This window comes from Paenibacillus radicis (ex Gao et al. 2016), assembly GCF_014641555.1.
GTDB lineage: Bacteria > Bacillota > Bacilli > Paenibacillales > Paenibacillaceae > Pristimantibacillus > Pristimantibacillus radicis.
This window is the reverse complement of sequence record NZ_BMHY01000003.1, coordinates 214,404-272,074: the sequence shown is the minus strand read 5'-3', so window position 1 is coordinate 272,074 and position 57,671 is coordinate 214,404. Positions and strand designations below refer to the sequence as shown.

Below are 57,671 nucleotides of genomic sequence, written 5' to 3'. Positions count from 1 at the left end.
GCAAGAACAGCGGGCAGTCCCTACGGCGTATTGGTCTAAACCAAACAGAATAGCCGAGCGGCAGGCGGGTATATCTCGCCTGCCTTTCGATATAAACCTTTCTAGAGGAGGAATAACAATGACAATTGCAGCAAACGCATTAACATCTGGAGCGGTAATTAGATGGTCCGAATTGAACTGGGAGGACCGGGGCGATCTGCTGGTCGCCATTCCAGTAAATGAAGAGAAAGGAGCGGTGCTGGTCAAAGGGCTGGTCGTCCGTATTAAACCCGGAGGCACTTGGAGCAGCTGTGAGAAAGGAAAAGCTCAAGAAGTGGTAGGCGTGATATGGAAAGGAAAGGGCAGTGCCCGCGTCGGGGACGCAACGAGCGCGCTGGAGGCTTCTTCCGCACTCTATGCGCCATCTGGCTCCGATTATGAAGTAAAGGCCGATCTAGGGGAGGAAGTGACACTGTACATCTGGCAGACCGTATTGCCGGAAGGTGCGCCTACCGCGTCCAAGCCAAGACTGTTCAACCATTTGTACAATGACGAAACCCAGCTCAAAGGCTTTACGGGCAATGATCCGTCGCAAACGATTGAAAATCCGGCCAATATGAACTTCCTGTTCTGGCCAGGCACCGGCAGCGCCAGACTGTCTCTGCATTGCGGTATACAGGAGCCCGGACAAAGCTTTGCCGTTCATCAGCATCCGCATTCCAGCGAGCTGTTCATCGGTGTGGAAGGTAAAGGGGAAATTCACTTGAACGGAGAATGGCTGCCGTTCGAAGCAGGCGATCTGCTCTATGTGCCGCAGGGCATTTTCCACGGCACACGGAATCTGTACACCGGTGAAGGAGCGGCCAGATTCGTGACAACAGGCGGGCCGACGCCGTTTGACGCCAGCTTCTATACCTTCGCTGGCGTATCTCCGGAAGTTGTAGATCCCGCATAAGAATAATGAAGCAAAAGAAAAAGTTCACTGCTGCCTATTGGCAACGGTGAACTTTTTCTTTTATACCGTTAAGTTAAGGAATGGTGACCAGTTCCGGGGCAACGGCTTTCAAATAGGAGGTGTCGATGAAGGAGTTGAAGTCCGGTACTTCTTTGATTTTTTCGTTATCCAGCAAAAATTTGGAGATGCTCTCAAGTGCAGTGACCAGCTCTGGCGTCAGATTAAGCGCGTAATGGTTGAGTGCAATTAAGGTTTTGATGTCTGCTGCATCTTGTCCCAGCGTCTTGCCAATATGTGCGGCTGCCGCATCCGGATTCGCTTCAATAAAGGCTACGGATTTGTTCAAAGCACGCAGTACCGCTTTTACGGTTTCCGGGTTTTTGGTTACAAAGTCGTTATGGCCAATCAGAATGGAGTAGGAGTTAATGAGCTGCTGTGGTCCTTCCTCGCCGGGAACATGCGATTCTTTACCGGTCAGGAGGGCAACGCCGCCTTTTTTGACACCGTTCAGAGCAACGGGCTGCCAAATGGAGAAGGCGTCAATATTGCCTGCCTGGAAAGCGGGCAGCAATTCAGTTGGTCCGATCTTGAATGACTCGATCGATTTCAGATCAAGACCGTATTTCTCTACGATGCGCAGGAAGAAGGCTTCAGAGACCGTTCCTGGTACAAAGGCGATTTTCTTCCCGTTCAAATCGGCAGGCGTTTTGATTTTATCAGGATTGACGACTAAGGTTTGTACGCCGGATATATCCGCCTGCTGGGCGATAATTTCGATCGGCAGGCCCGATGCTTTGGCAATAATCGGCGGAATGTCGCCGGAGGAGCCAAGCTGGATGCTCTTCGAGCCTAAAGCAGCGATGACGTCAGGGCCGGCAGCGAACAGCTCGGTTTTGACCTCCAGACCTTCTTCTTTAAAGTAACCTTCTTCATTCGCAATGACGATGAGCGGTGATAGCTGCGTATCGCGGGCCGTACCGATGGAGATGTTGGTCGTTTCAAGAGCAGGCTTAGGCGGCTCCGAAGGTTCTGGTGCGGCTGCTGATTTTGCTTCCGCAGTAGGGGCAGGCGAGGCAGTTGGCGATGGGGAGGAATCCTTCTTTCCGCTTCCGCCCCCGCAAGCCGCGAGCAGCAGGGTTAGTGCAATGAATACTAGAATAAGGAGCGAAGAATGCGATTTACGATTGATAGTCATAGCGATAGCCTCCAAAAAATGATTTATTTCCAGCGCAGCAGAATTTTCTCCAGCGTGGTAAGCACTAAATTGATGAAGTAACCGATGATGCCGATCGTGATCATGCCGACAAGCACCTGATCGGTTTTGAACATATATCGCCCTTCCTGAATGAGGAAGCCGAGACCTTCGTTCGCAGCGATTAGCTCGGAGCCGACTAGGCAAATAAAAGCCATACCCATTCCTGATCGGATGCCGATCATCATGTTCGGGATGGCGGCGCGAAGCGTGACGTGGCAGAAAATATGGATCTTGCGGGCGCCAAGCGATTGCGCGGCCCGAATATGTACGGGATCAACCTGACTGATTCCTCCCGTAATGTTAAGGAGGAGGGGGAAGAAGGCGCCGTAAATAATGATAGATATTTTCGACCATTCATCGATTCCGAGCCACAGGATGGCTAGAGATATGAAAGCGAGCGGCGGTATCGGCCGAAGCAGCTCAAGGACGGGGTTTATTGCATCCCGAAGTAAACGGGAGGAGCCTAGCATCAGTCCAAGCGGAAGCGCAATGGCAAAGGCGACGAAAAATCCCGAGAAGACACGCCTCAAGCTGGATATCGCGTGATGAATAAGCGAGCCGTCCTGAAGCATATGCGTCATGGTTTGCAGCGTCGCTAGCGGACTGGGCAGTTGGGCAGGGACCACGTAGCCGAGGCCGGTTATGAGCCCCCAAACTAGCAATAGTATAGAAAGACCTGATAGCTTGATTAATAAACGCGTCCACGCCTTGCCCTGTGAGGGCCGAGAGCGCTTTTTCGAGGACGAGAGAACCTCCTTATGCTGTAATGATGGAAAGGTGTTCTCCATAAGGGTTGTCTCCTTCTCGTAAAGTTTCGCTAATTTGCGCTTGATACTGAAGCAGCTTCTCGTCATGACGGTTCCGCAATCTTGGCAGGTCAATTCGCAGGTCGAGTGCGATACGTGCAGGGTTCGGCTGCAGGACGATGACGCGATCGGCCAAATAGACAGCTTCCTGTATGCTATGGGTGACAAACAGGCAGGTTTTTCGCTGCTGTTCCCATAGTCCCAGCAATTCCGTCTGCAGCTTCTCCCGGGTCTGCTCGTCAAGCGCAGCAAACGGCTCATCCATTAACAGCATGCCTGGCTCATTGGCGAGCACTCTTGCTAGGCCTGCGCGCTGCTTCATGCCTCCAGACAGCTTGCCGGGGTAATGCTTTTCGAAGCCGGAGAGTCCTACCATTTCAATATAATGCCGGACTCGTTCTTGGCGTTCTGCTGGCGGAACGCCATTCACCCGCAGACCGAACTCTACGTTTTGCTCGACGGTGAACCAGGGGAACAGAGCGTATTCCTGAAAAACGACCCCGCGTTCCTTGCCAGGCTTCTCAATACGTGCACCGTTGAAATAAATATTGCCTTCATAGGGCTGAAAACCAGCCACGCAATTCAGAAGCGTCGTCTTTCCGCAGCCGCTTGGCCCAAGAAGACATATAAATTGCCCGGCTTCGACAGAAAGCTGCAGACGGTTCAAGACAACCCGATCCTCGGATTGTCCGGGACTTCTAAAGGCAACGGTGACGCCGTCAATCGACAAAATCGGAGCCAGCTCATGCAACGTTAGATCTACTCCTTTCTTTTGAATTCATACTATTCCAATGAGATAGGTTATATATTGCTACTAATGTACCAGTGATGAATGTTGCAATCCAATACCAAATTGGCTATATAACTTATAGCTTGCATGCAATGCATAGAGTTGAATTTAGAGCTCTAATCCACATTGCAAGAATGATTTATGACTGCTAGTACTATATTAATTATGGTATCTATTGTAAGATGGACAACAAAGTATTCAGGAGAGAGGGATAGGAATGTGGGATCGTAAAGAATTGAAACAAAGAGCCAAACAGGTGCTGCGGACATCGTATTGGAAGGCATTTTTAGTCGGTATTATACTGACAGTTGTCAGCGGAGGCATCAGTCCTCCGAGCTTTAATTTTAACTTCGGATCATCAGGCTCTACCCGTGATTTCGAATGGAGTGGCGGGGATATAGACTGGGGGATATTCGGGCCGATTCTTGCTTTTATCATTGTCATTTTTATCGTTATCTTTTTGTTTGCAATTGCTTTTCGGATCTTCCTCGGTTTTCCGTTTGAGGCAGGTGCAATGCGTTATTTCAAGGGCTCTGCAGAGCAAGAAGTGAATCTTAATCATTTGATGTATGCATTCAACAAATTCAGATATTTGGATATTGTAAAAACGATGCTCTGGCGTGCTTTTCTGACCTTCTTATGGTCATTGCTCCTCGTTATTCCGGGTATCATCAAATCCTACTCCTACAGCCAGGTGCCGTTTATATTGGCCGACAACCCTAACATTGGCTATCGCCGTGCGGTAGATTTAAGCAGGCAGATGACTAGGGGGCATAAATTTAATATTTTTGTAATTGATTTAAGCTTTTTAGGCTGGATTTTACTTGGTACGCTTGCGCTATTCGTTGGCGTCCTGTTTGTACTTCCTTATATTAATGCCACAAAGGCGGAGCTTTATCTGGCTTTACGCCAAGAGGCGCTGGATAAAGGTTTCACAAATGAAGAGGAATTGAGATTGAATCAGACGCCTGTTTTTTAAGTAGTATTAGAGTTTACATTTTACCTATGCGTTGGTGAGCAAAGACTGAGGAAGGGCGCATTGGCGCTGCAGGTCTTGCTCACTGATTGCGGGGGAGAGAAGACAAACCATTGCGGAAAACAATCATAATAGCAGCTATTTTTATAGCGGTATCTGTTCTTACTGCAGTACTACTTTTAAATACAAGTGAAAACAAAGTGAAAGCAACGATATTCGAAAGTGACCAGGAATTGAACGTAACCGTTATGAATTGGAAAGCTAAATTAAATGAAAAAAAAGGAATACATCTGCTCTACGAAAAATATAGCGAAACAAGATATGAGTATTGGTTATTCTTCAATCAGAATGATAATAAGAACTTATATCAAAAATTTAAAATGGATGTTGTCGAGGATAATGGGGTTGTGAAAATCCGCATTAATGACGTCAACGCCAATAATGATAATGAAGTGAAGCATAGCTTTGCTGCGAATTTTCTAATCAGTAATGAACCAAGCTCCATAGAGGTTTATTACAATGGAGAACAACAAAGCTTTGAAATGACAAACATAAAGACGGGTGATCAGCAAATTCATACTAAATTTGATGGCAAATTTCTTAAGCTCAGTAAACCGGTTATCGTAGATGGAAGAAAGCGACTTTTGCCAATGAAGGATACGTTAGAGCAGATGGGCTGGGAGTTCGAAATGTCATCTGGCAAAATAACGATTACCTATCACACGCCGAACTCTAGTTTAAGCCACTATTTGCAACTACAGGAAGAGCCAAATCTTCGGATCGTGGACGGCATCTTATATGTACATATGTATTATTTAGGGACAATCACCAATACGGAAGTGGCATGGGATGAAGATGCCCATACGATTAACATTTCTACAGAAGAGATAGATGATAATGATGAGGATTGGAACGTATTCGACGAGGATGAATCAGAGCTGTCAGATAAAGAGAGTGTAAGGGTAAATTACGGGAAGTACGGGCGGTCTGCGACGCTGCAAGCGTTAAGTAAGCTATATCAGGAGCTCGAGCAAGAAGGCAATAGTGCCGACGATGTACTTGGTTTCTATCCTATGGATGGACATAGCGGTTATTTCAATACGCCAATGGATGTCGTTGCATTCGGCTCGACGGGGATGGACGGGGCACATTACGGATTTTTGACCGATTTCGGAATGGTTGCAGATCTAGAGGAGGCGCCAATCGTATTGGTATCCCCTATGGATTTTGACCAGCCTGCTGTAGTCGTTGCGAATAACATCCGGGAATTTATCCGTATTGTCATGATCGATTCCAGTTTGCTTTATATGGGGTATCAGAATGAGCAAGATTATCTTGAACAAAACGCTGCACCCGAATATGAAAGCACACAAGAAGACTTAGAGAACGGTCGGATAGTACGGGAAAGGCTAGAGGAAAGGCTGCATCCGCCGGTCATTCAAGATCCATATACGTACTCAGAGAAAGTGCGAGCCGAACGAATGAAGCAAATCATCGTTCCGACACAAGATGAACTGGGGATATTGAATGAGCATCCAAAGGATGCAGGACGGCAGCATATAACAATTGTGCTTGACGAGGATATTGGCAAGAGAGAATTGGAGACATTTTTGAGCAATGCTACATATGCGTCAAAGCTTGCGCTATTCCGAGACTATCATTTAAACCTCGAACGATTCGTTTACAATGAAGCAGGTATTGATAAAGCCATATTAAGCGAAATGAAAAGCTTGGGTTTGCAGGATGAGATCGCAAGGATCAAGGCGAATCGTCCGTGAGATAAATAGCAAGGGATATCGATTCAATTGCATAGCAAAAAATTACACGAAGCAAAGCCCGGATCAAATAAGATCCGGGCTTTTTCTTTTGTTTACCATCGGGCTTGCGAACAAACAATAGGTAATAGCGCCGAAATTCTAAGTATTTAATGGTATATACGTGTTACATATAGTGACTCTTCGAGTGAATTAGTTGCGAATTTTAGATGATTGTGTTGAATAATAGGATTTTAATGCGCTTACAAACTGATAAAATAAAGTTACATTCAGATGAGGGGTGAAGGGGTTATGAAAAAGTGGTTGAGTACGTTAATAATGCTTACAATATTGGTGGCTGTACTAGCGGCATGTGGCGGTGGCAAATCGAACACATCAGGCAGCTCGAATAAACTGGTCATTTATACACCGAACAGCGAAGCAATGATCAATGCTCTTATTCCGTCCTTCGAGAAACAGACAGGTATTACGGTAGAACTGGTATCGGCGGGAAGCGGCGAGCTGATCAAGCGGATCCAGTCTGAAAAATCGAATCCTTATGCTGACGTCATGTTCGGTGGAGCTTTCGCACTGTTTCACGATAACGCAGATTTGTTCGAAAAGTACGTATCTCCCAACGATAAAGATTTGATGGAGGGACATTCCAATACAACAGGCTTTATGACTCCGTATGTATCGGATGGCAGCGTCTTGCTGGTAAACACCAATCTGGCGGGTGACATTCAAATTAACGGCTATGAGGATCTGCTTAATCCGGCGCTGAAAGGCAAGATCGCAATGGCGGACCCTGCGAACTCCAGTTCGGCATTCGCGCAACTGACGAACATGCTGAAAGCGATGGGCGGAGACTACACATCCGATGCAGGCTGGGATTATGTTGCCAAGCTGCTTGAGAATTTGGATGGTAAAATCGCAGGCGGCTCCAGCAAAGCGCATAAGAGCGTTGCCGACGGCGAATATGTCGTGGCATTGACCTACGAAGATCCGGCAGTTAGTTATGTGAAGGACGGCGCTCCAGTGAAGGTTGTGTATCCGAAGGAAGGCGCAGTATTCCTGGATGCCGTTGCGGGAATCGTTAAAGGCTCCAAAAACCAGGAAAATGCAAAAAAATTCATCGACTTCCTGATCTCCAAAGAAGGCCAAGATGCGTTAGGACAGGAAACGACGAATCGTCCGCTCCGCACTGACGCTGCAATTGGAGACTTCATGACACCTATCGATAAAATTAATGTGATTCAAGAAGATGTAGCTTACGTAGCGGCAAATAAACCGTCCATCGTAGAGCGTTACACGGACCTGTTCACAAAAATCGCGAAATAATAATGAGAATGATCGATCAATCAGAAAGCGGGTGTACATCATGAGCGTTGCGATATCCTTCCAAGAAATCGTGAAAAAATATGGCGACACTACTGTTATTCCCGAGCTTTCCTTGGATATTCAGAAGGGTGAGTTTTTCACCCTTCTGGGTCCTTCGGGCTGCGGGAAAACGACGTTGCTTCGTATGGTGGCAGGTTTTAACAGCATAGAAGGCGGAGCTCTTGCCTTTAATGAGAAAGTAATGAATGACGTCCCGCCAGGGAAGCGGAACATCGGCATGGTGTTTCAAAACTATGCGATCTTTCCTCATCTGAACGTATCGGAGAACGTTGCGTTCGGGCTGCAAAACCGCAAGGTTAGCAAATTGGATCAGCAGCGGAGAGTCAGCGATATTTTAAATACGGTCAAGATCGATATATACAAAGACAGAATGCCCAAAAATCTATCGGGCGGACAGCAGCAGCGTGTGGCGCTTGCAAGGGCTATCGTCATCAATCCGGACGTGCTGCTGATGGACGAACCGCTCTCCAATCTGGACGCGCAGCTCCGCGTGGATATGCGGAATGCGATTAAGTCCATTCAACGTGAAGTGGGAATTACGACGGTCTATGTAACGCATGATCAGGAAGAAGCGATGGCCGTATCGGATCGTATTGCGGTTATGAAATTAGGCGTTATTCAGCAGGTTGGCACACCGCGGGATATTTATCAGCGTCCTGCCAATTTATTCGTTGCTACCTTCATCGGAAGAACGAATGTCATCGACGCCAAGCTGGAGATCGGAGCGGAGGGCGCAGCCTCCGTAGTGGTCGGTCGCGACTATTCGCTGCCGATGCAGGCGCTGCAAGGGCAAGCGAAGCCTGGAGAATCGGTTGCCGTCCGAATTTCAGTCAGACCAGAGGAGTTTGTACTGTCTGAGGATGGCAAGGGGCTGGCGGGCAAAGTCGTTAATAACGTCTTCTTGGGCTTGAATACACATCTTGTCGTACAGCTCGACAACGGGCAGGAAGTCGAGATTATTCAGCAATCGGCCGCTAATGATGTGATTAATATCGGGCAGACCGTACGTCTGGCTATCCTTTCGGAAACCATTAATGTATATGACGAATCCGGAGAGCGTAATTTGAATCGGGGGACGGGGCTATGACCGGCCGCATGAAACGGTGGGACATCTGGTCGCTGATTACATTTATTATTTTTGCAGGGTATATGATCTTTCTGGCATTGCCATTATTCATGCTGTTAATCAAAAGCTTTTTTGACGGTACAACAGGCGATTTTTCCTTGGCTTATTTCACTAAATTTTTTAGCAAAGCCTACTATATGAACGCCGTTTGGAACAGTATAAAGGTAACGGTAAGCGTCACGGTGCTTTCCATGCTGGTGGCGGGACCGCTTGCCTATATGATGACCATTGCCAAAATCAAGGGCAGCGGAACGGTGCGCATTCTCATATTGATCTCGTCCATGTCAGCTCCGTTTATCGGAGCGTATGCCTGGATTTTGCTGCTCGGACGCAACGGTGTCATTACCAACTTCGTTTTTGACGTATTTGGATTCCGTATGCCTGATATTTATGGCTTCTCCGGTATTTTGCTTGTACTGACGCTGCAGTTGTCACCGCTAATTTTCATGTATGTATCGGGAGCATTGAAAAATGTCGATAACTCCCTTATGGAAGCTGCGGAAAGCATGAACTGCACCGGTCTTCGGAAAATGTGGAAGATTCTCGTACCATTGATTACGCCAACGCTGCTGGCAGGCGGTCTGCTCGTCTTTATGCGGGCATTCGCGGATTTCGGTACGCCGATGCTGATCGGTGAGGGCTTCCGTACAGTACCTGTATTGATTTTCAACGAGTTTATTAGCGAGGTTGGCGGCGACGATGGCTTTGCCGCGGCGATAAGCGTTATTGTCGTCCTGTTCGCCACTGCTGTATTCCTGCTGCAGAAGTTTGTTGCGAATCGCAAGTCTTACAGCATGAGCGCTCTGAATCCGATTGAGCCCAAGAAGCTGAAGGGTGCCGCTAATGTGGCGGCGCATGTGTACGTCTATCTGTTCACGATACTGGCGATGATGCCTCAAGCGTATGTAGCGTACACATCTTTCCAGAAAACGTCGGGTAAAATCTTCGTTGATGGTTACTCCTTGGACAGTTACCGGGCGGCTTTCGCCAAGGTGGGCGATTCCATCTATAACACCTTCATAATGGCTGGTATCACGATTGTCATCATTACGCTGGCTGCTGTACTGATCGCTTACGTTACGGTAAAGCGCAAAGGAGCTGTAGCCAATCTGCTGGATACCTTCACGATGCTGCCTTATATAGTACCGGGCTCCATCCTTGGTATCGCGCTATTGGTCACGTTCAATAAGCAGCCGTTTGTACTGAGCGGTACGGCCGTTATTCTAATCGCCGCATTTGTCATCCGGCGTTTGCCTTACACGATCCGATCCAGCGCAGCCGTCCTTCATCAGGTGAATGACAGTATCGAAGAGGCGGCGATCAGCCTCGGGGCTTCGACGATGAGGACCTTTTTCAAAATTACGGTTCCCATGATGATTTCCGGCGTCTTCGCTGGCGCGATCATTAGCTGGATCAGTATTATAACGGAATTGAGTACCTCCATTATTTTGTATACCGGGAACACCCGAACGATGACCGTTGCGGTATATACAGAGGTCGTACGCGGCAATTACGGCGTAGCGGCTGCCTTATCTACACTGCTGACGGCCATTACCGTCGTGTCCTTGCTGCTGTTCTTCAAGCTGTCGGGCAAAAAAGAAGTTACGATGTAAGTCCAGACCGGGCTCGCGCAAGCGGGTTCCGGCCTTTTGTCCATATGGCGAAACTAGGCTGTTTCACATTTCCGGAATGTCGGATAAGATAATAGGACACATGAAGGGGGAGACGGGATGGCTAAAGGGAGTTTCAAAGATTCGCTGCGCCGGATGTTCCTGTTTCATACCCTCGTACCGATATCGATTCTATTCGTATTGTTTCTATTGTTTATGATGATCAACTCAAGATTACTGCTAATCGGCCAGACCACGGATGCGGGCAAGAAAATCAAGACGGCTGTGGAGGAGGTTTATGCCTCCTATCTTGAGGAAATGAACGAGGCCGCTGAGCTGGGCACCGTTATTTCCTTCGTGGAATCGCGCCGCAACGGTCCGGAAGTGTTCGAACGGTTTTACGATTTTAACAACCGCCAGCGGGTAAAAAGTATTATGCATATCGTCGGTACGGACGGGAACATGCTTGCGTCCTCAGCCAATTATAGCTCCGATGCAACGGATCTTGCGGTACAGACCATTGCCCGGAGAATGTACCGGCAAGGCTTGTCTGCACTGGCCGAGACGAACCATCTTCGTTTCTCCCACGACCGTTATACGGCCTACACCTTCGCCAAAGAAATTCGGCATGGCGAGGCTATAGTCGGGTATTTGATCTACCAGCTGTACGAGGAAGACTTTCAGAAGCTGATCTTTGTACAAAATAATGAAATCGCTGTCGTAACCGATTCTTACCACAATATTATCGCTACGACTAACAACCTGACGCGCGGGCTGATGAACAAGTATAGCCTGGCGAGAGATTCGAAGGGATATGTGTGGATCGACAAAGGAAGATATTATAGCAAGGAAACCTACGTGCCTGCCTCCCAGTGGAAAATATATACGTTAAGCGCTGCACAATGGAATCATGCCGCTTATTTATCGCTGGCCGTATTCTTCATACTTGCGAGCCTGCTGTTATGGATATTAATCCGATATTCGGCCCGTATTATCTCTACTCGCCAGTCGCGCGCAATGGACAAGCTGACCTTTGCCGTCAGGGAGCTGCAGTCGGGCAATATGGAATCGTATGTCTATATCGGAACAGGTGACGAATTCGAGACGCTTGCGAATCAATACAATTTGATGCTGCGGCGGCTGAACGAACTGGTAGCGAAAAACGAGGAGCTTTCCGACTTGCGCAGGGTCATCGAAGTGAAGCATCTGCAGTCGCAATTCCATCCTCATTTTATTTTTAACGTGCTGGAGATGCTGCGGTATGCCATCGTCGTAGATGATAAGCTGGCCCAGGATATCGTATTGACGCTTTCCCGGCATCTGCGCTACAGCATTGGCAATGAACGGGATCAAGTCGTCCTTGGCAATGATCTTGAATATATCGCGGGATACATGAAGCTGCAGCAGATGAGATTCAAGGACAGGCTCCGCTACCAGGAGAAGGTCGGAGAAGCGGCTAAGGCTGCTTTGGTTCCGAGACTTATGCTGCAGCCTGTCATTGAGAATGCGATCAAGTATGGCTACCGCCAGCGCCAGTCGGTCGCCATTACCGTGGTTGGCTATGTGAAAGCTGCTGATCTGATAATTGAGGTCAAGGATGACGGCGGCGGAATGAGCATGGAGCGGCTGGAGGAAGTGCGCGCCATCATGCTTTCACAGGATAACCGTGCGCCTCATATCGGATTGCATAATCTGCATCGCAGGCTCGTCCTCATGTATGGAGACCGTTACGGCATTCATATGGACAGTGTTGAAGGGGAAGGGACGACGGTTACTTTTGTATTGCCTTACCTGAAGGAGGATGCGGATGTTCAAGGTGCTGCTGGTGGAAGATGAGGAGATGATACGCAAAGGACTGCGGTTCACCTTCGATTGGGTGGGCGCTGACTGTGTCGTGGTAGGTGAAGCGGAGAACGGCGAAGACGGCCTTCGCCAGATTCAAGCTTTGCGGCCGGATATCGTCATTGTAGATGTTAATATGCCGTTGATGGACGGAATTACGATGATTGAGCGAAGCTTGGATGAAGCAGCGTGCAGTTACATCATTCTATCCGGCTATGATGAATTCCGGCTCGCCAAAGAAGCCATCCGGCTGGGTGTTACGGAATATTTGCTTAAGCCGCTCGAGCAGGAGCAGCTGCTCGCTGCCTTGAACCGCGCCAAGAGCCAGGTGGAGATGAAGCGTCACTATACGGCGATGAAAACGGCGGAGACCAGTGCCGGAGAATCGCTGCAGGCTTCTGTCGTTAAGCTGCCTGGGAAGTCGTCCCGATACGTATCGAAGATGATTCAGTATGTGCAGGAGCACTATGCCGAAAAGATCGGCATTAAGGATTTGGTGGAAAAGCTGGAGGTCAGCGCAACCTATTTGAATCAGAAGTTTAAGAGTGAAACGACCTACACGTTCAACGATTTCCTGAATCGCTACCGTATTCAGAAGGCGATGGAGCTGCTGCAGCGCAGCGATGAGAAGGTGTATGCGATTGCTGTGGACGTAGGTTATAAGGATTACAAGTATTTTATCGCGATATTCAAGAAGTACGCAGGCTGCACCCCAAGCTATTATCAAGAAAATTTCGGACGAGGAGCGAAGGAAAGCGACGATACGAAAGGCTGATCGAACGAAAAGCCAGTCGGGCCGGAGCCTCTAGTTATGGCCTGCCCCCTTAGAATAGACATTGAAATACAGTTACAAGAGGGATAAGCGACGTATAAGATGATACAAAGGCCGCCCAGTCTCTGTTTTTAGAGACTGAACGGCCTTTATTTTATCTAACTTCACAGTTAAAGTTTCCCCCTTCGGTTATGAAAGCAGTTAGCCTTGGAGGTCCACTTTTTTGAGTGGGCTGAATTTGGACTCAAGCAAACGGGAGAGAACATCTTTGTTTAGGTCTAGTTGTTCAAAGGAGGGCTCTCCTGACAGGAAGAAGGCCTTGCCTGCGAAGAAACCCGTTAAAAAACTGTTCCAATCTGGATAATCCCGCTGTACGGCGGCTACAATATCGGAAATGTAAAGCATATGCTGTTTATAGTCGACATAGCCGAGTCTGTATCCGGCCCAGCATTTGAACACCGCCCATGTATACTCATGGGCAGCGATTCCGCCTCTAGGTAGTCTTTCAAAATATTCGTTCACCATGTACAAAGCCTGTTGATGCTCTATGTTAGTCACCGATTGAATATAGGCTATACGCTGGGTACTAGTCATTCGCGTGAGCTTGTCGCTTAGTTTTTTGAATAGATCTTGTTGACGCCATCGAATATGTTGAAGGAAGTCGGCAAAGAACTCATCCATGTTATGAATACCATGTCTCTTAAGCGAAGCGGAAATTTGTCTTTTTCTGGGGGAAAGGGGATTGGTAATGAAGTATTCTTCGTATCCGCTCTGCGCTTGACAGATCGCTACGAAAGCACGTGTATATTTCTTCAACAGGATTTGCCTCTTAATGTTCAAAAGAATTTCCTCGCTTTCTTCCCTCTCCTGTGAAACGGATGTATCGCCAAGTCAATCTGATTTCCGCTAAAAATAAAATATACAACGGTATCAGAAGCAGCAAAATGCTATCGGCTCCCCTCAGCTTGACATATTCGTCCGTTGGCGGAGCCTTTGGTTCCAATCTCGAATCAACATAAATGTCTGCTATTTCATGCTTGTTCAGATGGCGAGCAGCGTCCTCGCTTTTCTCTTTCCAATCCTCCACTATGACCTGCATTTCTTGCATCAGAGACGGGTGAAACAGGCCTTCCATTTCAATCGAGCCTTCATTGTGCATGGTCTGCGCTTGCTTGCCGGTAGCTATAACAATAATTGCGGCGTCTTCCAAATGACCGATAGAGAGATACCCGGTAGCGCGCGTAAAAACATCGGAATCCTGAACGTTTCGTGCAGACCTGTACTGGATGACCGGATTGCCGTCGGCCGCTTCCATTTCTACTTCATAGATTCCCATGAAGTTTGTGTGTTCGAGTTTCAACTTCACCGTATTCGTATTATTGTCTGGTAAGTTGTAGAAATCTTTTAACGTGTGGATTTCTATTGGATCAGCCGGGTTGATTTGCTCAATCAGTTGGGAAAGATGAGTCAATCGGTACCAAGGGCTTTCACCATTAGGCGATATATAAGGTGTTAAAATCAAAAGATGAATTGCAGCTATTAAGACTAGAGGCAGCAAACTCCTGTATAACAGATAACCAGAGGCAAGTTTCAGGCGCCGTCGCAAAGGGGCCTTCCTATGCTGCTTAAGTTGCCTCCGAATATCTGCCAGATAAATCCCCGCTTCGATATCATGGGCATTACGATCGAGAATGCGTTCAAAAGCCTCCCTTGCTTGCTCCAGATTCCCGAGTTTCAATTGGCACTTGCCCAGCACGGACCATGTCCTGTTTTCATTTGGGGCCAGCAAGAGCAGTCGCTCTACATCCAGCATCGCACCTTTTGGTCGTCCAGCTTCTAGCAGATAACGAGCACGGAAGTAGTAACCTTCAGGATTATTACCAGCAATACGGAGCCAATCGTTGCAAGCCTCTAAGGCGAGCCTTGCGTCTTTGAATTGCGAATAGCACTCGAACCGCAGCCGCAATAGATCTGGATCACCCGCGAACATGGCCAAAGCTTCCTCAATTATTCGAATCGCCGTTTTTAAATCTCCTTCGGACAGAGAAGCAAAGCCGCTTTCCCTTAGTCGGAGATACGCTTCTAAATCCATATCTCCCGCGCTCAGAAGTGGGGAGTAGTCGAGATTGAATTCTGGCGATTCTATTGCATAAGCATGTACCTTAGGATACCGCTCAGCGAAGCTGCTATCTTCCAGGGCTCGATCATTTAAATGGAACGTTGTCTCAAGAATACGCCAGATCGGTCTTGGCAAGAAATAGTGCTTCTCCAGAAAATCAAGCATTTCTGCAGATATGATATTTTGTTTGGTTGCGTCCCACACGATATCGGAATTCAAGAGATCCAGCCACTTGTCTGCGTCGATTCGGGAAGGGAAGTCAGCATAAAGCGCCTCGGCCTCTTCCAGAAAGACTTTCAGTTGAGTTGCTGGATCAGGCGGTCTGTCCTCGACATGAATCCAACGCAAAATAGATGGTGGCGAGGATGCGTCGAACTCTTTGTTAATGATGTCGTTGTAGTCGGCGCTCTCTTCGTATTCCTCGTGCATTTCATTGTACACAGGCGGGATTTCGGAGTCCGATGTCTCGGAATTTACTGGATTTGCATTCGCTTCAGCTACGGCTGTCTCTTCTTGGTCGAGTACCGCGAGTTGTCTAATCCGTTTTTTTGCTGACTTAACGGCCTGATCATAAGCTTCTCTAAGCTGTTGATAGCCTTCTGGGTCGTCCTCCGGATGATGCACTCTCAGTTTCAGAGAATAAGCTTTCTTAATCGTCGATACATCGTCGGTGGGTTCGATGCCAAGTATGTCCCATGCTCGCATCAGTAGTCACGCCATCTTTCTATTTCTTCTAATTGTTGTTTGAGTCGGATGGCAGCCTTTTTCACATCGTGCTCGTTCTGGGAGGTGAGAACCCGTTCGAATTGTGTAAGCAAGGCGGCCACTTCATCTCGCTTATCTCCCAGCATTTCCTCATACAACCGTTCACCCATGGCTACAAGCAGACGATTCTCGGTTCGCTCTCTAGGATGGATCTTGATTGCATGCAATTGCTTTAACCGATCTTCGATTTCCTGCTGCGTAAATTTGCCCGGTTCCTTCTCAATAATGATTTTCTTTTTGGTGCCGGTACTGACTGTAGTTACCTCAACCTCAAGAATTCCATTTATATCGTAGGTAAACCGAACGTCAATTGATTGCTCGCCGGCGGGTCCGGGAGGAACATCGATCTCCAACTCGCCTAGCATGAGATTATTTTCTATTTTACGGCTCTCGCCTTGATACACGGCCACTTCGATGATCTTCTGCTGGTTATGGACAGTTTGATAGCGCTCAACTCGGCTGACGGGAATCGGATTATTCCGTTCGATAATCGGGCTGAAGTGTCCGGATTCGATCTTGTCGCTGCTCAATTGTCGGGATGTTTCAATTCCTAGCGTGTAGGGACAGACATCCGTTAATATGATCTCACTCAAATCTTGGTTGCGCTGCTTCAATGCGACTTGAATGGCAGCTCCTAACGCGACGGCTTCGTCCGGATTAATCTCTGTGAAAGGCAACCGGCCGAAAATCTTTGCGACGATCGACTTGATGATCGGCATTCTTGTCGCGCCGCCAATCAGGATGACGGCATCCAGTTCATTCGGAGATAGCGAGGCGTCCCTTAGTGCACGTTCAATTGGATGCCTCAGACGTAGAACCAACTGGCCGGCGATTCTTTCAAAATCGCTGCGGGTTAAGATCGTCTCATAAGAGCCGCTTTGATCTTTGAAACTCATCTTGCCGTCCTTCCCATTGCTAATGGCTAGTTTGCATAACTCCGCTTGCTTCAGGAGTAATGAACGCGCTTTGAGATCAAGAGTATGGAAATCGATAGTATGTGATTCGATAAAATGAGAGACAAGCAATTGAGTAAAATCTTCGCCACCTAAATAGTTGTCGCCAGCGATTGATTTGACTTCCATGATCCCTTCGAAAAATTCGAGAATCGATACGTCGAAGGTACCTCCGCCTAAATCGAATACGAGAAATTTCGTGTCCGATTGCTGTTGGTTAAGTCCATAGGCTATAGCTGCTGCCGTCGGTTCACTGATTAGGCGCTCAACCTTTAAACCAGCAAGCTCTGCGGCCTGTTTCGTCGCTTTGCGCTGCGTATCGTTGAAATAAGCGGGGACGCTGATGACCGCTTCTGTGACTTCTCTGCCGAAGAAAGCTTCAGCATCTGATTTCAAGGAACGTATAACGAAAGATGACAACTCTTCCGGCGTGAAAGTATGAGCTCCCATTCGATAGCGTTTTTCAGTACCGATGTATCGTTTAAAGGTGGCAGCCGATAGAGCGGGGTGCGTGACCAGGCGTTCTTTCGCGACCTGTCCAATTAGAATTTCTCCATTTTCATCCAAACTGACAACGGAAGGAGTTGAAGCTTCCCCGAGCACATTCGGGATAATAGCAGGGCCAGTCTCAGTCCAGTACGCGACTAAGCTGTTCGTGGTGCCCAAATCGATTCCAATGATAGTCAACCACAAATCTCCTATCTAATATTAAAATTTGTAAATATACCTTCTATTATCTTTATCGGTAAATTAATAGATTTTATTTAAATGGAATAAAGTTTTACTAGGGGGTTTAAGTGTATATTTTATGAGGGTAAGTATATTTGTGATGCTAATTTCATGACAATAATAAAACTGCCGGGAGTCGCTCCCGGCAGTTTTATTATTAAGCTGCATCATAAATATAACGTTTCACATGTTCTTCTCCGTTTAGCTGCAGCTTCAACCCCAGCTTGCGGAAATCCTGCATCGGGATATACATGCGGTTACGGAAGGTGATCACTGTCTTGGGGTCTGCCGTAAACTCTTTATTGTCCAGCTTCACAATAACCTTTTTATCAGAAACCGTCACAGCAGCACCGATCTTCGATGCAAAGTCACTGACGCTCAAATACCATAAATAATTATCTGCCAAAAATACGCCGGGAGCTGAAAGATTCACATGTAACGTATTATTCACTAGTATTTCCGGACTCCGCTCAGGTGACAGCAGCTTACTGAAGTCTCCCGAGTAGGTGCCGTATGTGCTTGTCCACTCTCGATACTTGCTGACAAAATGGCCAGTGGAAAGGTTTAAGTAGCCGTCCCTCGCATAGCTATTAAAACTAATTTCTACTAGTTCGTCTCCGTACTTCCAATTATAAGTGAAGTGAACATATTTACGATTATAGGCTGCAAGGGTTCGCAGTACTTTTCCCGTCTGCCCATCGATAATAGTGGTTAGATACTCATTTGTCCGTTTCCCGGTTTTCACATCTTTTTTAAACTCGGTAATCAGCATATACTTCAAATTCGGTGAAAATTCTACCCGTGACTCGGTACCTTTCTTGGTTAGTGGCTTGTAGCTGCTGCTGGAACCCGTCTTGTATCCAATTAACCAAGTTTTGCTTGGCTTATCGTAATAACTGCCATAAACAATATTGCCTACTTTATTAGTCCACCCCGTTGTTGCATCCAAAAAATTCACTTGGTTATATTTAATCTGTTTTTTGCTGCCATTAGGGAGTAATTCATAATTGGCGAGCTCATTATTCGTATAGGCGTTAATAATGAGCGAATTGCTTGCAGGCTTTCGATTGAAGGTCTTGCCAAAGCCTCCGCTTACTAGAGGATACGGCTGGAAAGCGTAGTCCGCAGTCGTAATAAGCTTCCCGGTATTTATATTGTAAATATCAAATTTGTTTAATACTCTTGTCGTTTTGACAGAAAACATTTCGGATTGCGGGTAAACCTGTATGTTATAGCTCTGGCCGCTGTTGATCATCTTTTTGACCAGCTTCATCGTTTTATTCTTACTATTAAAATCAAACAGTTGATCATGCTGCTTGTCGCCTGCTGGATAAGAGATATGGATATAAAGATGATCGCCATTCTGATAATACTCGTCTAAAACCCAAGCGCTCCATATAAACTTGTCTCCATCATTCTTGTAGCTATCGCTGCTATTCTGACCGGCGATGCTTGGCATCTTGAACTTCAAGCCGGGAAAAGCATGCTCATCCGATGTACGAGCGTAACCGTCCCCGTAATTTGTTTTCCCTATTCTTACTATAGGGTAAGCATTCCAAGTCGATTTGTCCCCAATCAGTTGGAGCTCATAGTCTGTAACGACCGCTGGTTCTATCTGCTGCTCCGCGTGTGCAGGGGTGGAAGGCATTATGCTCAGAAGCAGAGCGATAACAGTTGTCCCGCTCAACAGCCGTTTCAAAAACTTATTCATCCAAATTTTTCTCCTCAAAATAAATATATTTGGTAATTAGGTTTTTCTGTGCTTAAAAATTTATATAAGCTTTGAATATATTATCATATTAAATATTTTTATCCAATTGATATTGAAAGGAATATAAAATAGGTTTACTACACTTGTGAAATTAGAAAATCATTAAATTATCTAAGTGTTTTTATGAATCCCTGTATAGAGCCCTCCACTAGCGCACAAAATGTAATTGGCAATTAACAGCATTAGAGGAGGCTATTAAGATGAATATCCAGCGGGCCCAGGAAATTGCGGCGTCTCCGATTATGGAGAACGTGGAATACAATGGGGTTCAGATTTATATTCAGCATGTGAATGAGGAGAATGACACAGCCAGAATTTATCCGATCGACCAGCCGGAGCAGGAACAAGAAGTGCCCTTGCGAAGCCTTATTGAGCCTTCAGCCCAAATGGCGATGGAAGTGGAGCAAATGGGATGCAGGCTTCCGAGCGATACATAGGATGACGCAAAGGCCGTTCAGCCTCTGATTTTCAGAAGCGGAGCGGCCTTTGTTTTATCCGCTGTCGCTGCTCCAGCACTCTTTTCTTCAAATACAAAAATTTGGATATTATTCGACTGTAAAAGTCAAGATCGTCTCCTATACCTCTAACGAAATATGTACGAACATGATAATGACAGGTTCCCGACGGTTGTCGGCTCACTCGCGTTGATCATTTATGATTCTGAGGCGACAGACGAAGAAATCCGTCAGAACATGACGGACAGATCGGGTCTGCAAAGAAAGGAGAATCGGACGACCGTTAGGAAACGGAGGACAAGCTAGATTAGGCTACGCTACGCAAGCATGCACTTATTAAAGGCGAGGAGGAATAAAAATGATTCATGCATCAGACAATCAAGTCTATAAGAAGTGGTTAGCCGCAGCGCTAATTGTGGCGTTGCTGCTGGTGACGATGGCACTGAAGCCGTCATCTGCATTGGCAGCATCCGCATTCACGCAGACTGCAGCGTCCAGCTATAATGCGCAATCCGGTATTCAATTGGAAGCATCGAGCGAGGGCGGGCAAAATGTTGCTTTTATCGATAATGGCGACTATATCCGATTTGATGGTGTTGATTTCGGAACTGGTGCAAGCGCTTTCAATGCGAGAGTTGCGAGCAATGCCAGCGGTGGTGCTATTGAAGTGCGATTGGGCAGCTTGACGGGTACTCTTGCGGCTACTTGTACGGTACCGGGCACAGGCGGCTGGCAAAACTGGACGACGGTGACTTGTGCGGTTAGCGGCAACCCAACCGGCGTACAGACGTTGTTTCTGAAATTTACCGGAGGAGCGGGAAATCTGTTCAACATCAATTGGTTCCGCTTTAATCCATCCACACCACAGCCTACTGGCGGAGATGTCGTAGGTAAAGTGTTTGCGGGGTATCAGGGCTGGTTCAATGCTGCGGGTGACGGTTCTCCGAACGGAGGCTGGATCCATTGGTCCAAAAACAGCTCTGCACCAGGGACAGGCAGCAACATTAATTTCGATCTGTATCCTGACCTCAGAGAATATTCGAAGCTTTACCAGACGAATCTGCAAAATCTGAATAACGGACAGCAGGCGAAATTGTTCTCGTCCTATGACCAAGAAACGGTCAACAAGCATTTTGAGTGGATGCAGACGTATAACATTGACGGCGCAGCCTTGCAGCGCTTTGGCGCCAGTGCCAGCACTACGCCGGACAACTGGCGTACGAACCGGGACAGCGTTGCGGTTAAGGTGAAAAATGCCGCAGAGAGCTATAACCGGAAGTTCTACGTGATGTATGACATTACAGGCATGAACTCCAGTACATGGGTTAACGATATCAAATCGGACTGGACGAACAAGATCCAAGGCGGTATGAACCTGACTTCTTCTTCCGCGTACGCGAAGCAGAATGGGAAGACTGTCGTTAATATCTGGGGAATTGGCTTTACTGACCGTCCAGGTACGGCGGCTGAGGCGTCTGGACTTATTCAATGGTTCAAGGATCAAAACGTTTACGTAATTGGCGGTGTTCCGACTTACTGGAGAACCGGTGTTGAGGACTCCAAATCGGGCTTCTTGAGCGTGTATCAATCCTTCGACATGCTGTCGCCTTGGTATGTAGGCCGTTTCAGCGGTGAAGCTGGTGCAGACCACTTCAAAAACAATTTGATGCAGCCGGATCTGGCTATGACGAATCAGTTAGGCATCGCTTATCAGCCGGTACTATGGCCAGGTTTCTCCTGGTACAACCTGCATGGCGGACCACAGAACCAAATTCCGAGACTGCACGGCGATTTCATGTGGCGGCAGGCGTATAACGCCAAGAGTCTTGGCATTAATACCGCTTACGTTGCCATGTTCGACGAATATGATGAAGGTACAGCCATTGCTAAAGCAGCCGAGAATTCTTCCATGATTCCGGCCAACCAGTATTTCCTGACTCTGAATGCAGATGGCGTTAACGTTTCGTCCGATTTCTACTTGAGACTGACAGGTGACATCAACCGCATGCTCAAGGGTCAAATCCCGGCAACTGTACAGCATCCGACAAGTCATCAGTAATACTTAAAGTCAACCTGTAAAGGGGTTGTCTCTCAGGTCACATGCGACCAGAGAGGCAGCCCCTTTTCCCATTTCAGAGAAACTCGCATAGATATAAATAATGAACAAACATTTTTGTGGTACAATGATACGAGCAAATCGAGGATTTATAAGTTCTAATCAGGCACATACATGAATGGAGATATAGAAAAATGAGTTTGTTGACTGTTGAGCAATTATCGCATACGTTTGGCGATCGGGTATTGTTTCGAAATGTGTCCTTCCGTTTGCTTGAAGGGGAGCATGTCGGGCTTGTTGGGGCGAATGGTACAGGCAAATCCACCCTTATGAATATTTTGACAGGCAAGCTGTTGAAGGACGAGGGCAAGGTGGAATGGACACCTCGCGTTCGTTACGGTTATTTGGACCAGCATACGAAGCTTGAAGCGGGTAAAACTATCCGCGACGTATTGAAGGATGCATTTTTGCCGCTGCTGGTGTTAGAAGAAGAGCTTAACGAGATTACGGCGCAAATGGGCGATGCCGATTCGGATAAGCTGGAGCAGCTTCTGGTGCGTATGGGCGAAATTCAAGAGGAGCTTGAAATTGGCGATTTCTATTTGATCGATGTGAAGGTCGATGAAATGGCTAACGGTCTAGGCCTGAATGTGATCGGACTTGACCGTGACGTTACCGCGCTTAGCGGCGGACAGCGGACGAAGGTTCTGCTTGCCAAGCTGCTGCTTGAGAAGCCCGGTGTTTTATTGCTCGATGAGCCTACCAACTATTTGGATGAAGAGCATATCAACTGGCTGACTAACTATTTGAAAAACTATCCTTACTCGCTTATTCTTATTTCTCATGAAACGGGCTTTATGAATCAGGTCGTTAACGTCATTTATCATCTTGAATTTACGAAGCTGACGCGATATACGGCCAATTATGAGAAGTTTCTGGAGATGTCTGCCCTGAACAAGGCGCAGCATATCGACGCTTACGAGAAGCAGAAAGAATATATTAAGAAGCAAGAGGAGTTTATTCAGAAAAATAAAGCGCGTGCTTCAACCTCCGGGCGAGCGAAAAGCCGTGAGAAGCAGCTCGACCGTATCGATCGCATCGATAAGCCGGAGGAAGCGGCAAAGCCGACCTTTAGCTTCAAAGAATCCCGGTCAAGCGGCAAGACGGTATTCGAAGCCGAGGGAATGGTCATTGGCTATAATAGGCCGCTTCTTCCTAAGATGAATATGGTCATTGAGCGGGGCGATAAAATTGCCATCGTAGGCTGCAACGGTGTTGGTAAGTCAACGCTGCTGAAGACGATTCTGGGCGTTGTTCCTCCCCTTGACGGCAAAACGTATCTTGGCGATTATTTATCGCCTGCTTACTTTGAACAAGAAGCGAAGGCGCCAACGATGACTCCGCTAGAGGACGTATGGGATGAGTTTTCCTTTATGAACCAGCATGAGGTTCGAGCGGCGCTGGCTCGCTGTGGTCTTAAAAATGAACATATTACACGCGCTCTAAATCAGCTTAGCGGCGGGGAGCAGGCGAAGGTACGTCTGTGCAAATTGATGATGCGGGAAAGCAACTGGATTCTGTTCGATGAGCCAACGAACCATCTGGACGTCGTTGCCAAAGCGGAGCTGAAGCGAGCGCTGAAAGCCTATAAAGGCACAGTCGTTCTGGTCTCTCACGAGCCTGAATTTTACGAGGATTGGGTAACAAAAACGTGGGATGTAGAAGCTTGGTCCATGCAAAGTCTTGGATAGAAAGATAATCTAGCCGTTACGTCTGTTAAATACATCGCCGAGGGCTATTGGCGGTGTATTTTTTATGTGGGGTATGGTTAGGGTGATTAATAAGGGCTGGCAGTGCGAGTCTGCGTATAGTGGGCTTATTTGATAAGAAATGGGGAAATACGATGTTTGGTGCAATAGGTATGAAGCGAATGGGCAGTTGGACACGTTCATTGCTGGCAGCGATGATTATGATGGCAGTAATTGTGCTCACCAGCTGTGGGAATTTATCATTGAATGACATTAATTCGCCAAGCAATTCCACTGAGGCGGGGCAAAAACAACAGCAGCAACAGCAATCTCAGTCTCAAGCTCCACTTACCAGCTTTAAGGCGGTATCGGATTATATTCGACAGCATCACAAGCTTCCGGATAATTTCATTACGAAAAAAGAAGCCGAGCAGCTCGGCTGGGTGGCTTCCAAAGGGAATTTAAATCAGGTAGCGCCAGGCAAAAGTATCGGAGGCGACCGTTTTGGCAACCGGGAAGGGCTGCTGCCTAAGGAGAAAAACCGGATTTGGTATGAAGCGGATATCAATTATAAGAAGGGTACGCGCGGAGCGGACCGAATTCTCTACTCCAATGATGGATTAATCTATATGACTACGGACCACTATAAGTCGTTTACGGATATTACGAAGAAAGGGAGTCTCCGCGAATGAGCAAGGTTATAGAACTGAAGCAGTCAGAGGCCGAGCGTTACCAGAACGTTCATGACTGGTTGAAGCAGGAGCTTAGCTTGCCTGAATGGTACGGCGCGAACCTGGACGCATTATGGGATTGTGTCACCGGTCATCTGCCCATGCCGCTGAAGATTAGATGGATCGCAGATTCTGAGCAGCATGATGATTACTCGGGCATCGTGGAGGTTTTTCAGGACGCTGCGGATCAATACGAGGAGATCACTTTCGAGTATGTGGTTATTTCTTAATTATTTACAATAAAAGGTCGGAATTCGGTGTGACACTGGGCTCCGGCCTTTATTTTTGCACGGGATTCGTTATCACTCATTGGATTGACAATGCTGGTTTATAGTTATAAACTAATTTTATTGGTTTATAGTCATAAACCGTAAGGAGTAGACAATGATGAACAATTTAAAGCTTTGTGAAAGCGACTATCGATTTATGCTGGTGGTGTGGGAGAACGAACCGGTGGCATCGGGACAATTAGTCACGCTATGCGCCGATAAACTCGGCTGGAAGAAGCCTACGACCTATACCGTGCTTCGGAAAATGTGTGAAAAAGGACTTGTTAAAAACGAGGACACGATTGTGGAAGCGATTGTCCCTAAGGAGCAAGTGCAAGCCTATGAGAGCGAGCATTTTATTGAGCGTGCCTTCGAGGGCTCGCTGCCGCAATTTCTCGTTTCGTTTTTTGGCAACAAGACACTTTCTAAGAAGGAAGCGGATGAGCTGAAGCGCCTGATTGATGCGCACAAGGAGGAATGAGCATGGAATTGCTCTTTTTGAAAATGCTCAACATGAGTATTACAGCAACGTATGTGATTGCTGCTGTACTTCTCTTCCGGCTGCTGCTCCGGCGAGCGCCAAAGAAATATTCCTATTTATTATGGGCGGTAGTATTGTTTCGTCTAGTTTGTCCGGTATCCTTTTCCTCTGAGCTTAGCATCTTTAATATGAACCCCTTTGATATGACAGCAGCGCAAAAGAACAGCAACGTATCACTCAGCTATGTCCCTGCCGATGTCGGGTACATGGAGTCTCCGAAGGTGACAGTGGGGATTCCGACGGTGAATACTTTCGTTAGTGACAGATTGCCCGCAGCCCTGCCTGCGACCAGCGTTAATCCTTTGCAAGTATGGATAGAGATTGGAACGATCCTTTGGTGTCTTGGCGTCGCTGCAATGCTCATCTATAGCCTAGTTGCATTCCTTCGCCTAAAGCGGCGAATCGCTGCAGCTGTCAGGCTGGATGGCCATATCTACGAATCCGACCGCATTAGCTCACCCTTCGTTCTTGGCCTGATTAGACCTCGAGTTTATATTCCTTTTGGCCTTGGCGAGCAGGAGCGCAGCTATGTGCTGCAGCATGAAGAGTACCATTTGACCAGGAAGGACCATCTGATCAAGCCGGTTATGTTTCTGATTCTTGTTCTCCATTGGTTTAATCCGCTTGTATGGCTGGCGTTTGTGCTGATGAGCAAAGACATGGAAATGAGCTGTGATGAAAAGGTGTTGTCCCGGATCGGGGCGGATCATCGGAAGGCGTACTGCACGTCACTGCTCTCCTTTGCAGCTAATCGCCGTTTTCCGTTAGCGGGTCCGCTTGCCTTCGGAGAGACGAATGTCCGGGAGCGTGTTCTCCATATTTTAAACTTTAAGGAACCGAAAAAATGGGTAATAGCCCTATCCTCTTTAGCCTGTATAGCTGTTATAGCTGCCTGTTCTGCCAATCCAACAGTGAATAAAGGGCCAGAGGAGACAGCGGGAATGTACGGTACCTATAGCTTTGAGAAACAAATCTATATGAATCCGCTCAGCTCTTTTATCGCGATGGACGGGTACAAGGAATATTACACGATTACTGAAAACGAGCTGATTATCACAGATGAAGCAGGCAATCAACAAAGATTGGAGGCCTACTTTAAGCGTACAGTAGTAGATGAGCAGAAGTTCAAGGATGATTTTATGATGGCGGATATCGGCGTTCCGGATATCGCTTCATACAAAGCGCGTTATCAATACACCTTAACTGATCCTTCTGTTTCTCCTGCTTATCGGTTTTATCTTCTTGATGACGAGATGTGGCTCGCGAAAATACATACAGATAAAGCTAATACACAAAAGAGCCAATATTTCTGGAGCATCTATAAGATCAATAAGACGAAAGAGAAAATAGCGGTAAAACCGAAGGCGATAACCGGAACTTCGAATAATGTCGCTGCTTTTCTGGCGCTGCAACAGAACCTTGAATCGGGTTATGACAACGGCACCTGCTATAACATAACGCCGAATGATATCGGGGAAAACTCTGAATATATGATTTTTAAATATGATAAATCGGCTGCCTCCTATCTGCTATATGAGGGAGTTGTATACCCGCTTGGGGAGTGGTTCGGCGGCTTTGGTATAACGAGCATGTCGCTTGCTGACCTTGACGGGGATGGTAAGTTAGAGCTGTACTTTACCTATTCATGGGGCTCCGGGCTTCATCGTTCTCATGCCGCCTATTTCGATCCGGCAGCCAAACAAGTCGTAAACTTTGACTATGTGCATCAGAATGGGGACTTGTTAATCGCAAATAATCTTGATGGCAGCCTGTCACTATTTGCAGCAACAGTGTCTGGTATGGACGGATTTGTGAATTTCGAAATAGCGGAGAATGATTTTATCTCGGATATCGTTTATAGAAAGGGGCAAATCTTATTAGGCTAGAAATGAAGTACCTAAAAGGGTAAGAAATCTCCACAGCGGAGAAGTGTTTTAGTGCATATTTTTAGGAGCTAATATATGATTGTTTTTATAGAGAATGATTATAGCGTTCAAGGGGAGATTCAAGATTATGAAACGTATTATGGGCCTGATGCTTATGCTTATTGTAGTACTGTTTTTATCAAACGCTTCTTTATCCTTGGCAGCCGCTGCCAAACAGACTGAAAAACAAATAACACTTGTAGTTAATGAGAAGAAAATCGAACAAAAACCTGGACTTGTTTTGCAAAAAGGTACGGTGTATATTCCATTAAATGCTCTTCGTCTTGTTGGTGCTCAATTTACGCTAAGTGATGACCGGAAAACGGTAACGATAAATAAGCATAATCATAAGCTGGCGATGAAGGTTAACAATGTATGGGCGAAGTTAGATGGAAATACAGTAAAACTGAATCAATCTGCAACGATTCTAAATGGCTCTTTTTATGTGCCTGCAAACATTTTACAGACGTTTTTTAATGTTGGTGTGAAGTGGGATAATCAAAAATCCGTGCTTACACTGTTGGACTTTTTCCCTCAATTGCAGGAGGCGCTTAAGAGAGGTGATCTTTCCCGTTTTACTTTTCTGCTGAAAGAGGGACTGGATCCTACCTATGCCTTGCAACAAGTTATTTTGTATCAGAAGGATGCAGCATGGGGCAGTGCAGCACTGGCTTCTGGTGCAGATGCCAATAAGCATTTAATTGAGGCAGTGGTTGGCAGACAAACTGAATTGGTAAGAGTAATATTGGAGAATGGAACCATCGATTTTAATAAAATACCGGAGTATTACTCCAATTTTTCTTACTTGTCGTGGGCGCATGTAGGAAAAGAGAAAGTCATTCGGAGAGATATTGCAGGAAATAGTTACAAAATACAGACTCCACCCTCGTTTGAAATGGCTGAATTATTATACGAGCACGGAGCTGTTGCAGATAATCTGGATGCATATTACGCCATAATGGAAAGTAAACCTGAGTGGTTGGATTGGATGTTGACTCATGGTGCTGATCCAGAAGGAGAGACAATAAAACTTGTTTTTTTGGACGAGTCTGAGCAAAATATTCGATTTTCTTATCCAAGGATTGCACCGGATAAGAATGCGAAACAGAAATTAATCGTCTCGGCCTATATGATTGCTTCTTGGAATCCAAGTCCTGAAAATATGCAAACGATTAATCTGCTGATCACGAAATACAACGTTAATCTAGATGTTTTGACACAATCTCAGAAGGAACGTTTGATGTATCTTGCCACATCTATGAATGAGAGGGACTTAATTGATGCGCTAGTGCGGGGCTAGTTTGAACTTGGTCACTAATGGAAAGGGGAGTTTGGCAATGGCGCAAATTAAAATTTACGGAGTGAGGGAAAGCTTGAATCCCTTCAAACAGCAGCTTTCGGATATCATTCATGCTGCTGTAGTGGAGGCTTTTCAATTTCCTCCTGATAAGAGATTTCATCGTTTTTTTCCTATGGATCGGGAAGATTTTATTTTCGCCCATGATCGTTCGGACGCGTACACCATTATTGAAATTAGTATGTTTGAGGGTCGGACAGTTGAGACGAAGAAGCAATTGATTCGGCTATTATTCCAAAGGATCAATGATGGCGTCGGCATTACACCGCAAGACCTCGAAATCACCATATTTGAGACGCCAAAGCATGACTGGGGAATTCGCGGCGTACCTGGCGATGAGCTTGCCTTAAATTATAAAGTGAATGTATAACGGAAGCGTAGAGGCAGCCAGTATGAACTGAACCCATTGGAGTTGCAGTTCATACTGGCTGTTTTTTTGTAGAAAGGATAAATGGTTACTTCCAGAATGTAATCTTGTCCGAACTTAATCTGACAGACTCATGACCTTCTGCTTTGGCTTTGCCTATTGAGATAATCATTACTGGAGCATAACGTTCTTCATCCAGATCAAATGCTTTTGCGACCTGATCCACTTCAAAGCCTGCCATTGGATTCGTATCATAACCATGTGCACGAGCGACTAACATGAGCTGCATGGCAAAGAGGCTGCTATCGACTTTTGCCACTTCAACCTTCAGTTCTTTAGGGAGAGTCGGATACATCGATAAAATGGTTTCGACTTGGCGATCCCTTACTTCAGCTGGCATTTTTCCTTGTTCTACAGCTGTATTGTAAATCTCCTCAACATTTAAATAGCTATCCGTGTCACCAAAAATGAGCAACATAGCCGATGAAGTATCATTTTGTTCGGTATTGAAGCGTACAAGCGGTCTTAGCTTTTCTTTTCCTTCAGGAGTATCAACAACAACAACACGCCAAGGCTGCATATTTGCAGAGGACGGAGCCAAGCTGGCTTCCGAAATGATTTCGGTCAGCTCTTCCCTCGATATTTTAACGTTTTCATCATAGTGACGTACAGAACGCCGGCCCTTGACGATACTGGTGAAATCGTTATTTTGAATATGGTTAAACATGAGATCTCTCCTTTTGATAACATGAAATTTTTTGACATTGTGGATGTCGTTCGTTATCATATTTGCATTATGAACTATAAACTTAGGTTTATAGCAAGCGGGTGAAAAGAGGCTGCATAATGAAAATAAATGATGTTTCAAAATTAACCGGTCTGCCCATATCAACGTTGCGATTCTATGAACGGAAAAACTTAATTCCAGATACCTTTGTTACAAGGGATGCAAATAATTATCGTATTTACTCCGAAGAGGTTGTTGAGTTTCTGAATGATGTGAAGGCACTTTTGTCCGTAGACTTTTCTATTGAGGAATTAAGTCTGCTAGTCAATCAAGAGCTCAATTTATCCTACGAGGTAAAGAAAAAAATCGTTGAGCAAAAAATTCAAGAGATAGAAGAGGTTCAGAAGCGATTGAAGAAGTCGAAGCAATTTCTATATGCAGTCTTGGAAGGAAAAGCGAATTTTCAAACCAAGTGTTAAGGAGGGCAAGGGGCTACCGTAGGGGTGACTCCTTGTCCTTTGTTTTTTTTATGGAAATCAATTTTCTGGAAAAATATTTTCTGGGTAGAAAACCATTTGATCCCATACATCGTGTTATGAAGAAAAGGGGAGGAGGCAGGTGATCATGTCCTTGCTGTTTGCGCACAAAAGATTTGAAGAGAACAAGCTCTCAATAGACAGCACAATTCATGCTATATACGATCGTCACGTTAATGTCGTTTATCGAGTATGTTTCTCGCTAATGGGGAACAGGCAGGATGCTGAAGATATGGTTCAATCTGTTTTCATTAAGTTAATGGAGAGCGGCAAATCATTTGCCGATGCCGAGCATGAGAAAGCATGGTTAATTGTTACTGCTCAAAACCAATGCCGTGATTTGCTTCGTAAATGGTGGAGAAAGAAAGTCGTAGATCTCGATACTTCGCCGATTAAACAAACGGGTATGGATATGCTCCTAAGCCACGATATGACAGACACACTACTCAAGCTTCCCGCTACTTACAGGTTAGTTTTGTATCTGCATTATTACGAAGGCTATAAGGTAGCTGAGATTGCAAAGATGCTGAAGCTGAATATTAACACGGTGAAAACACAGATGAGAAATGCCAGAAAGCGACTCAAATTGGAGATAGGAGATGATCTGCATGAATAGAGAGGAGTTAGCATCTTTATTCGAAAGTATGACGCCTGATGAGCAACAAAAGGATAGGATGAAGGCACATATTTTGAATGGGGAGCAGCCGGTAGTGCAAGTGAAGCCCCTAAGAAGACGGCGCATAAGATGGGCTGCTTCAGCGATCTGTGTTGTACTGGTGGCAGTCATCGTTTTTCTAAGCATCCCATTCAGAGAAGAATCAACGGCCTATGCCATTAATGTAAGAATCGGGTCAGACGGACCCGTGTTCAAATTGTTGGATAATCAGAATGGAGCCAACGAGAACGCCACAACGATCAGCAACATCGATTCCAGACCTGGGCTGGAATTTTATATCGATGGCAAGGATATTGCGAAAATTGAAGTGTCTACTAAGAACGAATACATTTACGCGGAAGACTGGACGAAGACACAGCATGAGAAGTATTGGAACATAGAATATTATCAGAAATTCGATGAGAAGCGCCAAGTGTCTGAAGCGGATTTCAGTCTGCTTTACGATAAGAAAATGACGCTGACTTTTGATGATGATTTTAAAGATTATGGCGATATTTGGTATCGCTGGACTGCATGGAATATGCACAAGTGGGCCGTACAGGACAACTACTCACATTTTCTTGGAGCGGGAAAGAAAGAACCAGCAGATCTGAGTACAAGTGAGAAAACAGAGCTGGCTGCTGGTAATGACGGTATTGGACATATTCAACTGGAAGGTTATCCGGAGAAATTAAGGGAAGATGAGATTACAATCATCATCACTGACCGGCAAGGTAATCAGACCAAGAAGGTCATTAAGGTAAAAGTCAGCAACAACGAAAAGCGGCAAACGGTCGTTACAGCTAGCTTGGGGAGTAAATAAGTGTAAAATCATGCAACATATATGCATTCGAAGCGTCTACGATTATGTAAGTATTTGTTAATCGATGGAGTGAGGGTGCTTGTTAAATAAATGGTTGAAGGCAATATTAATCTTAGTGCTTATTGCTGTGATAACCTCCTGCGCTAGCAATCTAGATCAACCGGAACGGCAACCGGTGCTTGAGGCTACTACTGCTCCCTTAGTTACTTCAGAAGAGCGGACGGAGCCGGAAGAATCAATGGATGCCTTGCTGCGACGCAACTATGCTAATGCAATAAAGCTTTCAACGGATGAATACGACTATGAGAACATGGTTGCTGTCAGCTCGGAAGAAGTTTTATTGTTAGCCAAGAGTCATGATTCGAAGTCCACAAGACTTATCTGCATGAATATTCAATCGCGTGTGTCGACCGTTGCATGGGAAAGCGGCAGTGAATCCATCGACACGTATAGTTTGCGTTTAGCCGAGGATCATGTTGAATGGGAAACGTATGATGCAGAACAATCGGTCAATCGTAAATACAAGCTGGCAAGCGGTGTACTTGTTTCGCAGATAGGTACTAGCTATGCAAGCCCGGATGGCCAATGGGCGGTCAGTTATAGTGTCGATAACAAAAACATCGAGGGCATTATTAAAACCTCTACAGGGATAAGCAAGCAGTGGAGAACTGAAGGGAAAGATTCTCAGCCTTTATGGCTGCCTGACTCTTCGGGCTTTGTTTACTTACATGATACAGGAGAACAAATTGGAGATGGAGCTGGCCCTTATTATGAGCTCGCCCGTTACGATATTGCTTCCGGTAAATCCAGCATTTTGCCTTTCGATAAAGCATATTGGGGAAGAATAGAGTGGCTGGAACCTGGCGTATCTCTTGTAGCGCATAACGGCTTTGACGACGTTATCGCTTTGAAAATTGTAAATTTGGAAAGTGGCGAGGAACGGCAAATCGTTAATACTTACGAATATGAGTATTTGAACAGCTTTGTCGAACCGGTGACCGGACGGCTATTCGTTAGCAATGAAGGAAAGTTCAGCTTGTATGGATCTGAAGGTCAGGCTACATCCGAGGTTGCATGGCCTGTCAATTTGGATGAGTACTCACTCTTAAAAAAGGAAACATCAGACAGTTCAACTGAAAGAATTCACTATTATATAGGAGAAAAGGGTAGCGGCCGGTTTGGTCCCTCACAATTTCAGCCTTCTCCTGACGGTAACCGTATAGCCTATCTGCTTGGTGCGATAGGAGAAAGTGTAGATGATATCGTCACAGGTACTAGAGTCGCTGTGGCTGATTATGACGGTAGCGGGACGAAGCTGTTGACGGAGGACTATATGTACATTGGCTTATGTCGCTGGGCGCCTGACAGCTCTCGTCTCTTCGCACTTTTCTCACTGCCCTCAGACCGGCAGCAAGTCTATATTGGTGTTATCGATCTTTGATTCAAAAAAATCCCCTCCGTCACAACCGGAGGGGATTTACTCTTATTGCGGGTTTGTCGTCCAAATCCCCGCTGCTTTAATAAACACGCGCTCTGGCAGCTTAAGCGCTGCGATAATCAGCTCCGCTACATCCTCGGATTGCATCATGCGATCCTCATCCCCGATTTTCAACCCGGCTTGCGCTGCAAGATCCGTATTCACCGTGCTTGGTGTAAGAGCGGTCACCCGGATGTTGAATTTACGAACCTCTTGCAGAAGAGACTCCGTTAATCCCATAATGGCAAACTTTGATGCAGCATAGGCGGAGCCTGTAGCGAAACCTCGCTCGCCCGCTGTTGAAGCAATGTTAATGATGCTGCCGCTTTTCTTCTCGATCATCGACGGAAGCGCTGCACGGGTCACGTAATAAGTGCCCATCAGGTTGGTTTGGATGATTTGCTCCCATTGTCCAGGCTCCATATCGAGAAGGGTCTGGAATTGAGCGATTCCTGCATTGTTAATAAGAATGTCAACGGAGCCAAGGTGCCCGATAAGCTCGGATACAGCTGTATTTACTTCTTCTATATGGCCAACATCGGCAGTCGCAATGTGAACTTGAACGCCATACTCCTGTACAAGCTCGGCTTGAAGCACCTCTAGATCCTTAGCTGTTCTTGCGATTAGTCCGAGCTGCACGCCTTCCTTCGCAAGAGCTATGGCTGTCGCTTTGCCGATTCCTTTGCCCGCGCCTGTAATGATGGCTGTTTTATGTTGTAGATTCATGAAAATCTCTCCCTCCGCTGTTGCCTTGCATTCATACATGTTTCAGTATGATGGATGTCCCAATGCAAAGCAAGCCGCGTGAAGAGCGTGCAAATCTTTACTTCTTCATTCCATCCAGCCACGCCGCTAACTCTTCTGTCTGGGCAAGGATAGCGATGGGGTCCCAATACCAGGAGCGGTCAGAGGTCCATGTAAATACGCAGTCGTTTTTGACAGCATCTAGCGATTTCCAGATCGGATCGGCCTTGAGATCCTCGATCTTGCGATCGGTTGTCAGAATAATATAATCACCCGCGTATTTCGGCAAAGCTTCACTAGAGAGCGAGGCCCAGCCTGGATCAATCATCTCTTGAGCGACGGCAGCAGGCGGCTTGAAGCCAAATCCTTGGTAAATCGGTTGGCCGCCTTTGCCGTAGCTGGCGCCTACTGCGGATACTTCCTTGCCTATCCATTCCAACACAGAGAACGTGCTGCCAGCAGGAACTGCTTGGACGGCCTTTTCCTTCGCTGCAGCAATGCGCTGGTCATAATCGGCGAGCCATTGCTCAGCTTCTTGTTCTTTGCCAAGCAGTTTGCCGAAATAGTCCAGCTCTTCATGCACCGTTTTCAAGGATGCAAAAGGAACAACGACGGTAGGAGCGATTTTGGACAACTGCTCGTTCAGTTCAATATAGGTGTCATCCATAATAATGAGATCCGGCGCCAGCTCGAGAATTTTCTCCAGATCGCCATTTCCTTCTCCTAAATCCGTTACACCTTCACCGTCCAGCGCCTCTTTGAAATAAGGATTTTGAATATGATGGCTGGATGTTCCTACAGGAATAACGCCTAGAGCAATTAAGCTCCCTAAATATTCTCCTGCCACTACACGTTTGGGGTGCAGAGGGACCTCTACATCTCCAAGGACGGTTGATACGGTTTTGGTTTGCGGTTGTTCATTAGCAGCAGGGGCCGTCTCCACAGGGGTTTGGGTAGGCTGCGTCTCCGCTATATTTCCTGCACCGCAAGCGCTCAACAATAACATGAAGCTGAAAAGCAAAGCCGCCGCCATTGGCGGTTTGGAATGTCTAAACATCGTTAATTCGTCCTCTCCATTACGTTGATAATGATTATCACCGACATCAGTATAGCGGAGAGGTTCAAGTGAGACAATGGAGGATCTCATGCTCGTGGAAGGACTATCTTCCAAGCTGCGCTTAGCGGAGTGCTCTATTCGGTAGCGTGTTGGTGATACGCCCTTATGTTTCTTGAACATCCTTCCCAAGTAAAAAGGGTCTTGATAGCCGACACCGATTGCAATTTCTCTTAAATTGGCGTCGGTTTCGATCAGCAGCATGGCCGCCTTGTTCATCCGTATTTTAATCAAATAATCGATGGGGCTTAGACCTGTTCGGCTTTTAAAATAGGAGGATAGATGGGCAACGCTGTAGTTCAGGCTTTCGGATAGAGATTCCAAAGTGATCGCTTCCGCATAACGCTCATAAATAATAGCAATGATCTGGGCCGCCAAATCACGCTTCTCCGGTTTGATGCCCTGCTCCTGCATCTGGTTTAAGAGCTCATGAACGAAAGAATGAAATAAAGCTTTTACTCGCAATCTGCTAAGGGAGTTTGCCTGCTCCCACTGCTTGTGCATCTCTGTCAAACCATGATACAAGGGGGCTGGTAGAGCAGGGGCGAAGCCAAACTGTATATGAAAGGGGCGGATTCGCTCCGCCAGGTCAATCAGGCTCTGCCGCACCGGAGGTGGCATGCTTCCTTTATAATAGACGGCATAATAATCCAGCCCCTCTTCGTTAGCGTGAATATCCAGCACGGCACCTTTGCCGGCATGGAACACTTTGAAGCGCCGGCAATGGTAGGCCGTTCCGTCCAGCATGATCTGTGCATTTCCGCGGATAGACAGGATAAAGAGGCTGGCGGGTACGACATAGCTGCATTGGTTTTCATGAGATCGCAAGGTGATGCGGCGAACGTCTATTATTTTGCAATATGCCTGTTCCCATAACTTGATATGATCGCGCATGTCCATCGGCTGCAACCTGCCTTTTCGATTCGTACATTTTTTAATAACTATAATTATAGAAGATACCCATTCTCAATGATAGCAAGGCTATAATGGCTATAGTAGAGTAATCGTTACCTATAAAGGATGGGCAAATTCATGAGTAAGCTTCAAACGTATAATCAAACAATAGATTATTGGAAGCAATATCAGCCGTTTTTTCCGGAAGAGATGCAGCTAACGGAGAATCATTTGCCAATAGAAGAATGGATGACTTGGCAGAACGTCCATATTCATCTTGATCAAATGCCTGCCCCGCAGGCCAAATTAAAAATTATTTTCATTCACGGGGCCGGAGGCAATGGCCGATTGCTGGCTCCTTATGCACGAAGCCTGCAAAACAATGGTTATGAAGTCGTCGCGCCGGATCTGCCGCCTTATGGCTTAAGCTATACCGAATCGGCAAAATCTGTGGACTATCAGCTTTGGATTGATATCCTCACAGAATTGATTGATGCGGAGCTGAAGCGTGACGGCAAGCCTATCGTGCTGCTCGGCAGCAGCATAGGAGGAATGCTGGCTTACCATACGGCCGTACAGAGCAAGCGGGTGAAAGGATTAATCGCAACGACATTCGTTGATACGAGCGACGCTAAGTTTCGCGACCAGCTGGCTCCGAACAGATTGATTAGCCGATGGGGGAAGTATTGTATGGACAAGCTTCCCTGCTTGCTTGATTCACTCGCAATCTCGGTTAACCATGTATCCCGGATGAATTTGATTACGAATAATGCCGAATTGACCAAGCTCATTATGAACGATGCCCATGCGGCGGGCACTAAGATTCCTTTACGATTGTTAAGAACGTTTTTGAATCGAAGCCCAGAGCTGAAGCCCGAACAATTTGATCTTTGTCCGGTATTGCTCGTTCATCCGGAAATAGATCCTATGACGCCGTATCGTTTCAGTCAACCTTTCTATGATCGTATAAAAGGCGACAAAAAATATGTCAGTCTAGAGGGTGCTGGCCATTTCCCAATCGAGCAGCCGGGGCTAGATCAGTTGAATGCTGCCGTGCTTTCGTTTCTGAAAAAAGTAGAGCAGCAATAAACGGATAATAAACCGGTAAGCAAAAAAGAGCAGAGACGAGGCTCCATGTCATTAGGTTAAGGTTTAATGACATGGAGACAAGCCCTGCTCTTTTTTTTACGTATAATCGTCTTGCTCAAAAATTATGATTATGCTCGATTCGAGAGGAGAGGACAACCATCACCTGGAAGTAGCCGAATTTATTGCAGCTTGCCGTGAAGGCCTCGAGCTTCTCAATCGATTCCGTCATCACTTTAACCAGATAATTGAACTCTCCGCTGATGCGATGCAAATCTACGACATCAGGCTCGTTCGCGCAATGCTCGCTGAAGGCTTTGCAATGCTGGGTCTGGACCATAACAAAGGCTTTTACAGTCTTGCCTATCTTAGTAGGGTTCAATTGCGCCTTATAGCCCGATATCGTTCCCTGTTCCTCGAGTTTACGGACTCGCCCCGTTACAGCGGGCTGTGTCAGCCCAACCTGCTTCCCTAGCTCAGTCATCGAATAACGCGCATTCTCCTGCAGCATCTTCAATATTTTTACGTCCGTATCATCCATCTCGATTCTCCCTTTCCATTCAATTGAAGTCCTGCTGCCTCATTCTAATTCTGTGCTTCTGAATGAAGTGTTCAAATCAAATAAAGAGGATTCAATCAACTTTTTATAATACCTTAGTAAAAGGGTTGAATTACTTTGTTTTTCATATGTGAATTTTAAATCCTATCTTCTATAATGTCAATGAAAGCTTGTCCTGACAGCGATCTTTGCTGCTGATGGAGGTGATGACCAGGAGATGCTGCATGAGATTATTCAATATATTTCCGATAATCAGGAACGGTTTTTGGAAGAATCGAGAGTTCACTTGGTGCTGAGTTTTTCGGCATTTTTGATCGGCGTCGTGCTTTGCGTGCCACTCGGAATTATTTGTGCTAAAAAAGCAAAATTCGCCGCTCCCATTATGAATCTCTTCAATACATTGCGGGTTATTCCTAGCCTTGCTGTCCTGGTCGCGATCATGCCTTTTCTAGGTACGGGCTTTACGCCGTCCCTTGTTGCGCTGACGCTGCTGGCATGTCCGCCGATTCTGATCCATACGTATCTAGGCTTTCGGAATATAGACAGCTCCATTCTGGAGGCCGCTTCAGGGATGGGGATGGGCGAGGCACGGATTATGAGACGAATCGAGCTTCCTCTAGCATTGCCTCTCATCATTACCGGAGCAAAAACGTCGGCTGTGCAGGTTACCGCGAGCGCAACGCTTGCCGCATTTATTGGCGGCGGGGGACTTGGCACTTTCATTATTAATGGATTAAGCATTAATGATTTTGCAATCGTATTGGCTGGTGCCATTCCGATTACGATATTTGCAGTTGGCATTGAAATTGTATTGTCTGTGGTGGAGAAATGGTCTTCGTGGCCCAAATAATGAATGGAGGTTAGTTTGTAATGAAAAAACAATCAATTATGATCGCAAGCGTCATCCTGCTCCTGTCTCTGGTTGTATCCGCATGCGGAAACGCCGGATCAGGCTCAGCCAGCAAAGGAACGATTAATGTCGGCTCTAAAAACTTTACGGAAGCTTTTATCCTATCGGAAGCTTATTCGCTTGCCCTAGAGAATGCCGGGTACAAAGTGAATCGCAAATTCAAGCTTGCCGGTCTGCTGGCGCATGAAACGATTGTGAAGGGCGATATTGACGTTTACCCGGAATATACAGGAACGGCGCTGCTCTCGATCCTGAAGCTGCCGAAGCTATCCGATCCGAAGGAAGTTTACGATACGGTATCCAAGGCGTATAAGGACCAGTTCAATCTCGTATGGCTGGCTTCGACGCAAGCCAACAATTCGCAAGGCTTGACGGTTACGAAGGAAGTAGCCGACAAATACGGCTTGAAGACGTTGTCGCAATTGGCGGAGCTGGCGCCGCAGCTCAGACTGGCAGCCGTAACCGGCTTTGAAGACCGCGAGGATGGATTGAAAGGTTTGAAGCAGGCTTACGGCGGTTTTGAGTTTAAATCGGTGAAGCTGTTCGACGCCGGTGTGAAGTACAGGGCTCTGCATGATAATGAGGCGGATGTAACGGTGGCCTTCACAACCGATGGAGAGCTGACGAAGCCTAACTTGGTTCTGCTTGAGGATGATAAACATTTCTGGCCGCCTTACTACGTAGCACCGGTTATTAAAGCGGATGTGCTGGAGAAAAACAAAGGCATCGACGACATCTTGAATGAAGTATCGGCCAAGCTGGATACAGCGACGCTGCAAAAGCTGAATGCCGAAGTAGATATTAACAAACAGGAATATACAGACGTGGCGAAGCAGTTCCTGCAAGAGGCAGGTATCTTGAAAAAATAGGATGAGTAACCATGAACCAAGATGCAATTGTGTTTAATCGGGTGACCAAAACCTTTCCTAAAGCGGCTAAGCCGGCCGTCAATGAAACGAATTTGAGAATCGAGGCGGGCAGCTTTGTCACGATTCTCGGTGCATCGGGCTGCGGGAAAACGACGCTGCTCAAAATGATCAATCGGATTCATGAGCCGTCCTCAGGCAATATTCTCATTAATGGTCAAGAAATAACGAAAATGCCTTTGAACGCATTGCGTATCCAAATCGGATATGTCATTCAGGGTATCGGCTTGTTTCCTCATCTGAGCATTGAGGAGAACATTGCGACCATACCGAAAGTTCTCAAGTGGTCTCCGAAGCGAATTGAAGAGCGAATCGATTATCTGCTTGATCTGGTGCATTTGCCGCAGTCGTTCAAGAAGCGCTACCCTGCGCAATTGTCGGGAGGACAGCAGCAGAGGGTTGGCCTTGCCCGTGCTATGGCAGGCGACCCGGCCATTATGCTGATGGACGAGCCTTTCGGAGCAATCGATGCGATTACCCGGGAGTCGCTGCAGGATGAAATGATACAAATTCAGAAGAAGCTCAATAAGACGATTTTATTCGTTACGCATGATGTGCAGGAAGCGATGAAGCTGGGCGACCGGATTATCGTGATGAATGAAGGCACGATTCAGCAATACGATACGCCGCTTGAGATTTTAGCCCGCCCGGCTAATGAATTTGTTCAGAAGCTGGTTAAATCGGACAATCAATTCAATCAGCTGGATTTGATTAAGGCGGAAGACGCGATGGTTCCGATCGATTCCGCTCCGAATGCAAGCAGCTGGGGAGAGGCAAGAGTAACAGGTCGGGAGTCGTCGTTAAAGTCGGTATTGCTGCTTCTGCTGCAGCCGGAAGTGAGCGTGGTATGGGTGGTGGATGAACAGGACATTCCCGTAGGCAGTATCACTTGGGAGCAATTGAAATTGAAGGTGTGAGTGACAGGAAGGGGGTGTGAACATGGACTACGCGATCAAGCATTACGATCAACTGCTGTTGTTGACCGTTCAGCATATTTTCCTTACGTTGGCGACGCTGGTTATCGCCTTGCTCATTGCCCTACCGGTCAGTTTGCTGCTCTTGCGGGTTCAAGCCTTCACGATCCCTGTACTGGCTGCACTAGGTCTTGTCTATGTCGTGCCGAGCATGGCGATGTTCGCCTTTCTCGTGCCGCTCGTCGGGGTAGGCATTACGCCTGCCCTCATTGCGTTAATCGCCTACAGCCAGCTGTTCCTTGTGCGTAATCTGCTTGCGGGTTTCAAGTCGATCAATCCGAGCATTATCGAGGCGGGCAGGGGAATGGGGCTTGGTTCGCTGCGGTTGTTTTGGCGAATTGAGCTTCCTCTGGCGCTGCCGATCATTATTGGCGGTATCAGGCTGACGATTACGACGACGATCGGCATCGCTACGATTGCTTCCTGGATCAATGCAGGCGGACTTGGCGTTCTGTTGTTCGATGGCTTATATCAGAATAATCCGGCCAAAATCATCTGGGGAGCGCTGCTTGTATCTGGCATGGCGATACTGAGCAATCAGCTGTTATTCCGTCTGGAGCGCAAAGCCTTGCGGCGAGCGAAGGGAGAAGTTTCCCTCTAAATAAGGAGAATGCATAATGAGTAATTCGCGAAAAAATATGGCGTTAGGCGTATTTCTGTTGGGCGCTGGTCATCACGCAGCGGCTTGGCGGCATCAGGAGGCAAATGCGAGAGGCAACATCGACTTCCGTCAGCTCGTTCAGCTGGCGCAAACGGCGGAGAGAGGAAAGCTCGACATGGTGTTCATAGCCGATGCACTGGCTGTAGGACGCAGTCTCTCTTCTATTGAGCATAATGTAGGCGGTGCACTGGAGCCTTTCAGTTTGCTGTCGGCATTGGCCGCTGTTACGGAACAGATAGGTCTGGTTGCTACCTCATCCACAACCTATAACGAGCCTTTCCACACCGCCCGCAAGTTGGCCACATTGGATCATATTAGCGATGGCCGATCCGGCTGGAATATCGTAACGACGGGTACGGAGGCTGAGGCTCATAACTTCGGAAGAGAGACGAATCTTGCCCATGAGCTTCGCTACGAGCGTGCCGGGGAGTTTGTTAAGGTCGTTAAGGAGCTATGGGATAGCTGGGAGGATACGGCGCTGCTGGCGGACAAAGCTTCCGGTATTTATGCCGATCTGGACAAGGTGCGGGAGATTGATTATAAAAGCGACTGGTTCACCGTGAAAGGCCCATTGGATGTACCGCGCCCTCCGCAAGGTTATCCGGTGCTTATTCAAGCAGGTTCTTCGCCTGCGGGTCAAGCATTTGCTGCGAGCATTGCCGAGGTTGTTTTTACAGCACAGCAAACGATAGAGGAAGCCAAGCATTTCTATCAAAGCGTGAAGGGTCAGCTGGCGTCCTTTGGCCGTGCCGAGCATGGGCTGTTAATTATGCCGGGTATCTCCCCGATACTTGGAGCCACTGAGCAGGAAGCGCGGGAAAAACAGCAGGAGCTTGACGCCTTGGTGCTTCCTCATGTGGCAGTAGCCCAGTTATCCGGCTTATTGAATTTCAACCTGGCTTCCTATGATCTGGATGGACCGCTGCCGTCCATCCCTCTCCCTGAAGCTTCGACAAGCGGGGTAATTAGCCGCATTAAGATGCTTGTCAGTTTAGCCGAGAAAGAAGAGCTGACCATCCGTCAGTTAAGCCAGCGCGTCATTGGCGCACGAGGTCATAAAACCTTTGTTGGAACCGCTGTGCAACTGGCAGATCTGATGGAGGAATGGTTCCGGCAGGGGGCGTGCGACGGGTTTAATCTGATGCCGCCGCTGCTGCCAAGCGGACTAGATGAGTTTGTTGATGAGGTCGTGCCAGAATTGCAAAAAAGGGGTTTGTTTCGGACGCAGTATAGCGGAACGACACTTCGTGATCACTTGGGATTAAGCAGTCCTTATCCGGCTTACCGGACATAGACAAGGAAAAACGGCCTGCTCGATTATCGAGCAGGCCGTTTGCTTATTATTGCGGTTTACCAGTTGTTCCCCGAAACTCTGTTGACGGTGAAGTTCGGGCTGCCGCTTTCGCCATAAATGGCTGCAACGCCAGGATTGTTTATTTTCACATTCGTAAAGCTTGCCGAACCGCGAGCCGGCCCTTGACCGCTCTCAGCGCTGACGACGAGCTTAATGCCATAGCGGGTTGGGTTGTTGATGTTGACGTTCTCTACGCGAACGTTTTGCATCGCCAGGTTTTCCGGCGATTTGGTTTGGAACATCAAGCCGAAGTAGACTGGGTTATTGATGTCCACGTTTTTAACCAAAATGTTTTTGAACGTTCTGTCTCCTCCGAAGAACCAGATCGCGCCAAAGTTTTGGTATTCGTTGATTTTATCGTCTGCACCGACGCTGGTCCAGAAATCTCCGCCAGTCCGGTCCAGCGTGACGCCGTCGATGACGGTATCCTTATCGCCGAAGCCTAATGTGTTATAGCCAAAGCTCAAGCTGCTGATTGTGATGCCCGGATAAGTCAGCGTATCTGCTCCGTACAGATTTTGGTACAGGTTATCGGAACCGCCGTATACGGCAAAAGCGGCTGCACGTCTGACGTTGGTAGCCGTCAGGTTAGTAAACTTGTTGCCGACATTGTACGAACCGCCAGAATCGATTGCACTGAACAAGGCGAATGCATCATCTCCAGCTCCTCTGGAGTAGTTGTTGTCGATGACGTTGTAGGAGGAACCGTTCGTCATGTTGATGCCGTCTGCAAACGTATTTTTAATCCGGTTGTCTTTGAACGTATTGTAGGAAGAGTTGACACCCCAGTACAAGCAGATGAAGTGCTCGACCCAAACGTTCTGAACCGTTACATTTTGCATACCGTTGCCGTCGATGAATTTACCAGGTCCGTCAGTACGGTATACATAGTTGCCCCAAGCGGACAGGTCTTTGATTGTGGAACCGTTGGCGGCCGAACTAATGTTGAAGCCGACATCCGTATTGCTTTGATTTTGCGGCGCTATCAATTTGGTGTGCCATGGGCCCGCGCCAATAATTTCAGTTGCACGGCCATAGAGGAAGATTTTGTTGGTAATCGTCCATTCGCCGGCAGGGATGAAGATACCTTTTTTCGTCGTATCCTGTCTGAATTCATTAAGCGCTTGCTCGATCGATTTCGTAGCGGAAACTTGAACGTATTTGCTAGGGTCTGGATTAGTCGCAGCAGGAGCAACATTTTCCGTCTCGATCATATCGACATAGATCCAAGGCACGTCTCCGGCGTCCTTCTGGATTTTGATCTTCGTTCCAGCAGGGTAGACTTGGTCAAGCAGCAGCTGTGAATCCTCATACAGCCAGTAAGCTGTAAGTCCTGCTCCTGGAGAGTTGTCATAGCCCAGTCGGCCAAGCGTGCTCGGCGTAGCATAGACATAAGAGAATTTGGACGTTACGTTGAACTTGCCTTTGCTCACTCCGTCAGCATAAACGCTGATCGTTCCCGACGTATTGTCAGCGATCGCATTCCGCAGGACAAACGCGTTGGCGGCGGATGTCAGTGTGAACTCTACATATTGGCCTGTTGCATCCAGCTTAACAGCGGAACGGCCGGAAGCTTCGCCTGCAAAGTCGCCAGGCTTGAAGTTAGGAGCCAGCTTCGTACCGTTTGTCGTATTGGAGGATGCTTCAGCTTCGAGAATTGTGAACGGCATATTAGCACCGCGGCCTGAGTACAGGCTTGTTGTGTTGGTGTTATTCGCTTGCTTGATGGTCACTTCGTTGGCGTCAGCCGCAACGCTTGTCGTCACCGAGTAGCTGCCATTAACTGCCGTCCAAGTGCCAAGTACGACATTGGCGGAAGCGCCAACGGCAAGAGAACCGTTATAGGAGCCGTTCAACGTTGTGATCGTTGCACCAGCAGCATTTTTGAGTACGAGCGTGATTGGATGAGCGCCGCCCGCAGATGCGATATTGCCTTCGTTTTTAAGATTAACGGTAAACGTAACGTTATTGCCTGCGCTTGGATTGCTTGGATTCCAAGAAGTTGTAGCAATCAAGTCAGAGCTGGATACCGCAGCCACAGTGAGCGACGTTGCACTCGTGTAGCTGTTGTTGCTCTCGTTTTGCTCAATAACTTGGTTGCTTTCGTCCACTTTCGCGCTTACCGCATATGTGGCGGCATTTTTAGGTCCGACATTTAGTGATACGGTAGTTGTTGCGCCAGCAGCCAATGTGCCCACTGGAGCAGAGCCGGCTAGCTGAGTGCCGAGATAGAAATTAACAGTCGTTGCGCCAGAGCTTGCTGTACCGATGTTGGCTACAGTTGCGTTCAGCGTAATCGGATTGGTCTCAATTGGAGAAGCTGGTGTCCAGGACAAGCCTGTAATCGTCAAATCCGGGTTCGGAGCCGGAGTTCCGAAGATTTGGAATTCTGCGATTTGGCCTGCAGGAGCGCCGGAGTTCGTTGTAATGTTCAGTCGTACTTGCTTAGCTGTTGCTGTAACCGGAATTGTTACCGAGTTGCCGGTTGCAGGGTTAAACGTATAGGACTGAGCGGAAACGATGTTATTGAAGGTAGATGAGTTCTGATCGCTGCCCAGCACTTGAATCGTTTGTGTGCGCGTGCTCCAATCATTCCCCGGATTCAGCTTGAGAACGATAGAAGTAAGATTGTGGTTGGAGCCCAGATCAACAGTCAGCGTACTTGGATTGCTTCCGCCTTCCCAGTATGTAGCCGTGCTGCCGTCATTGGCGTTTGCAGCTACGAATGTGAAGGTAGAGGAAGAAGCAGTAATTGTTTTTCCAATCGCCAAATTGCTGCCGGTTGGAGGCGTAGGTGTTGGTGTGACAGTAGGCGTTGGTGTTGGAGTAGGTGTGACAGTAGGTGTTGGTGTTGGTGTAGGCGTTGCTGTAGCTGTTGGAGTAGGTGTTGGTGTTGGTGTTGGTGTTGGTGTGGCTGTTGGAGTAGGTGTTGGTGTAGGCGTTACTGTAGCACCGTAGATTTCAAATTCGGAAATCTGCCCGGCCTGCCAGCCTGTGTTTGCCGTAATGTTAAGACGAACATAGCGGGTATTCGTGGCGGTGAAGTTAATCGTCACGGAGTTGCTGTTGACCGACGGATTAAATACGTAGTTTGCAGAGCCTACAATATCGGAGAACGTTGAGCCGTTTGTGCTGCCTTGTACGGATAGTGTTTGCGTACGTGTTGCCCAGCTCGAGCTCGCAGGCAGCTTCAGCACGATTTGATCAATATTGGTGTTTGCACCGAGATCGATTTGAAGCCATTGCGGAAAAGCATTGTTTGTACTTTCCCAATAGGTGCCTTGGTTGCTGTCATTTACATTACTGGCTACATAGACATCTGCGTGTCCGCTGGCTGTTACTGTTTTACCCGTTGCCAGGTTTGGCCCGCCTGCCGCAGAAGAATGCGAAGGGTACAGCGTGAGCTGCGACAGCAGGATCACCGCCGCCAGAAACCAAATAACGATGGGATTGCGCTTGGATTGCCTCATTAAAAACATAAACATCCTCCTAGTCATTGTTTTAACCAAGAAATAATGCGCTTACATTATTGAGCAAGGCCGATGGTGCTTTTTTCAAACGCCTCCTTTTCTATTGAGGGTAATAGTCTCATTCAATCGATATGGCAATCAATCGATCCGCACAATGAAACAAAACCAATATTTAGTAAATATTGGTTTACGAAGTGATGCGGCAACATGGCGCTATCATGTAGTTGTGAACGGACTTATGAACCCAGTATATAACGCTTACATTTTTTCCTAAAGATGTAATGCTACGATGATTGTGTGTATTATTATTGTCTCGATGTAGAGAGAATGGATAGGCATAATCTGAGGAGGACCGGCAGTCCTCCTCAAGCAGACATTGTTTTTAGTTAAAATACGATACAGATTTTCCCGAAATAGGACCCGCTGGACAAGTGCTGAAGAGCTTGTATGGCTTGAGTGAACGGGTATACGCTATCGATGACCGGGTTCAAGCGATGATGTTTAATGGCGGCATTCATTTTTTCAAACATCGTACGATTTCCTACGTTAATGGCTTGCAGTTTCGCCCTTCTGATGATGGCGGGGATAATGGCAAAGTCCTCAACGCTCGCTCCCGTCAAAACGCCAACCATACTGATTTGCCCGCCTACCTTTAATGCGGTGAGAGAACGGTTTAGGGTAGCTCCCCCTCCAAGGTCAACGATGTGATCGGCGCCCAGCCCGTCTGTGTACGCTAAAACGGCCTGATCCCATTCCTTCGTCTCCCTGTAATTGATGCCGAAATCGGCCCCAAGTGCCCGGGCTCGTTCCAGCTTCTCATCGCTGCTGGAAGTGACAATAACTCTCGCGCCTTGCAGTTTGGCGAATTGAAGAGCAAATAATGAAACGCCGCCGGTGCCTTGAACGACAACGGTATCGCCTGCCTTAACTTTACCTTCTTCTACGATGGCATGCCACGCAGTAACGCCGGCGCAAGGCAGAGTTGCCGCCTCTGCATCCGTCAAATGCTCGGGAACACGAACCAGCCCCTGCTCAGGAAGCACAACATATTCCGCAAGCATCCCGCTTAAAGGGCTGCCCAGTGTAGAAACCCAGTTCTCTTGAGTAGCTTCACCGGTAATCCAGCTTTGGGTGAAGATGCCGCTCACTCGCTCTCCTAGTTGAAACTTTGTCGCGTTCTCTCCTAATGCGACGATTTCACCTACTCCGTCAGATACAGGAATAAAAGGCATTGTCAGATGTGGATCATAAAATCCGTCAATAACGCCAAGATCCCGGGAATTGAGCGACACAGCTTTCATTCGAATAAGCACTTCATTCTGCGCAGGACTCGGAATCGGATAATGGACTTCTTCAATATGATCAAGGCCAAAGCCGCCTTGAATAACATAGGCTTTCATTGTGCATCTCCCCTTACTTAGTTAGGAATAGACATATAATAATCCATGATTTAAGATCAAGTAAGACGGCACTTTAAGGTGGTTAACGAACCTAAAGGTGCGTAAGGAGGATGGATAACGATGAAAACCGCAGACATCTCTCTGACGATATGCAGCTATACGCATGTGCTTGAAATTATTTCGAACAAGTGGACGGCGCTAGTTATTTATGCTCTGGAGGATGGTACGATCCGTTACGGTGAGATCAAGAATCGTATAGAAGGCATATCGCAAAAAATGCTGACGCAAACTTTGAAGCAATTGGAGCGGGACGGGTTAGTCAGCCGGAAGGTCACGCCCAAGGTTCCGCCGATTGTAGAATATACGTTAACTTCTTTAGGAGAATCGTTGATTCCTCATATGCGGATGTTAAAAGAATGGGCTGCAGCACACTATGCCCAAGTCGCTTTGGCTAGAGAAGAGTATGACGCTAGTTTTAATCAAACACCGATCGAATGATAAGTTTGGTCAGGTTCATGCTATAATAGATCGCATCAGTACGAAATTCAATTCATCGTTTGCCGGGTGCGGCAATGATTAAGGAGATTAAATGTTGAGTAACCATAATGTTGAAGACGTTAATGAACAACAACCGGACATTTTCGAGGAGCTGAAAAAAGCGGTTAATCGCAAAGGAAGCTGGCGCGACCGATTGAACGCCGTAAAGGAGCTTGGCCAGATGGATACTGATCCATCCATTAAGCTGCTGCAGCACGCATTGTCCGGCGATCCTGTATTTCAAGTACGGGAAGCTGCTTACCGCAGTCTGAAGAAGCTCGGTGAAGCGGTGCAAATGCCTGCCAAAACGAAAGGCGAGCTGTTCAAAGGGACAAACAAGATTTTGCTGCGGATTAAGAAAAGCCTGCCAGAGGGCCATACCTTCGAGCAGTTTAAGGAAAAGCTTCAAAAGACGCGTTCGGATATTTATGATACGTACGAGGGCGACAAAGGCGAAGAGTTTGATGGCTGGCTGAAAGCCATTTGGGAAGCGCCATCTAGAAAATAGCATGAGATTAACAACAAAGGGAGCGCAGCCTATGTCTGCGCTCCCTTTGTTAATTTTTGATGAGGGAGGTTTATGAACAGAAAGCGTTGGAGGCCAATCCCTGAGCTGTATGATCAGTGGCGAGCTAATCTGTTGAACGAAAATTGATCGGAAAGTTAATGCTATAAAATAGTTCGATCTTCGACAAAAACCGCGAAGGCTTGATGCTGCGCGGTTCTTTGCTGTTTTTGCACATCTGTCTTTCACTATTCTTTTATTGGCCGTTGCTACAATGAGAGGCGGTGGATTAACCATTTTTGAGAGGAGAACAAGATGAGAAAAACTTTTTTATGTCTATTAGTCGTGCTAATCACCGTCTGTACTTTATTTTCACAGACTCCCCTTATCTATGCGCTGGAGGAGAATGATTATACGTACACGATTGCCAACAATGAGGCAACCATAACAGATTTTAATAGAGGCGCGGGCGTGGACATTACGATCCCAACCACTTTAGGAGGGGTGCCGGTAACTGCAATCGGAGATACAGCTTTTTATATCAACGATCTTACTAGCGTTGTGATCCATAACGGGATAAAGAGCATTGGCGATAATGCATTTGGCTATAATTTTCTTACTAGCGTAGATATCCCCAGCAGTGTCACGAGTCTGGGTCCAAGAGCGTTTGCCAATAACAAACTGACAGGGGTCGTTATTCCGGATAGCATAACGAGCATGGAGCAGGAGGCGTTTGCGAACAATTTACTGACCAGTGTACGTATTTCGGAGAATCTGACGAGCATCAGCGATTTTGCGTTTAGAGGCAATCAGTTGACGAGCGTTGTGATACCGGCAAACATAAGGAGCATCGGCGGTTATACCTTTCGCTATAATCAGTTGTCCAGCGTCGTCGTGATGGGCAAGACTGTAACGATCGAATCCAATTCCTTTAACAACAATCAAGCCGTTGCGGCAGATTTGAAGCTATTCGGCTATGCGGGCTCAGCCGTACAAACCTATGCGAGAAATAAAGGATATACGTTTGTAGATGGAACGTCGCTGTTTGAGGCCATTGCCTCAGCCAAACAGCTGCTGAAGGATCATAGTCCTGGCCCAATGGTAGGCCAAGTGCCTCTCCATGTCCATGTAGCATTGACGGTTGCGCTTAGCGATGCCAAGCTATTCATCGATTCCATACGGAATATCAATACGACTGCCGATCTGAATGGGGCGGGAGCTCTGTTGCAAGCCGCTATTCAATCGTTTAATGCGGCGATCATACAGCCTGACACAACGGCGCTGCAAGCCGCGTTGACAGATGCCAATCAGGCGCTTGCGGATCACCCGGCAGGAACCGGAGTCGGTGAGACGACGGCTGCGGCGCGTTCGGCCTTGCAAGCCGCTATAACAGCGGCACAGCTTGTTGCCAATAATGCGGGCAGTCATACGCAAGCACAGATTGATACGGCTGCTGCTGTGCTGAGAGCAGCGATTATTGCTTTTGAAGCTACACTGATCCAAGCGGGAGATGCATCTGATTTGACTGCAGTACTGGCCGATGCGAATCAAATGCTGGCAGATCATCGCGAAGGTACAGGGGTAGGCGAAACCACAGGAGCCGCACGTGATGCTCTGCAAGCGGCAATCGATACGGCCCAAGTTGTTTTTGATGATGCGGGCCATCAAACGCAGGTTCAGCTTGATGCTGCCTCTGCCGTATTGCGATACGCGATAACTGTATTCAAAGATACACTGGTTCAAGCGGGAGATGCTGCAGCGTTGGAAGCTTTGTTAGCCGAAGCGAATCAAATGCTGGCGGACCACCCGGAAGGCAAGGGAGTAGGCGAAACTACAGAAGCGGCCCGTGCCGCCATGCAAGTGGCAATCGACGCGGGGCAAGCCATTGCTGATGACGCCGCTAATCAAAGCGAAGCGCAGTTTATTGCCGCTATTGCTGCTTTAAATCAGGCATTGGATCAATTTGAAGCGGCATGGGTTCAACTGGTGCTTCAGGCTCCGGCTAATGGACTCTATGGGAAAAATGCAACTCTTACCCTTACCGTTCACTATGGATATATGGTGACGGTAAACGGAGCACCGACGATTCCGCTTATTATCGGCTCCGGTGGGACGACGAAAACCGTCCATGCTTCTTATAACGGAGTTCAGGGTGTGCCGTTGAACAGTCTTACCTTCGTATACAGTCTTGAGGAAGGGCTTGAGGATGACATTACTGCTTCCTCCGAGCTTGCGCTTCCGGCTAGTGCAAGTATTACCCGGCTAAATGGAGCTCCAGCGGCGATCGATTATGTTGTACCGGATATGAGCGATGTCATCATTGCCTCGAAGGCTCCCGGTCTCGTTCTGAATGCAGGCAACGTGAGCAGCTCTGGCGCGGACGTGACGGTGACAACAAGTGTATCCGCTAGCTTGAAAGGCAACACGTTGTCAGCGCTGCTGTGGCTGCCGGGAAGCCGAAGTGCTGCTGAATTTGCCAAAAGTGCAGGAGCGGGGAATGACATTATCGCCTCGGAGAAATTCCATGTCACTTCAAACGGTATTTATACCGTTTATGCCATTGATGTATTAGGCAATGAAGCGGTTCAGGAGATTACTGTTTCCGGTATCGGAACATCTTCGCCTGGTACTGGCGGGGAAGGTCCAGGATCAGGCGGCGCAGGAAATCCTGGTACTCCTCTCCCAACTACAGCGAAGATCGTCATTGGCGGTGTTTTGACGGAGGTGCGTGCAGTGAAAGAAACATCGACAGACGGCCAATCCGCTATAAGACTCTTCCTGACCCCGGAGCAGTTGATTCAAGCCTTCTCCAAAGGACAGCAAGAATCGGTTATAGCAGTTGAAGGACTTGGTTCTGCGGTGAAAATCGATTTGCCTGTCGATTCGCTGCGCGACGTATCGAGCAGACAGCCGAATGCCAGCATTAAAGTCATGCTGGAGGGCAATAGCTTGCATATTCCGCTTCAATCTGTTGCAGGCTTGCGGGAAGGCTCAACGCTTACGGTAACAATTGCGCAGCCATCCGGCAAAGCAGGCGGCAGCTTGCAAGAAGCGATCAACAAACAGGGCTCGGTTGCTGCTCTTCAGCATCCAATCGTCGTTGCCCTTGATACAAATGGTCAGACCCTTAATAACTGGCAAGGTATTTACTTGCAACGAACGCTAGAGCTGACTGCTAAGGTTGATCCCAACAAAGCAACGGCCGTTTGGCTGGATGCCGATAACCGTCTGCATTTTGTGCTTGCGGTATTCGAGAACGATGGAAAAGTAACGATTCAATTGCACCGTGAAGGCGTCTATACGATTATTCAATCGAACCGAAGCTTTACAGATTTACAAGGACATTGGGCGCAAGCAGATATTGAGCTGCTGGCGAACAAATGGATTGTAGGCGGGTTGCCGGATGGCAGCTTTGCACCGAATCATACGATTACCCGTGCGGAATTTGCCGCGCTGCTGGTCAGGGCGCTTGGATTGCCTGAGATTCGTACAGGCGAATCCTTCGGTGATGTGAAAGCCGCCGACTGGTATGCCGGAGCAGTTGGTGTCGCTCAGCAAGCAGGCTTGATCGGAGGGTATGAGGACGGCTCGTTCCGTCCGAATGCCAATATCACTCGTGAGCAGATGGCCGTTATGATCGCAAGGGCGCTAGCCTATGCGGGAAATACGCCTCAGGCGGGAAGCGGTGCGAGTGCGCTGCAGCCGTTCGTTGATGGCAAGGCTGTTGCAGCTTGGGCTGTCGATGCAACGGAGCAGTTGGTCGGCTTGGGTATTATCCAAGGGATGACCGATACGACATTTGTTCCTCAAGCCCAAGCATCCAGAGCGCAAAGCGCGGTGATGCTGAAGCGAATGCTGCAATACTTGCATTACATCAATTAATGACGTAAAAAACCTTCGCCTTTCCTTATAGGAGGCAAAGGAAGAAGGGCTGTCGAGAATATCTCGACAGCTTTTTTTGATTTTGTATGCAACAATACGCCGATTGAGGAAATGAAATCCATATAGCCAAAGGCAAAGCGAGGTAACTTCGCTAAAAGGTAGTTTATCCAGCTAAGTCGCCTTCATTTCGGTTCATTTCAGTTGGTTCTACTTCTGGGCTTGGCGTTAGTTGTACAAAATCGCGAATTAAAATGTAAAAGTGCAGGTTGTCAGCCGCTTTTTCGATTATTTATCGCCTCAAAATGCAAATGTGCATTTTGATTGGCCGAAAAAGCCCCTTTGGCGTGAAATGGAGCGATTTCAAATGCACTTTTGCATTTTGAGCGCTAGTTTCGGACTTTTAGAGCTAATCAGCATGCACTTTTACATTTTGTTTCTTGATTGACGCCGTGGTTTGGATATGTGAGAGGAGATTTTCCATTGGGTCCTGTACTGTACAATCGTATGTTTGTCTAATATTCCTCCTGCATATCATATGAGCCAGAACTGAAACATCTTTGAGAGATACGGTTACTTCTCTCCAACCGGAAAAAACGCTTCGCTCTCCACATAGGGGAGCGAAGCGTTTTGTTTGCTTTTACAGGCTGTCTGAAGCTGTTGCTTGCTTAAACGCGACAAAACGAGCGGTTAGCTCCGGGTCCCATTGGGTGCCGCGGCCTTCTTCCAGAATAGCGAGCGCCCGCTCGCGGGACATTCCTTTCCGGTAGGGACGGTCGGAGGTCATCGCATCGTAGGCGTCCGCAATAGCGATAACACGGCCAATTAGAGGGATCGCTTCACCGGCCAAGCCGTCCGGATAACCCTTGCCGTCATAACGCTCATGGTGGGAGCGGATGCCGGGGAGCAGGTCGGCCATCGCGTCGGCAGGCTCGATTTGCTTCAATATTTTTTCTCCCAGCACGGGATGCTGCTTGATCTGATCGAACTCTTCGTCGGTCAGTTTGCCTTCTTTGAGCAGAACGGCGTCTCGTACGCCAATCTTGCCGATATCATGCAGCAAAGCGGATCTATACAAAATTTGCAGGGGAGCTTCGTCCCAGCCAGCCAGCTCGCCAATCTGCATGGAGTAACGGGCGACGCGTTCGGAGTGACCGGCCGTGTATGCATCTCTGGCGTCAAGCGCGGCAGCGAGCGTGAAGAAGTAGCTTTGCAGCAGCTGGTTGTTGCGAACTTCGCGTTCTTTTAACCCCGTGACCATATGATTGAAGCCGGCGACGAGCTTGGAAAATTCATCAGAGTAGATATCGTCAGCCTGGGTGTTCAGGTTGCCTGCCTGCACGCTGCTCATTGCGGTCTGAATCGTATGTATCGGGTCCTGGATGTTGCGGGACAGCAGCGAGGCTCCCAGAATGGAGAAGGAAATGCCGATGATCAGAATGATGACGGCCCATTGCCAGTAAGTGCCGTTGCCATTACCGGATGCACTATCAAGACGAATTTGAGAAGCCAACGTGAATAGGATCAAAGGGAGTGTCCCAATCAGAAAAGCGCTAAGCTGAAATTTGGTCCTTATGGAGACGAGAATCTCACCGCCTAATGAAATATCTTGTCCGTATAGCTGGATATGGAGACTGCGGATATGGGAGACCACAGGTCGAATGGCTGTTGTCGTCAAAAAAAACTCGATCATCGCGTGCATACTGGCGACCATTAATGCCCCTGCCCCTGCGATAAGGAGATAATGATAAGGGAGTGACACCCACTCGAGTTGGATGAACAGCAGGCATAAGATAATAGCTGGAAAGGACATTCCCATAAAATGCGGCCCAAATGTGCGTTTAACCGAAAGCATCGGAAAGCGATGGGTTTGCTGGTAAGCAGCTTTCAGCTGTTCGGAAGTTGGCGATGCGATTTGAAAGATTGTTCGTATCGGCTGCAGATGCCGGTTGAATACGAATATTTCACAAATAAGCATGAACGTGAGTGAAGTAAGAAGAACGCCGCTGAGTATGGCTAGTTCTCGCATCGGTATGTTCAGCGTGTTGAATAAAATGACGCCGCCGAAGCCAAGCACGGCTACTGTCGAGCCGAATAAATAGTTGCGCAGCAGCTGTTTGAAGAAAGATGCGTATAAGGGATTGGATTTAGCGGCGGGGTGCCGTATAGGGTTAATAGTGTTCATAGCAGGCATCCTCTTTTCAGGGCTAATACTGAGATATTCTGGTTATCTACAGTGTACTGTGCATGCTGAGGGAAGTACATTCAAAACTATGGAGCAGCTAAATAATTTATACAGCTGGTATAAGGAAAAAGAGCCTTCGGAGTAGGTTCCGAGGCTCTTTCTTGATAGAGGAATGATCCTCTCGTTAATATGAAGTATAAAGGATTAGCCGGCAGCCCAGACATCCAGCTCGATTTTCAGCTCGGGCAGGCCCAATGCAGTAATATAAGCGATCGTCATGGATGGCGGGGTGGGGCCGAATACACGGTTCCAAATTTCATAAAAGTGGTCCCAGTCGATTTCTTGTGTAGCCCAAATGTTTACTTTAACGACATGGTCGGGCGTTAACTTTTGCGAAGCAAGAATGTTTACGATATTGTCCATCGTATGGGTAACCTGCTGATTGAAATCATTTGGTATAACATTATTTTGATCGATACCGATTTGACCGGAAAAAACGTACATCTCGGCATCTCTGCTTATTTTGGTAACATGGCTATAGCTGCCTACAGGCTTGGCAAGGCTTTCTGGATTATATCTTTGAACGGTTGTATGAGCTGAATTTGTCATGTAATAACGTCTCCTTATCGATTAGGAAGCTCATAACGGCTGTACCGCTATGATTTCGCTGTATTTTAGTCGTTTCATTCGTTTGGACAGACCTATCCCGTCGAAATGAATTCTAGAAAAAAACAGCGGTAGAGTACCCGATGCCAGCAGATAAAAACGCAATTGATCTCTTTTTCATCAGGTAGTCCTCCTTCATAAGATAAGTAGCGTACTCCAGAAGATTACCATCTATAGAATGGGATGTCCAATTTAGCAGCCGTTTTGTTCATTATTTATTGTTTTTCTGCAAATTTTCTAACGGCTAGTGTAGATGACTAGGATTCGTCATTGGATTAAACGAATAGGAAGCAGTGGATGCGTATATGGAATTGACGGCCAGGCTGTCTATGTCAAAAGAAAAAGAAAGAACATACATGTTTTCAAGATCCCTAAATTGGTTCGCAGAGGTGTAACCGTCAACTGGAGTGAACGACCCGTCTGCGTTTTTTAAATAACTATAGGTAGCCATTCCTCTATGCATATATCCGATTGTCCCGTACTCCTCTAAAACATCGGTTAACGTGCTCTCTCCCAAAATAATTCCTTTATTCGTACGCAAGCGTGGATTTGTATGTGAGACGTCCTCGTCCTCGTCCTCGAAGTATTCGGCAGACCATGCATCCAATTGTCCCTTTTTATTGAAGTGGGCAGAGAAATCGGGATAACTGTATTGTGAGAACATATCCTTTTCCTTTGAATATCCGAAAAGATCATCGATGGATGGCTTGGATGCTCCCCAACTCACTGTCGGAAATGGATCGGCTCCCAGCAGGTTGAAATCTTCGCTTTCAAGCGGGACTTTACTGAAATCTGGTAAGGTTCCAAGCGCTGAAGCAGGTAAGGAAGGAAGCAAATGACGATCACTAGGAGCTTTCGGCCTTATTTGAATGGACATCATGCCTCTAAGCAAGAGCTGTCGAATCCACTGAAGTGCCTCTGCTCGGGTAAAGGTATCGTTGCCATGAAAGTCGTTTGGGGTTTTGGCGCTGCTGTTTGCCATTCCGTATCCGATCAAATAGGCAATAGCGTCATCGCCGTTATAATGAACCCCATTGGCAGAGCTAATGATTTCTGCTGCGTGCAGTTTAGTAATGGGCTCCGATCTAAGCTTTTGATCTGAAGCACCTTGAGGAGCATGATTGAATTTAGCTGCCACCCGATAAGGCCCGTCGGTCCAATCTGAGCCAGGTCCTGGTCTAGTTGCTGTTGGTATAGCGAACCCTAAGGCTCTATATAACATTTTAATAAATTCAGCTTCCGTAATGAGTTGATCGGGTTTATAGCTGAAGTCGGGATATCCGTCAACGATACGCTGAATTTTAGCCCATTGGAACAGACGCTCTGCAGGGTGGTTCGTAATATCCGTTTCCGGCGCATACACCACAACTCCATCGCCATCGTCCTCCTCGTTCACGCTTTGGTTGAGTGGCGCGGCATAGGCGGCTGAAGCGCTGAATAAGCAAGAAACTGCGATTAGAAATGCAACAATACGCAGATGTTTCACCATGAGTTACGTTCATCCCTTCGAATAGCCAAGGCTATTTCCTATTTATTGAATCGATACCATTTCTATATCGGCTATTGGCTGTCTTTCATGGATAGAGAAGGACTTCTTACAACGGTAAAAATACAGCCGCTCCTTCTCGCAGGAGCGGCTGTTTGGTGGTGAGTGCGTCAATCTGAGGCTGGTACTAGATGATTGGAATGAGTAACCCGATTTCGTCCGCTGCTTTTAGAGGCGTAAAGTGCGGTGTCCGCATGATGGAGCAGCGTTTCATCGGTATCTCCACGGCGTACGGTCGAAGCGCCAATACTAACGGTAATGTTATGTTCGCCGCATGGAGAGTTAGCGATTGCAGACCGGTATCTCTCAGCTGTTAAGAGAGCAGTATCCTCATCTGTGCCCGGAAGAATGACAACGAACTCTTCGCCCCCAAAGCGCGCGACAATGTCCGTGTCACTGGCCATCGACTCCAGCAGTCTCGCCAAATGGACAAGTACGGCATCGCCTGCAGGATGTCCAAACGTATCATTAATGCGCTTAAAATGATCAATATCGATGATGAGCAGCGAGAATGGCTTCTCGGTTTCCCGGAAGGATAGAAGCAGAGCCAGCAGGCTGACTTGGAAAAACCGGCGGTTATGCAGTCCGGTCAGCGGATCAGTAGAGGCCATCGTTTCCAGCTGCAGATTAATCCGCAGCAGCTCCTGCTGCTTAACCTCGTATTCTTCATGCAAAGCTTCGAGTTTATGATTGGCCTCATTAGTAGCCTGATATAATTCTTCGAGCTTTGTTTTTGAATGGAGAATATCACGCTCATGCTCGATCCGCTTGCGCATCACGACGGCAACGCAATCAATAACTGTCTCTCCATCTCGCTGTTGGCGAATTCCATTCAGAAGGACCGGTAAGTCTTGCTGTGAATTCGTCCGGAGCGAGAAGTACATCTCATTGACATGGCCATGCATCTGGATATACGGGTAAAAATACGTATGGAAAAAAAGCTTGTTGGTAACCGACATGACGGACTCAATATGCCGGCCCAGCAATTCAT

At 47.3% G+C, this 57,671-nt stretch carries 47 protein-coding genes and 1 pseudogene (2 of these 48 cut by a window edge); 31 read left to right on the top strand and 17 right to left on the bottom strand.

Features of this window, described 5'->3' with window-relative positions:
• Window positions 1-39: the 3' end of a dihydroorotase gene (locus IEX98_RS09860; protein WP_188888789.1), read on the top strand. It extends 1,380 nt beyond the left edge of the window; 39 of the gene's 1,419 nt are visible here — the last part of the coding sequence; its start codon lies beyond the left edge, outside the window; the stop codon is at window positions 37-39.
• A 79-nt stretch (window positions 40-118) separates the two neighbouring features.
• A complete protein-coding gene (locus tag IEX98_RS09855) occupies window positions 119-934 on the top strand; it encodes a cupin domain-containing protein (protein WP_188888788.1) in 816 nt (271 codons plus the stop codon).
• A gap of 73 nt (window positions 935-1,007) precedes the next feature.
• Here IEX98_RS09855 and IEX98_RS09850 read toward each other — a convergent pair whose 3' ends face one another.
• Genes IEX98_RS09850 through IEX98_RS09840 form a run of 3 tightly spaced genes read right to left on the bottom strand, consistent with a single transcriptional unit; the run spans window position 1,008 to window position 3,746 of the window.
• Window positions 1,008-2,129: an ABC transporter substrate-binding protein gene (locus IEX98_RS09850; RefSeq protein ID WP_188888787.1), complete on the bottom strand. Its 1,122-nt coding sequence runs from the start codon at window positions 2,127-2,129 to the stop codon at window positions 1,008-1,010.
• 23 nt (window positions 2,130-2,152) lie between these two features.
• Window positions 2,153-2,977 carry an ABC transporter permease gene (locus IEX98_RS09845; RefSeq protein ID WP_188888786.1) on the bottom strand — a complete coding sequence of 275 codons (825 nt, stop codon included), beginning with the start codon at window positions 2,975-2,977 and terminating at the stop codon, window positions 2,153-2,155.
• Window positions 2,946-3,746 carry an ABC transporter ATP-binding protein gene (locus tag IEX98_RS09840; protein WP_188888785.1) on the bottom strand — a complete coding sequence of 267 codons (801 nt, stop codon included), beginning with the start codon at window positions 3,744-3,746 and terminating at the stop codon, window positions 2,946-2,948. Before IEX98_RS09840 ends, IEX98_RS09845 begins: the two co-directional genes overlap by 32 nt.
• Window positions 3,747-4,002: 256 nt before the next feature.
• Between IEX98_RS09840 and IEX98_RS09835 the strand changes: the two genes are divergently transcribed.
• The 7 genes from IEX98_RS09835 to IEX98_RS09805 all read left to right on the top strand — a co-directional run bounded on the left by IEX98_RS09835 (window position 4,003) and on the right by IEX98_RS09805 (window position 13,269).
• Entirely contained in the window at window positions 4,003-4,764 is a 762-nt protein-coding gene (locus IEX98_RS09835) for a DUF975 family protein (RefSeq protein ID WP_188888784.1), read from the top strand.
• A 404-nt stretch (window positions 4,765-5,168) separates the two neighbouring features.
• Window positions 5,169-6,539 carry a hypothetical protein gene (locus IEX98_RS09830; protein ID WP_188888783.1) on the top strand — a complete coding sequence of 457 codons (1,371 nt, stop codon included), beginning with the start codon at window positions 5,169-5,171 and terminating at the stop codon, window positions 6,537-6,539.
• A 288-nt stretch (window positions 6,540-6,827) separates the two neighbouring features.
• On the top strand, window positions 6,828-7,856 hold the full coding sequence (locus IEX98_RS09825; RefSeq protein WP_188888782.1) for an ABC transporter substrate-binding protein: 1,029 nt from the start codon (window positions 6,828-6,830) through the stop codon (window positions 7,854-7,856).
• Window positions 7,857-7,896: 40 nt separating this feature from the next.
• On the top strand, window positions 7,897-9,003 hold the full coding sequence (locus tag IEX98_RS09820) for an ABC transporter ATP-binding protein (protein ID WP_188888781.1): 1,107 nt from the start codon (window positions 7,897-7,899) through the stop codon (window positions 9,001-9,003).
• A complete protein-coding gene (locus tag IEX98_RS09815; RefSeq protein ID WP_188888780.1) occupies window positions 9,000-10,655 on the top strand; it encodes an ABC transporter permease in 1,656 nt (551 codons plus the stop codon). The genes IEX98_RS09820 and IEX98_RS09815 overlap by 4 nt, the downstream gene beginning before the upstream one ends.
• A gap of 117 nt (window positions 10,656-10,772) precedes the next feature.
• Window positions 10,773-12,488, top strand: a complete 1,716-nt coding sequence (locus tag IEX98_RS09810; RefSeq protein WP_188888779.1) for a sensor histidine kinase — start codon at window positions 10,773-10,775, stop codon at window positions 12,486-12,488.
• Entirely contained in the window at window positions 12,460-13,269 is an 810-nt protein-coding gene (locus IEX98_RS09805) for a response regulator transcription factor (protein ID WP_188888778.1), read from the top strand. The genes IEX98_RS09810 and IEX98_RS09805 overlap by 29 nt, the downstream gene beginning before the upstream one ends.
• 198 nt (window positions 13,270-13,467) lie before the next feature.
• Here IEX98_RS09805 and IEX98_RS09800 read toward each other — a convergent pair whose 3' ends face one another.
• The 4 genes from IEX98_RS09800 to IEX98_RS09785 form a co-directional block, all read right to left on the bottom strand.
• Window positions 13,468-14,082, bottom strand: a complete 615-nt coding sequence (locus IEX98_RS09800) for a DUF1266 domain-containing protein (protein ID WP_188888777.1) — start codon at window positions 14,080-14,082, stop codon at window positions 13,468-13,470.
• Window positions 14,083-14,095: 13 nt separating this feature from the next.
• Window positions 14,096-16,090, bottom strand: a complete 1,995-nt coding sequence (locus IEX98_RS09795) for a J domain-containing protein (RefSeq protein WP_188888776.1) — start codon at window positions 16,088-16,090, stop codon at window positions 14,096-14,098.
• On the bottom strand, window positions 16,090-17,790 hold the full coding sequence (locus IEX98_RS09790) for a molecular chaperone HscC (protein WP_188888775.1): 1,701 nt from the start codon (window positions 17,788-17,790) through the stop codon (window positions 16,090-16,092). Before IEX98_RS09790 ends, IEX98_RS09795 begins: the two co-directional genes overlap by 1 nt.
• A 199-nt stretch (window positions 17,791-17,989) precedes the next feature.
• Window positions 17,990-19,543: a hypothetical protein gene (locus IEX98_RS09785; protein WP_188888774.1), complete on the bottom strand. Its 1,554-nt coding sequence runs from the start codon at window positions 19,541-19,543 to the stop codon at window positions 17,990-17,992.
• 260 nt (window positions 19,544-19,803) lie between these two features.
• On the opposite strand from IEX98_RS09785, the pseudogene IEX98_RS09780 reads away from it, so the two are divergent.
• The 9 genes and pseudogenes from IEX98_RS09780 to IEX98_RS09740 form a co-directional block, all read left to right on the top strand.
• A pseudogene (locus IEX98_RS09780) lies at window positions 19,804-19,977 on the top strand (small acid-soluble spore protein H); the annotation flags it as partial.
• Window positions 19,978-20,416: 439 nt separating this feature from the next.
• Window positions 20,417-22,117, top strand: a complete 1,701-nt coding sequence (locus IEX98_RS09775; RefSeq protein ID WP_188888772.1) for a carbohydrate-binding protein — start codon at window positions 20,417-20,419, stop codon at window positions 22,115-22,117.
• Between the two features lie 191 nt (window positions 22,118-22,308).
• Window positions 22,309-23,865: an ABC-F family ATP-binding cassette domain-containing protein gene (locus IEX98_RS09770; protein WP_188888771.1), complete on the top strand. Its 1,557-nt coding sequence runs from the start codon at window positions 22,309-22,311 to the stop codon at window positions 23,863-23,865.
• Between the two features lie 152 nt (window positions 23,866-24,017).
• The gene (locus IEX98_RS09765) at window positions 24,018-24,554 is read left to right on the top strand and encodes a ribonuclease domain-containing protein (RefSeq protein ID WP_229692072.1); all 537 of its coding nucleotides are present in this window, start codon (window positions 24,018-24,020) and stop codon (window positions 24,552-24,554) included.
• On the top strand, window positions 24,551-24,823 hold the full coding sequence (locus IEX98_RS09760; protein ID WP_188888770.1) for a barstar family protein: 273 nt from the start codon (window positions 24,551-24,553) through the stop codon (window positions 24,821-24,823). Before IEX98_RS09765 ends, IEX98_RS09760 begins: the two co-directional genes overlap by 4 nt.
• Window positions 24,824-24,977: 154 nt before the next feature.
• A complete protein-coding gene (locus IEX98_RS09755; RefSeq protein WP_308421774.1) occupies window positions 24,978-25,343 on the top strand; it encodes a BlaI/MecI/CopY family transcriptional regulator in 366 nt (121 codons plus the stop codon).
• A 2-nt stretch (window positions 25,344-25,345) separates the two neighbouring features.
• The gene (locus IEX98_RS09750) at window positions 25,346-27,289 is read left to right on the top strand and encodes a M56 family metallopeptidase (protein ID WP_188888769.1); all 1,944 of its coding nucleotides are present in this window, start codon (window positions 25,346-25,348) and stop codon (window positions 27,287-27,289) included.
• A gap of 127 nt (window positions 27,290-27,416) precedes the next feature.
• Window positions 27,417-28,628, top strand: a complete 1,212-nt coding sequence (locus IEX98_RS09745) for a copper amine oxidase N-terminal domain-containing protein (RefSeq protein ID WP_188888768.1) — start codon at window positions 27,417-27,419, stop codon at window positions 28,626-28,628.
• 37 nt (window positions 28,629-28,665) lie between these two features.
• Window positions 28,666-29,055: a tautomerase family protein gene (locus tag IEX98_RS09740; protein ID WP_188888767.1), complete on the top strand. Its 390-nt coding sequence runs from the start codon at window positions 28,666-28,668 to the stop codon at window positions 29,053-29,055.
• Window positions 29,056-29,140: 85 nt separating this feature from the next.
• Here the strand turns inward: IEX98_RS09740 and IEX98_RS09735 are convergent, their stop codons facing one another.
• Window positions 29,141-29,779, bottom strand: a complete 639-nt coding sequence (locus IEX98_RS09735; protein WP_188888766.1) for a nitroreductase family protein — start codon at window positions 29,777-29,779, stop codon at window positions 29,141-29,143.
• Between the two features lie 119 nt (window positions 29,780-29,898).
• Between IEX98_RS09735 and IEX98_RS09730 the strand changes: the two genes are divergently transcribed.
• The 4 genes from IEX98_RS09730 to IEX98_RS09715 all read left to right on the top strand — a co-directional run bounded on the left by IEX98_RS09730 (window position 29,899) and on the right by IEX98_RS09715 (window position 33,234).
• Complete coding sequence (locus IEX98_RS09730; RefSeq protein WP_188888765.1) at window positions 29,899-30,258, top strand: MerR family transcriptional regulator; 360 nt, start codon at window positions 29,899-29,901, stop codon at window positions 30,256-30,258.
• Window positions 30,259-30,403: 145 nt separating this feature from the next.
• Complete coding sequence (locus IEX98_RS09725) at window positions 30,404-30,931, top strand: RNA polymerase sigma factor (RefSeq protein WP_188888764.1); 528 nt, start codon at window positions 30,404-30,406, stop codon at window positions 30,929-30,931.
• Complete coding sequence (locus tag IEX98_RS09720; RefSeq protein ID WP_188888763.1) at window positions 30,924-31,793, top strand: hypothetical protein; 870 nt, start codon at window positions 30,924-30,926, stop codon at window positions 31,791-31,793. Before IEX98_RS09725 ends, IEX98_RS09720 begins: the two co-directional genes overlap by 8 nt.
• A 79-nt stretch (window positions 31,794-31,872) precedes the next feature.
• Window positions 31,873-33,234: a hypothetical protein gene (locus IEX98_RS09715; RefSeq protein WP_194458307.1), complete on the top strand. Its 1,362-nt coding sequence runs from the start codon at window positions 31,873-31,875 to the stop codon at window positions 33,232-33,234.
• A gap of 42 nt (window positions 33,235-33,276) precedes the next feature.
• Here the strand turns inward: IEX98_RS09715 and IEX98_RS09710 are convergent, their stop codons facing one another.
• Both IEX98_RS09710 and IEX98_RS09705 read right to left on the bottom strand, forming a co-directional pair.
• Window positions 33,277-33,996: a 3-ketoacyl-ACP reductase gene (locus IEX98_RS09710; protein WP_188888761.1), complete on the bottom strand. Its 720-nt coding sequence runs from the start codon at window positions 33,994-33,996 to the stop codon at window positions 33,277-33,279.
• A gap of 97 nt (window positions 33,997-34,093) precedes the next feature.
• Window positions 34,094-36,028 (bottom strand): AraC family transcriptional regulator, encoded by a 1,935-nt coding sequence (locus tag IEX98_RS09705; RefSeq protein ID WP_188888760.1) that lies wholly within the window; start codon window positions 36,026-36,028, stop codon window positions 34,094-34,096.
• A 132-nt stretch (window positions 36,029-36,160) separates the two neighbouring features.
• Here IEX98_RS09705 and IEX98_RS09700 point away from each other — a divergent pair, with 132 nt between their 5' ends.
• Window positions 36,161-37,111 carry an alpha/beta hydrolase gene (locus IEX98_RS09700; RefSeq protein WP_188888759.1) on the top strand — a complete coding sequence of 317 codons (951 nt, stop codon included), beginning with the start codon at window positions 36,161-36,163 and terminating at the stop codon, window positions 37,109-37,111.
• Between the two features lie 115 nt (window positions 37,112-37,226).
• Here IEX98_RS09700 and IEX98_RS09695 read toward each other — a convergent pair whose 3' ends face one another.
• Window positions 37,227-37,649 (bottom strand): Lrp/AsnC family transcriptional regulator, encoded by a 423-nt coding sequence (locus IEX98_RS09695; RefSeq protein ID WP_188888758.1) that lies wholly within the window; start codon window positions 37,647-37,649, stop codon window positions 37,227-37,229.
• A gap of 235 nt (window positions 37,650-37,884) precedes the next feature.
• Between IEX98_RS09695 and IEX98_RS09690 the strand changes: the two genes are divergently transcribed.
• Genes IEX98_RS09690 through IEX98_RS09670 form a run of 5 tightly spaced genes read left to right on the top strand, consistent with a single transcriptional unit; the run spans window position 37,885 to window position 42,432 of the window.
• Complete coding sequence (locus IEX98_RS09690) at window positions 37,885-38,517, top strand: ABC transporter permease (RefSeq protein WP_188888757.1); 633 nt, start codon at window positions 37,885-37,887, stop codon at window positions 38,515-38,517.
• A 20-nt stretch (window positions 38,518-38,537) separates the two neighbouring features.
• Complete coding sequence (locus IEX98_RS09685; protein ID WP_188888756.1) at window positions 38,538-39,446, top strand: ABC transporter substrate-binding protein; 909 nt, start codon at window positions 38,538-38,540, stop codon at window positions 39,444-39,446.
• 11 nt (window positions 39,447-39,457) lie between these two features.
• Window positions 39,458-40,420 carry an ABC transporter ATP-binding protein gene (locus IEX98_RS09680; protein WP_188888755.1) on the top strand — a complete coding sequence of 321 codons (963 nt, stop codon included), beginning with the start codon at window positions 39,458-39,460 and terminating at the stop codon, window positions 40,418-40,420.
• Between the two features lie 22 nt (window positions 40,421-40,442).
• Window positions 40,443-41,078, top strand: a complete 636-nt coding sequence (locus IEX98_RS09675; RefSeq protein WP_188888754.1) for an ABC transporter permease — start codon at window positions 40,443-40,445, stop codon at window positions 41,076-41,078.
• Between the two features lie 16 nt (window positions 41,079-41,094).
• The gene (locus tag IEX98_RS09670; protein ID WP_188888753.1) at window positions 41,095-42,432 is read left to right on the top strand and encodes an LLM class flavin-dependent oxidoreductase; all 1,338 of its coding nucleotides are present in this window, start codon (window positions 41,095-41,097) and stop codon (window positions 42,430-42,432) included.
• A gap of 56 nt (window positions 42,433-42,488) precedes the next feature.
• Here the strand turns inward: IEX98_RS09670 and IEX98_RS09665 are convergent, their stop codons facing one another.
• Window positions 42,489-45,971: a discoidin domain-containing protein gene (locus IEX98_RS09665; RefSeq protein WP_229692071.1), complete on the bottom strand. Its 3,483-nt coding sequence runs from the start codon at window positions 45,969-45,971 to the stop codon at window positions 42,489-42,491.
• Between the two features lie 377 nt (window positions 45,972-46,348).
• A complete protein-coding gene (locus tag IEX98_RS09660; RefSeq protein WP_188888752.1) occupies window positions 46,349-47,362 on the bottom strand; it encodes a zinc-dependent alcohol dehydrogenase family protein in 1,014 nt (337 codons plus the stop codon).
• 120 nt (window positions 47,363-47,482) lie between these two features.
• Between IEX98_RS09660 and IEX98_RS09655 the strand changes: the two genes are divergently transcribed.
• The 3 genes from IEX98_RS09655 to IEX98_RS09645 all read left to right on the top strand — a co-directional run bounded on the left by IEX98_RS09655 (window position 47,483) and on the right by IEX98_RS09645 (window position 52,286).
• Entirely contained in the window at window positions 47,483-47,860 is a 378-nt protein-coding gene (locus IEX98_RS09655; protein ID WP_188888751.1) for a winged helix-turn-helix transcriptional regulator, read from the top strand.
• Between the two features lie 91 nt (window positions 47,861-47,951).
• Window positions 47,952-48,407, top strand: a complete 456-nt coding sequence (locus tag IEX98_RS09650; RefSeq protein ID WP_188888750.1) for a HEAT repeat domain-containing protein — start codon at window positions 47,952-47,954, stop codon at window positions 48,405-48,407.
• Between the two features lie 312 nt (window positions 48,408-48,719).
• A complete protein-coding gene (locus IEX98_RS09645; RefSeq protein ID WP_188888749.1) occupies window positions 48,720-52,286 on the top strand; it encodes an S-layer homology domain-containing protein in 3,567 nt (1,188 codons plus the stop codon).
• Between the two features lie 637 nt (window positions 52,287-52,923).
• On the opposite strand, the gene IEX98_RS09640 is transcribed toward IEX98_RS09645, so the two are convergent.
• The 4 genes from IEX98_RS09640 to IEX98_RS09625 all read right to left on the bottom strand — a co-directional run.
• A complete protein-coding gene (locus IEX98_RS09640) occupies window positions 52,924-54,468 on the bottom strand; it encodes an HD-GYP domain-containing protein (protein WP_188888748.1) in 1,545 nt (514 codons plus the stop codon).
• Window positions 54,469-54,672: 204 nt separating this feature from the next.
• Window positions 54,673-55,077: a RidA family protein gene (locus IEX98_RS09635; RefSeq protein ID WP_188888747.1), complete on the bottom strand. Its 405-nt coding sequence runs from the start codon at window positions 55,075-55,077 to the stop codon at window positions 54,673-54,675.
• 301 nt (window positions 55,078-55,378) lie between these two features.
• Complete coding sequence (locus IEX98_RS09630; protein WP_188888746.1) at window positions 55,379-56,623, bottom strand: S-layer homology domain-containing protein; 1,245 nt, start codon at window positions 56,621-56,623, stop codon at window positions 55,379-55,381.
• Between the two features lie 167 nt (window positions 56,624-56,790).
• On the bottom strand, window positions 56,791-57,671 hold the 3' portion of the coding sequence (locus tag IEX98_RS09625; protein WP_188888745.1) for a sensor domain-containing diguanylate cyclase. The gene runs 109 nt beyond the window's last position; the window shows 881 of its 990 coding nt (coding positions 110-990); its start codon lies off the right edge, out of view; its stop codon occupies window positions 56,791-56,793.

Coding starts and splice junctions, on each gene's coding strand:
- IEX98_RS09855 (WP_188888788.1), top strand. CDS start 119: ATGACAATTGCAGCAAACGCATTAACATCTGGAGCGGTAATTAGATGG.
- IEX98_RS09850 (WP_188888787.1), bottom strand. CDS start 2,129: ATGACTATCAATCGTAAATCGCATTCTTCGCTCCTTATTCTAGTATTC.
- IEX98_RS09845 (WP_188888786.1), bottom strand. CDS start 2,977: ATGGAGAACACCTTTCCATCATTACAGCATAAGGAGGTTCTCTCGTCC.
- IEX98_RS09835 (WP_188888784.1), top strand. CDS start 4,003: ATGTGGGATCGTAAAGAATTGAAACAAAGAGCCAAACAGGTGCTGCGG.
- IEX98_RS09825 (WP_188888782.1), top strand. CDS start 6,828: ATGAAAAAGTGGTTGAGTACGTTAATAATGCTTACAATATTGGTGGCT.
- IEX98_RS09820 (WP_188888781.1), top strand. CDS start 7,897: ATGAGCGTTGCGATATCCTTCCAAGAAATCGTGAAAAAATATGGCGAC.
- IEX98_RS09815 (WP_188888780.1), top strand. CDS start 9,000: ATGACCGGCCGCATGAAACGGTGGGACATCTGGTCGCTGATTACATTT.
- IEX98_RS09810 (WP_188888779.1), top strand. CDS start 10,773: ATGGCTAAAGGGAGTTTCAAAGATTCGCTGCGCCGGATGTTCCTGTTT.
- IEX98_RS09805 (WP_188888778.1), top strand. CDS start 12,460: ATGTTCAAGGTGCTGCTGGTGGAAGATGAGGAGATGATACGCAAAGGA.
- IEX98_RS09795 (WP_188888776.1), bottom strand. CDS start 16,090: ATGCGAGCATGGGACATACTTGGCATCGAACCCACCGACGATGTATCG.
- IEX98_RS09785 (WP_188888774.1), bottom strand. CDS start 19,543: ATGAATAAGTTTTTGAAACGGCTGTTGAGCGGGACAACTGTTATCGCT.
- IEX98_RS09775 (WP_188888772.1), top strand. CDS start 20,417: ATGATTCATGCATCAGACAATCAAGTCTATAAGAAGTGGTTAGCCGCA.
- IEX98_RS09770 (WP_188888771.1), top strand. CDS start 22,309: ATGAGTTTGTTGACTGTTGAGCAATTATCGCATACGTTTGGCGATCGG.
- IEX98_RS09765 (WP_229692072.1), top strand. CDS start 24,018: ATGTTTGGTGCAATAGGTATGAAGCGAATGGGCAGTTGGACACGTTCA.
- IEX98_RS09760 (WP_188888770.1), top strand. CDS start 24,551: ATGAGCAAGGTTATAGAACTGAAGCAGTCAGAGGCCGAGCGTTACCAG.
- IEX98_RS09755 (WP_308421774.1), top strand. CDS start 24,978: ATGATGAACAATTTAAAGCTTTGTGAAAGCGACTATCGATTTATGCTG.
- IEX98_RS09750 (WP_188888769.1), top strand. CDS start 25,346: ATGGAATTGCTCTTTTTGAAAATGCTCAACATGAGTATTACAGCAACG.
- IEX98_RS09745 (WP_188888768.1), top strand. CDS start 27,417: ATGAAACGTATTATGGGCCTGATGCTTATGCTTATTGTAGTACTGTTT.
- IEX98_RS09740 (WP_188888767.1), top strand. CDS start 28,666: ATGGCGCAAATTAAAATTTACGGAGTGAGGGAAAGCTTGAATCCCTTC.
- IEX98_RS09735 (WP_188888766.1), bottom strand. CDS start 29,779: ATGTTTAACCATATTCAAAATAACGATTTCACCAGTATCGTCAAGGGC.
- IEX98_RS09730 (WP_188888765.1), top strand. CDS start 29,899: ATGAAAATAAATGATGTTTCAAAATTAACCGGTCTGCCCATATCAACG.
- IEX98_RS09725 (WP_188888764.1), top strand. CDS start 30,404: ATGTCCTTGCTGTTTGCGCACAAAAGATTTGAAGAGAACAAGCTCTCA.
- IEX98_RS09720 (WP_188888763.1), top strand. CDS start 30,924: ATGAATAGAGAGGAGTTAGCATCTTTATTCGAAAGTATGACGCCTGAT.
- IEX98_RS09710 (WP_188888761.1), bottom strand. CDS start 33,996: ATGAATCTACAACATAAAACAGCCATCATTACAGGCGCGGGCAAAGGA.
- IEX98_RS09705 (WP_188888760.1), bottom strand. CDS start 36,028: ATGGACATGCGCGATCATATCAAGTTATGGGAACAGGCATATTGCAAA.
- IEX98_RS09700 (WP_188888759.1), top strand. CDS start 36,161: ATGAGTAAGCTTCAAACGTATAATCAAACAATAGATTATTGGAAGCAA.
- IEX98_RS09695 (WP_188888758.1), bottom strand. CDS start 37,649: ATGGATGATACGGACGTAAAAATATTGAAGATGCTGCAGGAGAATGCG.
- IEX98_RS09690 (WP_188888757.1), top strand. CDS start 37,885: ATGCTGCATGAGATTATTCAATATATTTCCGATAATCAGGAACGGTTT.
- IEX98_RS09685 (WP_188888756.1), top strand. CDS start 38,538: ATGAAAAAACAATCAATTATGATCGCAAGCGTCATCCTGCTCCTGTCT.
- IEX98_RS09680 (WP_188888755.1), top strand. CDS start 39,458: ATGAACCAAGATGCAATTGTGTTTAATCGGGTGACCAAAACCTTTCCT.
- IEX98_RS09675 (WP_188888754.1), top strand. CDS start 40,443: ATGGACTACGCGATCAAGCATTACGATCAACTGCTGTTGTTGACCGTT.
- IEX98_RS09670 (WP_188888753.1), top strand. CDS start 41,095: ATGAGTAATTCGCGAAAAAATATGGCGTTAGGCGTATTTCTGTTGGGC.
- IEX98_RS09665 (WP_229692071.1), bottom strand. CDS start 45,971: ATGTTTTTAATGAGGCAATCCAAGCGCAATCCCATCGTTATTTGGTTT.
- IEX98_RS09660 (WP_188888752.1), bottom strand. CDS start 47,362: ATGAAAGCCTATGTTATTCAAGGCGGCTTTGGCCTTGATCATATTGAA.
- IEX98_RS09655 (WP_188888751.1), top strand. CDS start 47,483: ATGAAAACCGCAGACATCTCTCTGACGATATGCAGCTATACGCATGTG.
- IEX98_RS09650 (WP_188888750.1), top strand. CDS start 47,952: ATGTTGAGTAACCATAATGTTGAAGACGTTAATGAACAACAACCGGAC.
- IEX98_RS09645 (WP_188888749.1), top strand. CDS start 48,720: ATGAGAAAAACTTTTTTATGTCTATTAGTCGTGCTAATCACCGTCTGT.
- IEX98_RS09640 (WP_188888748.1), bottom strand. CDS start 54,468: ATGAACACTATTAACCCTATACGGCACCCCGCCGCTAAATCCAATCCC.
- IEX98_RS09635 (WP_188888747.1), bottom strand. CDS start 55,077: ATGACAAATTCAGCTCATACAACCGTTCAAAGATATAATCCAGAAAGC.
- IEX98_RS09630 (WP_188888746.1), bottom strand. CDS start 56,623: ATGGTGAAACATCTGCGTATTGTTGCATTTCTAATCGCAGTTTCTTGC.